This window comes from Enterococcus sp. RTP21361st1_A6_RTP21361_211029 (assembly GCF_040910045.1).
GTDB lineage: Bacteria > Bacillota > Bacilli > Lactobacillales > Enterococcaceae > Enterococcus_D > Enterococcus_D gallinarum.
On sequence record NZ_JBDGBK010000007.1, the window covers coordinates 1 to 57,671 of the forward strand.

General features: G+C 41.8%; 55 protein-coding genes and 3 pseudogenes (1 of these 58 running past the window's edge). 42 read left to right on the forward strand and 16 right to left on the reverse strand.

The genetic code is table 11. The annotated features are described in order from the left end of the window. From AB5Z52_RS02100 to AB5Z52_RS02110, 3 genes and pseudogenes are all read left to right on the forward strand, one after another. Positions 1-83 (forward strand): annotated as a pseudogene (locus AB5Z52_RS02100) (IS6 family transposase); the annotation flags it as partial. Positions 84-140: 57 nt separating this feature from the next. Further along, positions 141-680 carry a zinc-binding dehydrogenase gene (locus AB5Z52_RS02105; protein WP_231130286.1) on the forward strand — a complete coding sequence of 180 codons (540 nt, stop codon included), beginning with the start codon at positions 141-143 and terminating at the stop codon, positions 678-680. Positions 681-742: 62 nt separating this feature from the next. After that, positions 743-1,519, forward strand: a complete 777-nt coding sequence (locus AB5Z52_RS02110; protein ID WP_368243500.1) for a DeoR/GlpR family DNA-binding transcription regulator — start codon at positions 743-745, stop codon at positions 1,517-1,519. A 170-nt stretch (positions 1,520-1,689) separates the two neighbouring features. On the opposite strand, the gene uvrC is transcribed toward AB5Z52_RS02110, so the two are convergent. Both uvrC and AB5Z52_RS02120 read right to left on the reverse strand, forming a co-directional pair. After that, a complete protein-coding gene (uvrC, locus tag AB5Z52_RS02115; RefSeq protein ID WP_003127892.1) occupies positions 1,690-3,480 on the reverse strand; it encodes an excinuclease ABC subunit UvrC in 1,791 nt (596 codons plus the stop codon). A gap of 178 nt (positions 3,481-3,658) precedes the next feature. Further along, entirely contained in the window at positions 3,659-4,486 is an 828-nt protein-coding gene (locus AB5Z52_RS02120; protein ID WP_021150668.1) for a LysR family transcriptional regulator, read from the reverse strand. 91 nt (positions 4,487-4,577) lie between these two features. Between AB5Z52_RS02120 and AB5Z52_RS02125 the strand changes: the two genes are divergently transcribed. Continuing rightward, positions 4,578-5,594: a YeiH family protein gene (locus AB5Z52_RS02125; RefSeq protein ID WP_005469953.1), complete on the forward strand. Its 1,017-nt coding sequence runs from the start codon at positions 4,578-4,580 to the stop codon at positions 5,592-5,594. 201 nt (positions 5,595-5,795) lie between these two features. On the opposite strand, the gene AB5Z52_RS02130 is transcribed toward AB5Z52_RS02125, so the two are convergent. Beyond that, positions 5,796-6,419 carry a helix-turn-helix domain-containing protein gene (locus AB5Z52_RS02130; protein WP_003127896.1) on the reverse strand — a complete coding sequence of 208 codons (624 nt, stop codon included), beginning with the start codon at positions 6,417-6,419 and terminating at the stop codon, positions 5,796-5,798. 201 nt (positions 6,420-6,620) lie between these two features. On the opposite strand from AB5Z52_RS02130, the gene AB5Z52_RS02135 reads away from it, so the two are divergent. Beyond that, positions 6,621-7,076: a hypothetical protein gene (locus AB5Z52_RS02135; RefSeq protein ID WP_137264817.1), complete on the forward strand. Its 456-nt coding sequence runs from the start codon at positions 6,621-6,623 to the stop codon at positions 7,074-7,076. A gap of 81 nt (positions 7,077-7,157) precedes the next feature. Here AB5Z52_RS02135 and AB5Z52_RS02140 read toward each other — a convergent pair whose 3' ends face one another. The 5 genes from AB5Z52_RS02140 to arr form a co-directional block, all read right to left on the reverse strand. Beyond that, on the reverse strand, positions 7,158-8,597 hold the full coding sequence (locus AB5Z52_RS02140) for a 6-phospho-beta-glucosidase (protein ID WP_003127898.1): 1,440 nt from the start codon (positions 8,595-8,597) through the stop codon (positions 7,158-7,160). Positions 8,598-8,618: 21 nt separating this feature from the next. After that, positions 8,619-9,929, reverse strand: a complete 1,311-nt coding sequence (locus AB5Z52_RS02145) for a PTS sugar transporter subunit IIC (protein ID WP_003127899.1) — start codon at positions 9,927-9,929, stop codon at positions 8,619-8,621. Positions 9,930-10,180: 251 nt separating this feature from the next. Beyond that, positions 10,181-10,939 (reverse strand): MurR/RpiR family transcriptional regulator, encoded by a 759-nt coding sequence (locus AB5Z52_RS02150; protein ID WP_137264818.1) that lies wholly within the window; start codon positions 10,937-10,939, stop codon positions 10,181-10,183. Between the two features lie 48 nt (positions 10,940-10,987). Continuing rightward, positions 10,988-11,914 carry an ROK family protein gene (locus tag AB5Z52_RS02155; RefSeq protein ID WP_005469958.1) on the reverse strand — a complete coding sequence of 309 codons (927 nt, stop codon included), beginning with the start codon at positions 11,912-11,914 and terminating at the stop codon, positions 10,988-10,990. A gap of 121 nt (positions 11,915-12,035) precedes the next feature. Then, complete coding sequence (gene arr, locus AB5Z52_RS02160) at positions 12,036-12,455, reverse strand: NAD(+)--rifampin ADP-ribosyltransferase (protein WP_003127902.1); 420 nt, start codon at positions 12,453-12,455, stop codon at positions 12,036-12,038. A 196-nt stretch (positions 12,456-12,651) separates the two neighbouring features. On the opposite strand from arr, the gene AB5Z52_RS02165 reads away from it, so the two are divergent. The 8 genes from AB5Z52_RS02165 to AB5Z52_RS02200 all read left to right on the forward strand — a co-directional run bounded on the left by AB5Z52_RS02165 (position 12,652) and on the right by AB5Z52_RS02200 (position 19,385). Then, the gene (locus tag AB5Z52_RS02165) at positions 12,652-14,607 is read left to right on the forward strand and encodes a transcription antiterminator (RefSeq protein ID WP_003127903.1); all 1,956 of its coding nucleotides are present in this window, start codon (positions 12,652-12,654) and stop codon (positions 14,605-14,607) included. Next, positions 14,597-15,052: a PTS sugar transporter subunit IIA gene (locus tag AB5Z52_RS02170; RefSeq protein WP_003127904.1), complete on the forward strand. Its 456-nt coding sequence runs from the start codon at positions 14,597-14,599 to the stop codon at positions 15,050-15,052. Before AB5Z52_RS02165 ends, AB5Z52_RS02170 begins: the two co-directional genes overlap by 11 nt. A gap of 12 nt (positions 15,053-15,064) precedes the next feature. Beyond that, entirely contained in the window at positions 15,065-16,402 is a 1,338-nt protein-coding gene (locus AB5Z52_RS02175; protein ID WP_003127905.1) for a PTS galactitol transporter subunit IIC, read from the forward strand. A gap of 11 nt (positions 16,403-16,413) precedes the next feature. Further along, positions 16,414-16,698, forward strand: a complete 285-nt coding sequence (locus tag AB5Z52_RS02180) for a PTS sugar transporter subunit IIB (RefSeq protein ID WP_003127907.1) — start codon at positions 16,414-16,416, stop codon at positions 16,696-16,698. A gap of 14 nt (positions 16,699-16,712) precedes the next feature. Then, positions 16,713-17,546, forward strand: coding sequence for a class II fructose-bisphosphate aldolase (locus tag AB5Z52_RS02185; protein ID WP_003127908.1), 834 nt, complete (start codon positions 16,713-16,715; stop codon positions 17,544-17,546). 10 nt (positions 17,547-17,556) lie between these two features. After that, a complete protein-coding gene (locus AB5Z52_RS02190; protein WP_003127909.1) occupies positions 17,557-18,258 on the forward strand; it encodes a triose-phosphate isomerase in 702 nt (233 codons plus the stop codon). Continuing rightward, positions 18,255-18,770, forward strand: coding sequence for a YjbQ family protein (locus tag AB5Z52_RS02195; RefSeq protein WP_003127911.1), 516 nt, complete (start codon positions 18,255-18,257; stop codon positions 18,768-18,770). The genes AB5Z52_RS02190 and AB5Z52_RS02195 overlap by 4 nt, the downstream gene beginning before the upstream one ends. Before the next feature lie 132 nt (positions 18,771-18,902). Beyond that, positions 18,903-19,385 carry a GNAT family N-acetyltransferase gene (locus AB5Z52_RS02200; protein ID WP_086269291.1) on the forward strand — a complete coding sequence of 161 codons (483 nt, stop codon included), beginning with the start codon at positions 18,903-18,905 and terminating at the stop codon, positions 19,383-19,385. A 247-nt stretch (positions 19,386-19,632) separates the two neighbouring features. Here AB5Z52_RS02200 and AB5Z52_RS02205 read toward each other — a convergent pair whose 3' ends face one another. Next, complete coding sequence (locus AB5Z52_RS02205; protein WP_034705059.1) at positions 19,633-20,778, reverse strand: hypothetical protein; 1,146 nt, start codon at positions 20,776-20,778, stop codon at positions 19,633-19,635. A 276-nt stretch (positions 20,779-21,054) separates the two neighbouring features. On the opposite strand from AB5Z52_RS02205, the gene alsS reads away from it, so the two are divergent. The 10 genes and pseudogenes from alsS to AB5Z52_RS02255 all read left to right on the forward strand — a co-directional run bounded on the left by alsS (position 21,055) and on the right by AB5Z52_RS02255 (position 30,475). Beyond that, entirely contained in the window at positions 21,055-22,707 is a 1,653-nt protein-coding gene (gene alsS / locus AB5Z52_RS02210; RefSeq protein WP_005469970.1) for an acetolactate synthase AlsS, read from the forward strand. Positions 22,708-22,741: 34 nt separating this feature from the next. Then, entirely contained in the window at positions 22,742-23,458 is a 717-nt protein-coding gene (budA, locus tag AB5Z52_RS02215; RefSeq protein ID WP_137264819.1) for an acetolactate decarboxylase, read from the forward strand. A gap of 395 nt (positions 23,459-23,853) precedes the next feature. Further along, the gene (locus AB5Z52_RS02220; RefSeq protein ID WP_029486252.1) at positions 23,854-24,579 is read left to right on the forward strand and encodes a glucosamine-6-phosphate deaminase; all 726 of its coding nucleotides are present in this window, start codon (positions 23,854-23,856) and stop codon (positions 24,577-24,579) included. A 255-nt stretch (positions 24,580-24,834) separates the two neighbouring features. After that, positions 24,835-25,263 (forward strand): MarR family winged helix-turn-helix transcriptional regulator, encoded by a 429-nt coding sequence (locus AB5Z52_RS02225; protein ID WP_003127917.1) that lies wholly within the window; start codon positions 24,835-24,837, stop codon positions 25,261-25,263. 10 nt (positions 25,264-25,273) lie between these two features. Continuing rightward, positions 25,274-26,242, forward strand: a complete 969-nt coding sequence (locus AB5Z52_RS02230; RefSeq protein ID WP_003127918.1) for a ring-cleaving dioxygenase — start codon at positions 25,274-25,276, stop codon at positions 26,240-26,242. Between the two features lie 13 nt (positions 26,243-26,255). Next, complete coding sequence (locus AB5Z52_RS02235; protein WP_288551737.1) at positions 26,256-27,146, forward strand: VOC family protein; 891 nt, start codon at positions 26,256-26,258, stop codon at positions 27,144-27,146. Between the two features lie 52 nt (positions 27,147-27,198). Beyond that, a complete protein-coding gene (locus AB5Z52_RS02240) occupies positions 27,199-27,843 on the forward strand; it encodes a flavin reductase family protein (protein ID WP_003127920.1) in 645 nt (214 codons plus the stop codon). Continuing rightward, a complete protein-coding gene (locus AB5Z52_RS02245) occupies positions 27,840-28,439 on the forward strand; it encodes an alpha/beta hydrolase (RefSeq protein ID WP_003127922.1) in 600 nt (199 codons plus the stop codon). The genes AB5Z52_RS02240 and AB5Z52_RS02245 overlap by 4 nt, the downstream gene beginning before the upstream one ends. A gap of 333 nt (positions 28,440-28,772) precedes the next feature. Next, entirely contained in the window at positions 28,773-29,300 is a 528-nt protein-coding gene (locus AB5Z52_RS02250) for a GNAT family N-acetyltransferase (protein WP_081131070.1), read from the forward strand. 336 nt (positions 29,301-29,636) lie between these two features. After that, positions 29,637-30,475 (forward strand): annotated as a pseudogene (locus AB5Z52_RS02255) (Cof-type HAD-IIB family hydrolase). A 129-nt stretch (positions 30,476-30,604) separates the two neighbouring features. On the opposite strand, the gene AB5Z52_RS02260 reads toward AB5Z52_RS02255, so the two are convergent. After that, on the reverse strand, positions 30,605-31,255 hold the full coding sequence (locus AB5Z52_RS02260) for an SDR family oxidoreductase (protein WP_003127925.1): 651 nt from the start codon (positions 31,253-31,255) through the stop codon (positions 30,605-30,607). Positions 31,256-31,750: 495 nt separating this feature from the next. Between AB5Z52_RS02260 and AB5Z52_RS02265 the strand changes: the two genes are divergently transcribed. From AB5Z52_RS02265 to AB5Z52_RS02275, 3 genes and pseudogenes are all read left to right on the forward strand, one after another. Further along, positions 31,751-32,233, forward strand: coding sequence for a hypothetical protein (locus AB5Z52_RS02265; RefSeq protein ID WP_003127927.1), 483 nt, complete (start codon positions 31,751-31,753; stop codon positions 32,231-32,233). 180 nt (positions 32,234-32,413) lie between these two features. Then, positions 32,414-33,241 (forward strand): acyltransferase family protein, encoded by an 828-nt coding sequence (locus AB5Z52_RS02270; protein ID WP_041120031.1) that lies wholly within the window; start codon positions 32,414-32,416, stop codon positions 33,239-33,241. An 823-nt stretch (positions 33,242-34,064) separates the two neighbouring features. Then, a pseudogene (locus AB5Z52_RS02275) lies at positions 34,065-34,856 on the forward strand (DUF2264 domain-containing protein); the annotation flags it as partial. 255 nt (positions 34,857-35,111) lie between these two features. Here AB5Z52_RS02275 and guaA read toward each other — a convergent pair. Further along, positions 35,112-36,677 carry a glutamine-hydrolyzing GMP synthase gene (gene guaA, locus AB5Z52_RS02280; protein ID WP_003127931.1) on the reverse strand — a complete coding sequence of 522 codons (1,566 nt, stop codon included), beginning with the start codon at positions 36,675-36,677 and terminating at the stop codon, positions 35,112-35,114. Positions 36,678-36,758: 81 nt separating this feature from the next. Continuing rightward, complete coding sequence (gene coaA, locus AB5Z52_RS02285) at positions 36,759-37,682, reverse strand: type I pantothenate kinase (RefSeq protein WP_003127932.1); 924 nt, start codon at positions 37,680-37,682, stop codon at positions 36,759-36,761. Between the two features lie 316 nt (positions 37,683-37,998). On the opposite strand from coaA, the gene AB5Z52_RS02290 reads away from it, so the two are divergent. From AB5Z52_RS02290 to AB5Z52_RS02350, 13 genes are all read left to right on the forward strand, one after another. After that, positions 37,999-38,601 (forward strand): class I SAM-dependent methyltransferase, encoded by a 603-nt coding sequence (locus AB5Z52_RS02290; RefSeq protein ID WP_003127934.1) that lies wholly within the window; start codon positions 37,999-38,001, stop codon positions 38,599-38,601. A gap of 244 nt (positions 38,602-38,845) precedes the next feature. Then, a complete protein-coding gene (locus AB5Z52_RS02295; protein ID WP_003127935.1) occupies positions 38,846-39,865 on the forward strand; it encodes a LacI family DNA-binding transcriptional regulator in 1,020 nt (339 codons plus the stop codon). A 123-nt stretch (positions 39,866-39,988) separates the two neighbouring features. Next, on the forward strand, positions 39,989-41,290 hold the full coding sequence (locus AB5Z52_RS02300; RefSeq protein ID WP_003127936.1) for a pyrimidine-nucleoside phosphorylase: 1,302 nt from the start codon (positions 39,989-39,991) through the stop codon (positions 41,288-41,290). Positions 41,291-41,302: 12 nt separating this feature from the next. Further along, positions 41,303-41,965, forward strand: a complete 663-nt coding sequence (gene deoC / locus AB5Z52_RS02305) for a deoxyribose-phosphate aldolase (protein ID WP_005470021.1) — start codon at positions 41,303-41,305, stop codon at positions 41,963-41,965. A gap of 21 nt (positions 41,966-41,986) precedes the next feature. Continuing rightward, positions 41,987-42,385, forward strand: a complete 399-nt coding sequence (locus AB5Z52_RS02310; protein WP_003127939.1) for a cytidine deaminase — start codon at positions 41,987-41,989, stop codon at positions 42,383-42,385. Between the two features lie 66 nt (positions 42,386-42,451). Beyond that, positions 42,452-43,573 carry a BMP family protein gene (locus AB5Z52_RS02315; RefSeq protein ID WP_003127940.1) on the forward strand — a complete coding sequence of 374 codons (1,122 nt, stop codon included), beginning with the start codon at positions 42,452-42,454 and terminating at the stop codon, positions 43,571-43,573. Positions 43,574-43,813: 240 nt separating this feature from the next. Then, positions 43,814-45,382: an ABC transporter ATP-binding protein gene (locus tag AB5Z52_RS02320; protein WP_003127941.1), complete on the forward strand. Its 1,569-nt coding sequence runs from the start codon at positions 43,814-43,816 to the stop codon at positions 45,380-45,382. Beyond that, positions 45,375-46,526: an ABC transporter permease gene (locus AB5Z52_RS02325; RefSeq protein WP_021150638.1), complete on the forward strand. Its 1,152-nt coding sequence runs from the start codon at positions 45,375-45,377 to the stop codon at positions 46,524-46,526. The genes AB5Z52_RS02320 and AB5Z52_RS02325 overlap by 8 nt, the downstream gene beginning before the upstream one ends. Then, a complete protein-coding gene (locus AB5Z52_RS02330; RefSeq protein WP_003127943.1) occupies positions 46,526-47,479 on the forward strand; it encodes an ABC transporter permease in 954 nt (317 codons plus the stop codon). Before AB5Z52_RS02325 ends, AB5Z52_RS02330 begins: the two co-directional genes overlap by 1 nt. Positions 47,480-47,650: 171 nt before the next feature. After that, positions 47,651-48,817: a phosphopentomutase gene (gene deoB / locus AB5Z52_RS02335; protein ID WP_005470022.1), complete on the forward strand. Its 1,167-nt coding sequence runs from the start codon at positions 47,651-47,653 to the stop codon at positions 48,815-48,817. 10 nt (positions 48,818-48,827) lie between these two features. After that, positions 48,828-49,646 carry a purine-nucleoside phosphorylase gene (locus AB5Z52_RS02340; protein WP_005470023.1) on the forward strand — a complete coding sequence of 273 codons (819 nt, stop codon included), beginning with the start codon at positions 48,828-48,830 and terminating at the stop codon, positions 49,644-49,646. Between the two features lie 54 nt (positions 49,647-49,700). Beyond that, complete coding sequence (gene deoD / locus AB5Z52_RS02345; protein WP_368243504.1) at positions 49,701-50,405, forward strand: purine-nucleoside phosphorylase; 705 nt, start codon at positions 49,701-49,703, stop codon at positions 50,403-50,405. A 189-nt stretch (positions 50,406-50,594) separates the two neighbouring features. Continuing rightward, entirely contained in the window at positions 50,595-51,782 is a 1,188-nt protein-coding gene (locus tag AB5Z52_RS02350) for an iron-containing alcohol dehydrogenase (protein WP_137264692.1), read from the forward strand. Between the two features lie 87 nt (positions 51,783-51,869). Here AB5Z52_RS02350 and AB5Z52_RS02355 read toward each other — a convergent pair whose 3' ends face one another. From AB5Z52_RS02355 to rpiA, 4 genes are all read right to left on the reverse strand, one after another. Beyond that, positions 51,870-52,517, reverse strand: a complete 648-nt coding sequence (locus AB5Z52_RS02355; protein WP_227173404.1) for an SGNH/GDSL hydrolase family protein — start codon at positions 52,515-52,517, stop codon at positions 51,870-51,872. A 131-nt stretch (positions 52,518-52,648) separates the two neighbouring features. Further along, positions 52,649-53,335, reverse strand: a complete 687-nt coding sequence (gene gpmA / locus AB5Z52_RS02360; protein WP_003127950.1) for a 2,3-diphosphoglycerate-dependent phosphoglycerate mutase — start codon at positions 53,333-53,335, stop codon at positions 52,649-52,651. Between the two features lie 231 nt (positions 53,336-53,566). Continuing rightward, positions 53,567-54,151, reverse strand: coding sequence for a recombinase family protein (locus AB5Z52_RS02365; RefSeq protein WP_003127951.1), 585 nt, complete (start codon positions 54,149-54,151; stop codon positions 53,567-53,569). A gap of 159 nt (positions 54,152-54,310) precedes the next feature. Beyond that, positions 54,311-54,985, reverse strand: a complete 675-nt coding sequence (gene rpiA / locus AB5Z52_RS02370) for a ribose-5-phosphate isomerase RpiA (RefSeq protein WP_003127952.1) — start codon at positions 54,983-54,985, stop codon at positions 54,311-54,313. A gap of 329 nt (positions 54,986-55,314) precedes the next feature. Here rpiA and rpsL point away from each other — a divergent pair, with 329 nt between their 5' ends. From rpsL to fusA, 3 genes are all read left to right on the forward strand, one after another. Then, positions 55,315-55,728, forward strand: a complete 414-nt coding sequence (gene rpsL, locus AB5Z52_RS02375; protein ID WP_003127956.1) for a 30S ribosomal protein S12 — start codon at positions 55,315-55,317, stop codon at positions 55,726-55,728. 65 nt (positions 55,729-55,793) lie between these two features. After that, complete coding sequence (gene rpsG / locus AB5Z52_RS02380; protein WP_003127957.1) at positions 55,794-56,264, forward strand: 30S ribosomal protein S7; 471 nt, start codon at positions 55,794-55,796, stop codon at positions 56,262-56,264. 81 nt (positions 56,265-56,345) lie between these two features. Beyond that, a protein-coding gene (gene fusA, locus AB5Z52_RS02385) for an elongation factor G (protein ID WP_003127958.1) crosses the window boundary here: on the forward strand, positions 56,346-57,671 show its 5' portion. Its footprint extends 759 nt past the window's final position; 1,326 of the gene's 2,085 nt are visible here — the first part of the coding sequence; it begins with the start codon at positions 56,346-56,348; its stop codon lies beyond the right edge, outside the window.

Genomic DNA, 57,671 nt, shown 5'->3' on the forward strand with positions numbered 1-57,671 from the left:
ATAAGAAAACCCGAAAAGAAGGCACTCTCTTCGGGTTTTCGGTCTGTACTGAAATCAAGGTATTATTGGGAATCCCAGCTTAAATCATAGATACCGTAAGGGATTTTATTCTTTATTTAAAACTTTGCAACAGAACCGTTTTGATCATTGGTTCGGGACCGATTGGCATCATGCATGCGATGCTGGCACTTGCAAGAGGGGCTAGTAAAGTCATGATGAATGATTTATCAGAAGCTCGTTTGGAGGATGCTAAGGAAATAATTCCCGACTTGGTTCCATTGACCTCTGATGGATTGCAGGAAAAAGTTTTTGCTGAAACCAATGGTCAAGGGGTAGACCTGTGTATTATTGCCGCGCCGGCACCACAGGCACAAGAAGCAAGTTTCAGTTATATGGCGACAAACGGTCGCTGTCTCTTCTTTGGCGGCTTGCCAAAGGAGAAAGAGGAAGTCAAATTGAACACGAACATTCTTCATTACAAACAATTACGCGTTTTTGGTTGTACTCGTGCCAGCTTGGCAGGCTATCGAACATCCGCACAGCTAGTTGCTAGTGGCAGAATTCCGTTGAAAAAATTGATTACAAAATGTTACACAATCAATGAGTTTCCTCAGGCGCTTGAAAATGCTGTCAATGCAGTAGGTTTGAAAAATGTCATTGTCTTTGACGAATCATTTTAGTTTGATTGCTTCCATTTTCAGTTTCTTTTATAATGAAACAAAACACAAAAAGGTGATAGAAGATGGATGATCAATTGTACGCAGAGGAAAGAAAACAATCAATCGTTAAAATAGTCAATGAGAAAAACCGGATGCAAGTTGCTGAGTTGGCGGAACTTTTCAATGTGACGGGTTCAACGATCCGCAATGATTTGCGAGAACTTGAGAATGAGGGGTTAGTCACTCGAACCCACGGTGGCGTGATTAAACGTGAATTTCAACGAAGTGTTGAGACGATCCCCCAAAATCGGGCCTTTACCAATGAAAAATACCGCATCGCTGAACGTGCGGTCCGATTGATCGAAGAAAATGATATTTTGGCGATTGATACAGGAACATCTTGCCGTGCGTTTGCAGAAAAATTGATCAACAGTCCACTGAAGCATTTGACGATTTTGACCTATGATTTGGAGATTGCCTTATTGATAAGTGAGAAAACCAATTATCAAGTGCAAGTCATTGGCGGTACCATTCGAAATGGCTATCCCTATGTTTCAGGCAGTTCTGTGGCATTGGGATTAGCGGGTTTTTCCGTGGATAAAGTGATTCTAGGCACCACTTCTTTTGACAAGAATTATGGGCATTCAACTCCTAATTATGAAACGGCTGAAATGAAGAAAAGCTTGACCAATATTAGTCGGATCAAAATTGTTCTATGTGAATCCAGCAAGATCAATCAGCGGAGCTTCAAGCAATTTGCTGCACCAGATGAATGTGATTATTTGATTACAGATTCTCATATCACACAAGAGCAGAAAGCTGAACTGGATGGCTTGCGTGTCAACTTGTTGATTGCTTAGGAAAACATATCTAGATATCTGGGTAACGAATTTTGTGAAAGAGCCATCTAAGAGACAGGCCTGAAAGGGAACGAAACATTCCGCTATTCCCTTGAGAGCACGTTTATGTCTTAGTGGCCTTTCCAAACAATTCGATGATTCATTCCAGCAAAAACCACGTCCGAGTGTTTCTAGGACGTGGTTTTCTTTTGATCGGATAATTTTTCTAAAATTGTTTCGGCAACGGCTTGCGGAATGCCCGCTTGCTGGATCTCTGCCACGGAAGCTGCTTGAATGTTTTTCAGCGATTTGAAGGTTTTCATTAGCTGTTGCTTACGTTTTGGTCCTAAACCAGGAATTTCATCCAATCTTGAAGAGAAACTGTTCTTGCTGCGCAATTGTCTGTGGAAAGTAATGGCAAACCGATGAACTTCATCTTGGATTCTTTGCAGCAAAAAGAATTCGACTGAATTTCGTTCGAGCTGAATCGGCTGCAGATCATCGCCAAACAGTAACTCACTGGTTTTATGTTTATTGTTTTTGACAAGACCAGCTACTGGAATATCTAATCCTAACTGGTTATGCAAGACATCTTGTGCGGCGCCTACTTGACCTTTCCCACCATCGATGACGATCAAGTCAGGAAATGGCAATTTCTCTTTCAAAACTCGCGAGTAGCGCCGGTAGATCACTTCCTGCATCGAACCATAATCATCACCGCCTTGTGCGGTTTTGATTTTGTATTTTCGGTAATCATCTTTTGAAGGCTTGCCGTCCACAAAGACGACCATTGCAGAAACTGGATCGGTTCCCATAATGTGAGAGTTGTCAAACGCCTCGATGCGATAAGGGGCCGAAATGCCCATGGCTTCACCTAATTTTTCCACCGCACCGATGGTCCGTTCTTCTGTCCGCTCGATGAGAGCAAACTTCTGATCCAATGCGATTTGCGCGTTTTTATTGGCTAAGTCGACCAATTTTTTCTTGTCACCTCGTTGTGGCTGCAAGACTTTCGTTTTTAGCAGCACTTCTAGAGGTTCCCGTTCAATCGTTTGGGGGACAAAAATTTCTTTTGGGATGAAGTGCTCGTTCTTTTGGTAGAATTGACCGATGAATGTCAAAAAGTCTTCTTCCGCTTCGTTGTAAAAAGGAAACAAGGAGACTTCCCGCTCAATCAATTTTCCTTGGCGGATAAAGAACACTTGGACACACATCCAGCCTTTGTCCACACTGTAACCGAAGACGTCGCGATCAAGCAGATCGGTCAAAGTCATCTTTTGACGCGTCATAACGGTATCGATGGCTTGGATTTGATCGCGCAGTTCCGCAGCACGTTCAAATTCAAGGGATTCAATCGCTTCGCCCATTTTTTCCTTTAGTTCTTTTTGGATCTCAACATGGCCACCGTGGAAAAAGTGTTTGACTTGATCAACGATTTTTCGGTATTCCTTGGGATCCATGTGATGAACGTAAGGACAGACGCACTGTCCCAAATGATAGTAGAGACAAGGGCGTTTTTGCGATGCACCACATTTGCGTAATGGAAACAAGCGGTCCAAGATCCGTTTTGTTTCATTCGCTGCTCGGGCATCCGGATAAGGGCCAAAGTAAAGCGCACCATCTTTCAACACTTTGCGGGTGATGATCAATTTAGGATAGCGTTCATTCGTAACTTTGATAAATGGATAGGACTTGTCGTCCTTCAACATAATATTGTATTTTGGTTTGTTTTTTTGAATGAGATTGATTTCTAACAAAAGCGCTTCAGTATTGGATTCAGTGACGACATATTCAAAGTCGGCGATCTCCTGAACTAAGCGTTCCGTTTTCGTGTCATGACTTCCTGTAAAATAGGAACGTACACGATTTTTTAAAATCTTCGCCTTACCTACATAGATGATCGTACCATTTTTGTCTTTCATCAAGTAACAACCAGGTTGATCGGGTAAGAGAGCTAATTTGTTTTTGATCTGTTCCTTCATTTCAGGGTCCTTTCTAGGTGGTCGTTCACATCTGTTTTACTTTATAGGGGAACGCCAGAGCCCCTATTATTCTATCACAAAATAATTAAGAAACAATGAATGAGTTTTTTTACCAAAAAAATCAGTTCAATCGTAAGAAAAGATTAAGAAGTTGCCTGATGGCATCAAGAGATACCGATTATTCCTCCTGCCATTGTCGGATAAAAGAAGCGCAAGCAGCAAATTCTTTATAGGAATCGCGGGTCCGTTTGATCAAATAAAATTGGCGGCGATAACGCTCGCCTAAATCTTCATGGGGGACATCTCTAGCAGCTCGTGCAGAAATGATTGAACAGCCGAAGCCTTTCTTCAACAATGCAACGATCATCTCATTATTGGCGATTTGTAAAATAGGCGTCTGGATATTTTGCTCTTCTAGATAGCGTTTCATATAATAATAAACCCCAGAACTTTGTTCTCGCACGAGCCACGGTCCGACTGCCGGATCGCCAGCCAATACTAGCTGGTCACTCATCAATGGGTATCGCTCCACGGTAGCAGCGGATAAGGGCTTTTCAATGATCCCTAGGTCAAGCTCGTGTTGCTCTACCGCATGCAGGACAGCGGCAGAGTTCATCATCTCTACTTGAAATTGGATGTGGGGAAAGCGAGTGTATAAGCGCATCAGCAAATCCGGCAGCAAATAGATCGCAAAAGTATGGGAAACACCGATCCGGCATGGAACCAACTGTTGCGTACCTTGTTGGATCTCTTGATAGAGATGCTGCCAATCGTCCAATAAATTCAGCCCTCTTTGATAAAGCAGGTGAGCTTGTGGGGTTGCTGAAATGTTCATGCGGCCATTTCGAATGAAAAGTTGGGTGCTCAATTCTTCTTCTAATTGTTTGATATGGGCGGAGACGGTAGGTTGAGACACGAACAGCAACTCAGCGGCTTTCGAGAAATTCTGTGTTTCGTAAACGATTTTGAACGTTTCTAGTTTTTCCAGCAGTGTAATCACTTCCATTATAAAATCCTATTAAAACTATTATATCAATAAATGTTATAGATGAAAAATGCTGTGTATAATATAAGGCAGTATGAAAGGATGGACAAGAATGAATGTTGAAAAAATCAAACCCGTCAATCTGCAGCCATTTTTACCTGGCTTGTTGTTATCATTTATTGTAGCGGCTGTAGCGAAAGTCTTGGCTCTTTGGCTGCCGCAATTAGGAGGAGCGACTTTGGCGATTTTATTAGGGATCGTTCTAGGCAATACGTTCTTCAATCAAAAACAGTATGCGCAAGGAACGAAATTTGCAGAAAGTCGGCTTTTAGAATATTCGGTTGTATTGCTAGGATTTACGGTTACCTTTCAAACGATCAGTGAGATGGGGATTCGTGGTTTTGTTTTCATAGTATTGATGATGACGATCGTTATTACTGCGGCTTACTTGATTGGCAAGAAGTTGGGATTCAATCAAAAAATGAGTTTGATGATGGCAGGAGGCAATGCGGTCTGCGGTTCTTCTGCGATTGGCGCGATTGCACCAGCCATCCAAGCCGATGATGAAGAAAAAGGGCAGATCATCACACTCGTCAATTTGTTAGGAACAGTGATGATGTTGACATTGCCGTTTCTTGGTCTGGCGTTGTTTGGTTCGGATGTTTTACAAAAAAGCGCACTGTTGGGAGGAACGCTACAATCCGTAGGGCAAGTCGTAGCGGGTGCCAGCTTACTTGATGCAGAGATTGTCAAATATGCCATGCTGTTTAAGATCGCTCGGATCATTTTATTGGTCGTGGTGGTTTTGATTTTCGAACGAATGGTGTCGCAACAAAATCAATCCGCATCCGTCGTAAAACAAAAACGATCGTTGCGTATTCCTTGGTATGTTTTAGGTTTTTTGCTGATTTGTATCTTGAACAGCTTTGTTGCATTGCCAAGTTGGTTGAATGATGCTGCACATTTCATCAGTACCTGGTTTGAGACCATCGCCCTTGCAGCGATCGGCTTGCGCTTAGACTTCCGTAAATTCATGAAAGAAGGACCTAAGTTCCTTTTCTATGGACTTTCAGTCGGTTTGGTTCAAACAATTGCAGCGCTCAGCTTGATCTGGTTGCTGAAAATCTAATACAGGATAAGAAAGAGGCTGGGACAGAAGTGTTAAACTCCGAGAAATAAGGAGGAATACACGGAAATTACTTTTCAAATTTGGGGGTATTTCGACTTATTTCCGAAGGAGTTGCTTCGCCTCTCACCGTTTAGACGTGTTTAGAGCGTGGAACAAAAGTGTTTTTTACTTTTGTTCCACGCTCTATTTTTGTTGAACGCTCTAAAGCATGGCTTGCAAACTTTTTTCAGCGATTTGTTCAATCGGTAGTAGACCGTACTCTTGGCTACTAAGCAAAAGAATCGGGGTGTGTGGTACGGCTTCTTGTAGTTCTTTTAATGCAAATTGAGCTTCAGGAGTCAGGAGGATCAAATCAGCAGCTGGCGCTTTTTCTGCGACTTTTGACAAGCTGTACATCTCTACCGCAATCGGCTGCCTTTGAACAGTAAAATATTTCTGTAATTTTAACTGCAGACGTTGTGTTTGCAGTTCTCCCTCGGTTATCCAGCTGCTGACACTAAAAATCATGATCTGTTTCTCAGATGAGGACAGCTTGTCTGTTTGGATAGTGGACGGAGTTGCTGGTACTTTTTCCATCGTTTTCCCTCTTTTCTTTTTTGAGAATAAGGAAGCAAAAAAAGTTGGTTTTGTATTGCCTAAAAGAGCATCGGTTGAAATATGGAACAACTGACTTAGCTTGACTAACATATCCAAATCCGGATAACTGATATTTCGCTCCCATTTAGAAATCGTTTGCGGCGTGACATTCAATTGATTAGCCACCTCTTTTTGGGTCATCCTTTTTGCTTTGCGCAACTTTTTGATATTTTCTCCAATCTCTACCATCAGAGTAGCCTCCTTTGATTGCTAGGTGCAAGAAATGAATCGTTGAATCAGGAAATAAAGAACGTAACGATTCGTTGAATTGCTGATATATTCGCATTTTTCGTCATTTGTAAGGGGAACTAGCTGATTAAAATGACATGAAAAATTTGTAGTCTAAACCGCTTTCTTCTGCTATGATAATCGAAAAAAGGAGAAAAGGAAATGGTGAGTTCTTGGGTTGAAGGCAAAGAAGGAGTAGCGGAGCATCTAGTCTATCTAAACAAAGAAGGCAAAGAGCTGCAGAAATTGTTGGCGGGAGAAAAGAACGCCATCATCCGTGGGGCAGCAGGGGGCAAATCTCCGTTAGGTGGACGCGCAAAAGTTGGCGACCGTGTCTACTTCGTGGAAACAGGTGGCGATCTTTTAGTTACTCATCGTGGCATGATTGAGAACGTGATTGAAACGGAGAAAATGACACCTGAAGAATCACAACAATTTGTTGAGCAGCACCAATCAGAATTAAATTTATCCAAAAAACAAATGGAGCGTTGGGCAGGAAAGAAATTTTTGGCCATTTATCGAATTGCTGAACTGGAAGCGATTGAACCTTTTACGTATCAACGAGGGAAGAACATGGATGACTGGGTAATCACTTCTAGTATAGAGGAAATCAAATAAGAAACCTTAATAAAGCGACCACCTGAAAGAACAGTCTTTTAGGTAATCGCTTTTACTTTTGGGATAGTAGCAAGACTTCTGTTAAAGTTCTTCACCGTTCGTAGCGATGACCCGTTGATACCAAGCAAAGGAATCTTTTTTCAAGCGTTGCAGACTTCCGTTGCCAGCATTGTCTTTATCAACATAGATCATGCCGTAGCGTTTCTCCATTTCTCCGCTGCCGAAACTGACGATATCGATGATTCCCCAAGGAGTATAACCTAAGACGGGTACACCATCTTCTATTACTGCTTTCTCCAGTTGTTCGATGTGCTGACGTAAATAAGAGATACGATAGGGATCATGGATCGTGTTTTCTTCTGTTAATTGATCATAGGCACCAAAGCCATTCTCTACGATAAAGAGCGGCAAGTCATAACGTTGATAGATCGTGTTTAAAACATAGCGAAGTCCTACGGGATCAATTGGCCATCCCCAATCCGTCGCGGTGATATAGGGATTACGGACGATTTTTGCGTGAGGGATATCGTCGGTCGGTTGGCCTTCGACAGTTTCCAATGTCGTGATCGTTCCTGACATATAATAGCTGAAACCAATATAATCAACAGTCCCTGCCTTTAGTAAAGCCTTCTCTTCCTCACTGATTTGGATTTTGATCCCTTTTTGCTGCCAGTAAGTTTGTGCATAGGTCGGAATCTTTCCTCTGACGTGGATGTCACTATAGAAGTAACGACGTTCATTGGCTTTGACCGAAGCCATCAAATCTTCTGGTGCACAGGAATAAGGATAGATTGGGACATAAGCCATCATACAGCCGATTTGAAAGTCTGGATTGATTTTTTTCCCCTCAATGACTGCCGCCGCACTAGCGATCAGTTCGTTGACACCCGCTTGAAAGACCAGTTCTTCTTTCTTGCTTTCTTCTTCGATGATCATGGCGGAGTTTGTCCAGACATGTAATGGTTCCTGTCCGTCTGCTTGATTATTGATTTCATTGAATGTCATCCAGTAGGTGACTTTATCTTTGTAGCGTTCAAAAACGCAGGTTGCGAATTTAACGAAGAGGGGAATCACGGCTTTATTGACAAAGCCACCGTAGGTTTCATAAATCGCATAAGGCATTTCAAAATGAGACAGTGTAATGATTGGTTCGATCCCATTGTTTAATAGTTCGTCAAAAAGGTCATCATAATATTGCAGGCCTGCTTCATTGGGCTCGTCCTCTTGGCCGGTTGGAAAAATACGGCTCCAGGAGATCGATGTACGCAGACACTTTAAGCCTAACGCTTTGAATAATTGAATATCTTCTTTGTAGCGGTGATAAAAGTCGATCGCTTCGTGATTAGGATAATACACATCTTCTTTGATGCCTCTCGTGATTTCACGAGGAATCCCGTTTCCTCCAGCAGTCATCACATCAGCAATACTCATGCCGCGTCCTGCGACATTCCAAGCCCCTTCTGCTTGATGGGCAGCAATTGCGCCACCCCATAGAAAATCTTTTGGCATTTTGCTGCTCATAATTCTTTCCTCCTAAAAAAGTTACGCTTCGATTTTTTGTGAACGGTTTGAAGCAATCACGAATGGCAAGTAGATCAATACGGAAATCGCCAGACAGACCACACCAACGATTGCAGCTACTGCATTTCCGCCAGTTCCTAGGAACAAGTTGATGATTCCCGGTGTGGTCCAAGGCACACCGATTGCTGGTGTCGGCATGATCGGCCAAATGACTGTTACAAAATAACCAACTAGAATATTGACCATTGGAGTCAATATAAAGGGAATGATCATAATCGGATTCAAGACGATCGGTAACCCGAAGATAATCGGTTCGTTGATCTGAAAGATTCCTGGAACAAGTGACATCTTAGCGATCTCCCGTTGTTCTGGTCGCTTCGAGGCGATGAAAATGGCAATGATCAGCCCTAACGTCATTCCCGTTCCGCCCATATTAGCAAACATGTCGTTCAAAACGCCCCACGTTTCTTTGTAAGGTACATCCCACAAGGAACCGCCTTGATTGATGAAATCCAAGTTGGCTAAATCTTGTTCTGTAAAAATTGCTGAACGAACGGCATTCAATGTATTTGGTCCGTGAATCCCGATGGAGAAGAGCAGTGTTTGTAAGAAAGCTAAAATCAAGACACCAACGACATTTCCTCCTAAATCACGCAACGGACTTTGGATCCCTTTGTAGATCAATTCATTGATGCCCTCTGGCGCAATCATCAGTACTAGGAAATTGATCAATGCGGTAACTGCTACGATGATCACGATAGGAATCATTCCAGAAAACGAACGGGAAACTGCCGGCGGTACCATATCGGGCATTTTGATCTGTAATCGTTTGACTTTGAATAGTTTCGGCAAGAATTCTCCTACCAGACAAGCAACGATCATGGCGACGAATAAGCCTTGTGCGCCTAAATATTGGGTGGAGATGGCATTGACACCGTCAACTGAGAAAGAAGTCGGATATAAAATCATAAACGCAGCTACACTTGTCAAACCAACTAGTGTCGCATCTGCATCAAAGTGTTTTGCTAGCAGTTGGGCAACCAGATAAGCAATGAATACGCTCATGATATTGATGGTTCCGTTAGCAACAGATGCCAGTACTTGCTGGGCACTTTCTAAATTGGGAAAGATTTTTGAGAGTTGAAATAATTGCACGATAAAACTATCGTTGGAAAATAAGATATTGTTGACCAAAATAACTAATGAAGAAGAAATCGTCAACGGGAAAATCAACATAAATGCATCACGAATCGCTGCGACGTGTCGCTGGTTATTCAATCTGGTGGCAATTGGTACCAAGGACCGGTCTAGTAGATCATTAAATTTTTGCATAACAGTAACACCTTTCTCTATTTGATGGACTTATTATAGCGAAAGGTTGCCTGAAAAAGTAAACGCATTCGTTTTTAGAATCAAATTCTGTGAGGAAGAAATTTATTCCACAGTCGGAACAAGTGGTTACAAAAAACAGAAAGCAGCAAGACAAACGCTTGATTGCAGCCACTAGTCAGAAAACTGCTGCTGTAAAGCGAGTGTTCTGGCTAGGGCGTTCTTCGTTGTCTGGTACTTTCTGTGCTCGTTCATCATTGAGGGGTAGGTTCATCTTGTAAATAACCAATCAGTGTTTCCACGATGGCGATGGCTGGAAGCTGGCTAGTCAGATCGAGGAAGATGTCTTTGCGCTCTTCTTTGACTGCGTATTCGATCGAGTAGTCACATAAATGGGCAAGAGAACTCTCTTTATTTCTCGTAATACAATATTTTTGGGCAATCGCTTTATTAGCTAATCCAGTAATGACTTCGATCAATTCTTTTGTTTCACCAGAAACACTCAAGAAAACCAGAACGTTTTTTTGATCGGCTCGTAAGAAGCTGCGGATCGGGTAAGTCAATTCATCGATGCTGATGCAGAAGTAGCCGATATTTGCGAGCTTGCGGGCGACATACTGTGCAATTGCGCCAGACGCCCCCATCCCCATAAATAAAATACAGTCCGCATCTCGCAGTGTTTGCGCCATCTTCTTGATTTGGTATTCGACATCGGGATGGAAAATCGTCATGTTCAATCCACGGATGCGTTCTTCAAGGGATAACTGTTTTTGATGTTCTTCATAATGGACTTTTTCTAAATGGGTCTTGATATAAAAGCGAAATTCAGGAAAGGAATCGAATCCCACTTTTTGAACAAAACGAAAGACAGAAGTGGAAGAAACATGGGCATCATCTGCAATATCCCGTACTCGCATATAAGGGATTTTTTCTAAATTATTGACAACAAAGCGATAGATCTCTTGTTCGACTGAAGACAATTTGTTTAAGTTCAAATGCTGAAAAACGGCCATAAATGTTCCTCGCTATCCCATAAGAGTATATGACGAGTATACCATGATTTAGCGAGTGAGTTGCTGATGAATCTGATAAACTGCACCAATTAATCCGGCGTCATTTTGCAATTTGGCAGGCAGCACAGGAGCAATCGTTTTTCCCCGCAAATAGTTGATGGCAGCGTGTTGTGTTTCGACAGTTGTTAATGTCTGTTGCAGTCGTTCAAAGAAATATGGGTTGGCACTGATACCACCGCCAATCAGAATGGCTTCTGGATCGAAACAGCTGATCAAATTGATCAACCCGACGGACAAATCTGTCAGGAACTGTTGGGTCACTGTTTCTGCTAATGTTTCTCCCATCTGTGCGCGCTGAAAAATTTCTCGAGCATCTGTCGTCGCTTGAAATCCTGCCAGCTGACCGCCTTTTTGATTGTAGATCCGAACGAGCCCATCAACGACAGCAGCTTTACGATTGATCGAAACTTCCTCACTATTACCTGTAGAAGGCAAGGCGTCTATCACCATCCAGCCAAATTCTCCTGCCATGCCGTGGGCACCGCGATACACTTGATCATTGATTACGATCCCTCCGCCTACACCAGTTCCTAAGACGAGGCAAAGGTAATTGGAGAAGGATTGGGCATTGCCGATCCATTTCTCTGCGATGGCGGCTGCATTGGCATCATTCTCGACAGAAACTGTTAAACCACAGCATTCTTCTAATGTGGTTTTGAAATTCTCGCCGTACAATGGTTTGATGGCGCCAGCTGTCAGCATCAAACCGTCTTTTTGCACGATGCCCGGCGCACTGATCCCAATCCCGGCGATCGGATAGCGACTTTTAGCTTCATTAATAATTGTGATTAAATTTTGATAGAAAGACTGGGGATCGTAGTTTGTCGGAAGCATATTTTTTTCCAGAATTGCTCCTGTTTCATCAAGAACCCCGTATTTGATCGTTGTGCCGCCAATATCAAATCCTACATACATCGTTATTCCTACTTTCTTCTTTTAATCAGTGTCTTTTCTGCATTGTAGCATGGCACTTGTTGGAATATTTTTCTTTTCGACGGCCAGAAACAAGGGTGGCGTTTGCGTGCTAAGAAAACTGTCAATCAATGATTTCGGCTTTTCCATCTTCTGTTAGTTGCTGCAGGTGGGATAACATCTGTTGAATCACTTCTTCCGAATGCCGTTCCCATGCCCCTAATTCTGCGACGACTTTCAGCGGAGAGGCAGAACGGTAGGAACGGGTCGGATTACCAGGGAATCGCTTATCGGTCAAGTTCGGGTCATTTTCAAAAGGCCCAGTCGGTTCAACCAAATAAATTCTTTCTTGCCCAGTTCCTTTGGCTAATTCGGCTCCCCATTTGGCTGCATCCAATGTTGCGGTGAAGTAAATGTAGTTTGAGATCCGACCGGCTTCAAAGTTGGATTCTTTTTTTGGTTCCAGTAATTCGCCTAATTGTAATGATGCTTTTGTTCCGTGGAAAAAAGGTCCTCGGTCTAATGAATCGTTTGTGTGCTCCATTTGGTTCATCCTTTCTATCATTCATTGTTTTACTTAGCATACAAGAATCCCTCCAGATTGAAAAGCTGTTTGTCTAGTGGTGGAATGGTCACTATGTGATACAATTACCAGATTAATGTGGTAATCAGATATTATTTACTATTATGCGCTGATTCCCTAATATATAGTTAAGGAAGCGCTTCCTGGAGGTGGTCAAATGGATTTGAGTAAAAGAGAGAAAGTGTTGTTGCAATTGCTGCTGACACAAAAAGAGTTCAGACCAGCCGCTTTTTTTCAAGAACAGCTCTATGTTTCTTTAAAAACAGTCTATACAGATTTGGCGAGTCTGGAAGAAAAAATCAAGCCTTACGGGTTGACCATTGCTCGTTTGCCTAGAAGAGGGGTCAAGCTTGAAGGGAATCCCACTGCAAGGGAAAAAGGCTACAAACTCATCGTTACTGAAGGTAAAATCGTTGACGAATATTCTCCTGAATATCGTAAATTGTTTATCTTTGCAAATTATTTCTTCTCGAAAAAGCCAATGCATTACCAAGGATTTGCAGAATATTTCTACGTTAGTTATCAGTCGATCAAAAAAGATGTAGATGAATTATTCGCTTTTTGTCAGAAGAAAAAAGTTCGTGCGTCAATGTCTGCAAAAGGGTTGAAGCTAGAGGAGGAAGAATCTGTTCAACAAGCAACTTTCAAATCTTTTCTTGAAAAACATACAGATTCTGCAAGATTGGATCACTCTGCCATTCAGACATTGTTTGATCCGAAGATCGTTACCTTGACTACAGCACTGATTTCAGAAATATCCTTAACACTTGGTCGCCAACTCAATAGTTATTTTGTGGAATCCTTGACGGTATCGTTGGAAATTTTTCTTTCACGGATTTGTCTAGGAAGACATTTGGAACAGCAAGAGAATTTGGGATTTGAGAAATTAAAACAGATGAAACTGTATATGGTTGCTGTTTCCTTTGCAGAACGGATTGAAAGTGAACTAGCTGTTTCCCTAGCAGAGACAGATATCCAATACATTTGTTCATTGCTTTTAGCTCATGGAATTGAGCCGTATATGCAGATTACGGAAAAAAGAGAAGCCAACGTGATCGAAACAACGGAAGAAATGATCGAGAAGATGTCCCGTTTGCTAGATACTGATTTGACACAAGATAACTTATTGTTGCAAGCACTGCTTTCGCATATTGTCCCTATGATCCATCGTCTGAAAAATGGCATGTTAGTCAAAAATCCTTTGTTGCGATTGATCAAGAAGCAATACTCGACCATGTTTACATTAACGAAATATGCGATTGGCGGACTAGAAAAAAACTTTGCACTCTTCTTGACAGAAGATGAAGTGTCATTTCTAACGATTCATTTTCAACTCGCTTTTGAAAAAATCAAAGTCACAAAGCATGTGCTGATCGTTTGCAGCTCTGGATTAGCCACTTCTGAGCTGATCTTTAACCGGATCAAACAAACGATTTCTGCTACGACAGTTTTAGAGATCATCAGTGCAGAGAAATTAGCCAGTACATCACTAGAATTAGTGGATTTGATCATTTCAACTGTTCCGTTGGAGGAAGTGTCACCCCCTGTTCTCTATGTTTCACCATTACCGACAACTGAAGAAATTGCCATGATTTCGGCAAATCTTTCAAACCTGAATGAAAATGAAAAGAAACTGCATTCATCCAAATACCAATCATCAGAGCTATTGCAGAAATATCTAGATCCGGCATTTTTGTACATTAACCAACCGTTTAACACCAAAAAAGACGTCTTAGATTTTCTTGCAGAGAGTTATTTGAGCCATCATTTAGTCACCAACGATTTTAAGCAGTCACTTTATGCACGAGAAGAATTAGGCAGTACCGGATTAAAGACAGGCGTAGCGATTCCGCATGCCGATCCGCAGACTGTCAAAACAACAAAACTAGCATTTGTTACACTACCTAAAGCCATAAAATGGGGAGATACGGAAGTTCAATTAGTCGTTCTCTTGGCAATCGCTGAAAAAAATATGTCAGAAGCAAAAGAATTGATTGCATCTATTTACGATTTATTCAACTCTCCTGAAGAAATACGATGGGTGGTTAGCAGTAAAAATCGAGAAGAACTTTATCGTAAACTTGTAAAAGGAGGGACCCCGAATGTTTTTTGACCAGCAAATTGCTTTATTAAACAAAGAAGTAGAATCTAAAGAAGCAGCATTTCGGCTACTTACAGAGGAATTTTTAAAGAATGAATGTGTGACAGAGGCGTATCTTGACAACGTGATTAAAAGAGAGGCGGTTTTTCCAACCGGTCTGATGATCAATGGGATTGGCGTGGCGATTCCTCATACAGATAGTCAGTATGTCAAGAGATCGCAAGTTGGCTTTCTTTCATTGACAGATCCATTGCCATTCATTGAAATGGGAACAAGGGACAAAGAAATTTCAGTTTCATTAATCTTTATGTTGGCATTAAAGGAGCCGCACGAACAATTACAAATGCTGCAAAACTTGATCGAAATGTTTCAAAAAAATGGTGTGTTGGAAAAGTTAAGAGACATCCATGATGTTGAGGAATATCGGATGATTTTGCAACAGTATGGATTGGAATAAGGAGGGAATATCATGTTAAATGCGTTACAGTGGTTTGTTGATTTAGGGTCAATCGTTGTACTCCCGATTTTGATATTTATTTTTGGTCTTATTCTGGGAACGAAACCAGGCAAGGCTTTCACATCTGCTTTAACAGTTGGTGTCGGTTTTGTGGGCTTGAATCTAGTGATCGACCTGTTAAGCAATAGCTTAGGACCAGCAGCGCAACAGATGGTTGAGCGATTTGGCTTGAATCTGACGACGATTGATGTTGGCTGGCCGGCAGCAGCTGCGATTTCCTATGGGACGATTCTAGGAAGTCTGGCAATTCCGATCGGTGTTGTGTTAAATGTTGTTTTGATTATTTTTGGCCTGACGAAAACATTGAATGTCGATATCTGGAATATTTGGCATGCGGCGTTCATTTCTTCGTTGGTCTATGCTTTGACTGGCAACTTTGCCATGGGGATCGCTGCAACCGTCATCTATCTAATGATGATTCTTTTGATGGGAGATATTTTAGGACCGATCATTAATAAATTCTATGGTTTCCCGAATATCACTTTCCCACACGGGACCGCTGCTCCAGGATTTGTTTTCGCTTTACCGATGAACTGGTTATTCGATCGTATTCCGGGATTGCGAGACTGGAAAGCTGACCCGGAATCGATTCAAAAACGTTTTGGTGTCTTTGGGGACTCGACAGTTATGGGCTTTCTGATTGGTTTGATCATCGGAATTCTCGCTGGCTATGATGTGGCAGGCACTGGCCAATTAGCAGTTAAAACCGGCGCAGTGATGGTCATTATGCCAAAAATGGTTGCTCTATTAATGGAAGGGCTTACACCTATATCTGAGTCTGCCAATGACTTTGTGAAGAAACGTTTCCCTGGAAGAGAGCTTTACATTGGGATGGATGCGGCGCTTTCTGTCGGACATCCAGCAGTATTGTCTTCGTCATTATTACTCGTACCAATTACGATACTTTTAGCGGTTGTTTTGCCAGGAAATACGACATTGCCTTTTGGAGATTTAGCAACGATTCCGTTTCTTGTCTGTTTGATGGCAGCAGTATTTGGCGGAAATATTATCCGGACGGTTATCGCAGGGACAATTTATATGACCAGTATTTTGTATATCACTTCTTGGGTCGCACCATTAGTAACAACAGCTGCTAAGTCTGCCAATTTTGACTTACAAGGAAATTCAACGATCACAGCTCTAGCTGAAGGCGGACTATGGACTACCTGGCTTTATGTCGGTTTGACAAAAGTATTGAGCTGGGGCGGATTAGCGATCATCGGTGCGATTGTTGTCATCGGTTTGATCTATGTTAACAAGGTGTTACCTAAAAAACAAAGCGTCATGTAGGAGGAAGAACAATGAAAAAATTATTGATCATGTGTGGAACCGGAGTAGCGACATCAACGATCGTAACCAATAAAGTCAAAGAATGGCTAAAAGAAAAAGAACTGACGAATGAAGTCAAATTGTATCAATCCAAAGTCGCGGATGAAATGAACAAGATCGACGATTACGACATTGTTGTGAGTACCACGGTAGTCCCTGATTCCATCAAAGACAAAGTCATCATGGGATTGCCTTTATTGACAGGGATCGGTACCGAAGAAATGTATGCAGAAATCGAAAAGAAAATCAGAGAATAAAGGAGTCTTGCAAAATGCTTGTTACCACAAAAGAAATGTTTGACCATGCAGAGGAATTCAACTATGCCATTCCCGCAGCCAACTTTTTTGATCTAGACAGTGCCCGCACCTATGTTGAAACGGCTGCTAGGCTAGGGTGTCCATTGATCTTGGCTTTTGCCCAATCACATATGGATATGCTGAGTTTGGAAGAAGCAGCCCTGATTGGGAAGTATTTGGCTGAAAAAAGCGCCTTCCCCGTAGCGTTGCATTTGGATCATGGTCAAGATGAGGAAGTCATCAAGGAAGCGATTCGTTTAGGCTTCACTTCTGTCATGATCGATGCGTCAGAAGACCCGCTTGAAGAAAATATCCGCCGCTCCAAAGCGATCGCCGATTATGCCCATCAATATGGGGTGGTCGTAGAGGCAGAAATTGGGCATGTCGGCTCTGGCGGCAGTTTGGAAGCAACGGGGCTTTCTGATTCGATTTATACCGACTTCCATGAAGCAGTAAGATTTGCTGAACAAACGAATGTTGATTCGTTAGCCGTTTCGATCGGCACAGCCCATGGGCATTACCGAGGAACGCCTAAAATCAACTTTGATGTACTAAGTGAGATCCATCAAGCCATTACTATTCCGTTAGTCTTACATGGCGGTTCTTCTTCTGGTGATGAAAATCTTGAAAAATGTGCACAAGGCGGGATCCGAAAAATCAACATCTTTACAGATTTCGTTACAGCCGCAATGACCAAGATTCAAGAACAGCAGCCTGCTGACTACTTTGAACTAAAGAAAGCAGCGAATCAAGGAATGGCAGATACGCTAGCACATTACTATCACGTTTTTCATACAAAAACTTGTTAGGAGGATAAGCATGAGGAAAAAGCAGTTACGAGCACCCTTTTTTGTAGTCAATCCCAAAGCCTATTTATACGGAAAAGAATCCTTGGCACTGGCAAAAGCCGCCGATCAATTAGCGGAAAAATATGACGTTGATATCTTGTTCACGGTGCAGCACGCAGATGCCGCAACGATCAAACAAGCTACGAATCATTTGTTCATTACGGTTCAACACATCGATGGCATGACTGTTGGACGGGGAATGGGCTACGTCTTACCTGAATCAGTAGCAAATGTCGGCGTAGCAGCGACATTTCTCAATCATGCAGAACACCCAATGACATTAGATGAACTCGCAAAAGCGATTAATCGGGCAGATGAGTTGGGGCTCATCACGATTGCTTGCGCGAATTCACTGCAAGAAGCTAAAGCAGTGGCAGCTCTGCAGCCTGACATTATGGTTTGTGAACCAACTGAATTGATTGGTACCGGTCAAACGAGTGACGTTTCTTATATGGAAGAAACCAATCAAGCCATCCGTGCCATCAACAAAGAAATCAAGATTTTACAAGCGGCTGGTATTTCGACCGCAGACGATGTGGCAAAAGCACTGCAATCAGGAGCCGACGGAACGGGTGGCACCAGTGGTATCGTCTGCGCGCCAGATCCGCAGAACGTTTTGACAGAAATGATCAAAAAAGTTGCTGAGCTAAGAGATGAGGGGATTAAAAGATGAAATTCGCGAAAGAACAGCTAACATTGACATCAAATGGCAATCGGGTATCTTATCATAATATTACGCAAGAAGTGAAGGACTTTGTAGAGAGAAGCCAAATCAAAAACGGCATCTGTTTAGTCCAATCCCCACACACAACTTGTTCCGTCATTTTCGAGGAATTCATGCATGATACGGATTTTAATGGGGATGAATTTTTACAAGTTGATCTGAATCGCATTTTGGATAAACTAGTGCCTAGAGAACTCTCGGAAAATACAAATTATCGTTACCCTGGACCGAAACATTTGGAATTTCTGATGAGCCTAGATGATCCTAACTATCCGACAGATCCAGCAACGATTTTAAATGGCGATGCCCATATCCGTTCTTCGTTTTTCGGGGCGAGTGAAAGTTTTATTTTACATGAAGGAAAGCTTGAAATTGGTTCTGTAGGGTATATTTATTTCGTGGATTTTGACCAAAACCGAGTTAGGAATCGAACCTGCCATCTTATGTTGATGGGTGAATAAAGCAACTGCTAGTGGCAACTGGGGCAGCAGTATTCTGCAAGGACATGGGAAAAGTCGAACGCTTGAGCCGAAATGCGTTATAATCAATGAGACAATGAAATTTATGGAGGGATCAATTTGATTATTCGCCCAATGACAGCTAGTGATTGTCGATCAATCGATCAAGCGTTTCTTGCACAACAATGGCCTAGTCGTCAAGCTACATTAGAGAGATATCTTCAAGAACAGAGCCGCGGACTGCGACAGGTCTTTGTCGCGGAAGACTCGGGACAGATTGCAGGCTATGCGACATTGATTCCCCACGCAAAAGCCGGTCCTTTTAAAAAGAATGGCTATCCGGAGATCACCGATCTAAATGTCTTTCAAAACTTTCAGCGGCAAGGAATCGGCGCTAAGCTGCTCCAAGCTGCAGAAGAACAAGCCAAAACATTTTCGTCTGTGATCACCATTGGTGTGGGGCTTCATTCTGGTTATGGCACTGCACAGCGACTGTATTTAAAAAATGGCTACTTACCTGACGGATCAGGGGTCTGGTTTGAGAATCAAGTCTTGGCAATGGGTGCTGCTTGTTACAATAATGACGATCTTGTGCTTTATCTTTCTAAGTCCTTTTGACAAGCAACCAGCGTGTTATTTCTATCTAACAGGTATAATCTACAGAAAATACGATGAACGTCAATGCTAGGAGCATACTAGCCTTGACGTTTTTTTCTACGACCAAACAAGCTTCGACGTATCTCGGTCCTGCTAGATATTTTAGGAAGAATGGTATGACCCGCATATTTGTTCGCCAAAAACAGCGTTCTTTTCTTTGATTAGAAAGGAAGAACGCTGTCTAGATTCTGTTCCATATTCAAAAAAATCAGTAACACTTCTCGCAGGGGGTCAATCCTTTGCTTAAAGCTTCGGACAACGTAGCTGGGAAATAAGTACCATTGCCGCATTTATGGGTGTGATACTTCTTCCCTGTACGGGTGATCATGACATATTCTTCTGCTTGATTGCTTGTGGTTTGATTTGACTGGCTGGCTTGGTTTGCCTGCTGTTTCGCAGCGGCGGCTGCTTGCCGTTCTTGTTCGGCTTTAGCAAGCTGCCGTTCTTGTTCTTCACGAATCGATTGGCGAACAGCTTCAGCTCGCTGCGTCAATCCATCATCTGCTGAGGGAAGCTTGGCAATCGCAGAAGTTGCACTAGCTAAGTTTGCTTCAGTCGGCTCTGCTTCGGCTTTTTCAACAGCTTTGGTCGCTTGTGCTTGCAATTTCGCTTGTGTTTCTTTCTCTTCAACTTTTGTTTGTAAAGAAGCCAGTCGATCTTCAAATTCAGTTTTCGTCGAACTTGTTGCTGCAACAAGCTTGGCAGCTGCCTCAAGGTCTGTTCTGCTTAGACTTTGTTCCGCTTTTTCTAACGCGCTGGCGATCTGCAGATGATCTTGGAGGACGGCCAAACGTTGATCATAATCGTCATATGTTTTGCTGAGAGAATGAACCAATGTTGCTGCTTCATCATAATTTTTTTGTGTTGGTTTAGATTCTGCCAACGCTAGTGCAGTTTCGACCTGTTTAATCAGTTCTTTCTCCGCTTTTTCTGCTTCTAAATAAGCCACAAATTCTTTGGAAGGTTTGATCAAGACTTCCTGTTCTTTTTTCTGATCATTTAAGGCAGCTTTTACCACAACTTGTTGCTCAGTGGCATCATTCAGGTGAACTGTGTAGCTAAAAGAACCTTTACTGTTTTTGACCGTTTCCCCATTGATCGTTAGGACAGCATCGGCCGTGGCTTCCCCTTCGATAGTCGCTTTTCCTGTTTCATCCGTTTGTATTTCAGGTGAAATAACAGATAGTGTCAAATTGCTCGGAGATAAAATTGCACCAGCAAAAAATAGAATAACGCTTCCGCATAAAATAAATCCCAATCTTTTTTTCGGTCGCTTCTTGATGGCAGCGATAATCAACAAAATACCGCTTACAATTACTGCTAAGAAACTGACCAAACTAATCCACATACCCATAACTTTTCTAGTTCCTTTCACTTTTTGATGTCTTTATTATAACATGATTTATATTAAAAACATGAAAAAAATAAGAAAATAAAACTAGATAATAACAATTTGTTTTTACGAATCGTTCTTATTTATAGAATCCTTTTTAGGGAGCGCTAGAAAACGGTTCCTTTTAATTGCTATTTTTTTAATACAGATGAAAATAGTGTATTATTCTTGATAAATAAAAGAAAAGTGCTATTATTAGTCGTGAGATTAATACAGATTTCGAAAAGAGGTAGTACAGTGAGTAAAAAAGGTTCAGAAATTATTGTTGAAAGTTTAGAAAATCATCACGTCCCCTATATTTTTGGGATTCCAGGAGCAAAAATCGATGGTGTCTTCGATACATTAGAAGACCATGGACCACAATTGATCTTAGCCCGGCATGAACAGAATGCTGCATTTATGGCACAAGCCATTGGCCGTTTGACTGGAGAGCCAGGAGTAGTCATTGCTACCAGTGGTCCAGGTGCCAGTAATTTAGCAACGGGATTAGTGACAGCGACAGCTGAAGGAGATCCAGTTCTGGCATTGGCTGGGCAAGTGAAACGTTCTGATTTATCGAAACTGACCCATCAAAGTATGAACAACGCTGCTCTCTTTAGTCCAATAACCAAATACAGCACGGAGATCCAAGATCCCGAAACATTATCTGAAAATATCGCAAATGCATTTCGAATCGCTAAAACCGCAAAAAAAGGTGCCAGTTTTCTGTCGATACCACAAGATGTAACGGATGGCCAAGTCGAAGGAAGTGCCATCAAGCCATTATCAGCGCCAAAATTAGGACAAGCGAATCCAGAGGATATCGAGGATCTCGTTGAACGCATCAAGGAAGCAAAACTACCGGTTTTATTACTAGGCATGCGGGCTTCTGCTGAAAGCGAGACGGAAGCCATTCGTCATTTGATAGCGAAAACGGGATTACCAGTCGTGGAAACTTTTCAAGGAGCAGGAATCATTTCTCGTGCTTTGGAAGACCATTTCTTTGGCCGTGTGGGCTTGTTCCGTAATCAGCCAGGAGACATGCTGCTAAAACGAAGTGATTTAGTGATCGCTGTGGGGTATGATCCGATTGAATATGAAGCGCGCAATTGGAATGCAGAGAAAGACGCACGGATTATTGTGATTGATGAAGTACCGATGGAAATCGATCCATACATGCAGCCTGAAGTAGAGCTGTTAGGCAGCATTGCCAAAATCATTGAGCAAGTGACACAAGCCATCGATCAATATACGTTATCAGCAGATGCACAGAACTATTTAGCTACGTTGCAAGAAAAATTAACCGAAAAGCAAATAGAGGCCCGTGGAACAGAACAAACATTGCATCCATTGGAGATCATTGATACATTGCAGCAAAAAGTGACGGATGAGATGACCGTGACTGTTGATGTCGGCAGTCACTACATTTGGATGGCGCGTCATTTCCGCAGTTATGAACCTCGCCATCTATTGTTTAGTAATGGGATGCAGACATTAGGTGTGGCATTGCCATGGGGAATTGCGGCAGCATTAGTGCGGCCGAATACGCAAATTATTTCCGTATCTGGTGATGGTGGTTTCTTATTCTCTTCACAAGAATTAGAAACGGCTGTTCGCTTAAAACAGAACATCATTCATCTTATCTGGAATGATGGCACCTACAATATGGTGAAATTTCAGGAAGAAATGAAATATGATCGTGCTTCAGGTGTTCAATTTGGTCCTGTAGACTTTGTCAAATACGCGGAAGCCTTTGGGGCAAAAGGATTACGTGCCACAACAAAACAAGAATTGACAGCCGCGATCGAAGAAGGGTTTGCAACTGATGGACCAGTCGTCATTGATATCCCGGTCGATTATTCCGATAATGCCGAATTAGGCAAGACGATTTTGCCGGATCAATTTTACTAAGAGTATTTATTTTACTAATAGAAGGAGCTTCATGATGAACGTGAAAAGCAAAAGTTATTTATATCAACACGGAACTTTAGGCGGGTTGATGGAAGATTTGATGGATGGTACCGAACAAATCGGCAAGATGTTAGCCTATGGTGATACAGGAATCGGTACATTAGCTGGTTCAAATGGTGAGATTATTTTCTTGGAGGGCGTGATTTATCATGTTGACGAAACAGGACAGGTGAAGCAGCTGACAGGGACCGAGACGACGCCGTATGCAGCTGTCGTTGATTTTGAAGCCACGGATGAACTTGCTTTTGACACAGAAGCTACGGATGAAGAAGTCAAGGGAAGATTATTAGCGACCATCAGTCCCAATTTGTTTGCGGCCATCAAGCTTCATGGAATGTTTGATACGATGCACGTGCGGGTAGCGCCTAAACAAGAAAAGCCCTATCCAAAATTCGTTGAAATCATTCAAAATCAACCTGAATTTACGGCGACAGAAATAGCAGGAACTATCGTAGGCTTCTTTACCCCGAAACTTTTCCATGGTGCTGCAGCAGCAGGCTTCCATCTGCACTTTATTAGTGACGATCATCAGTTTGCTGGTCATGTACTGGATTTTAGCTTAATCAGTGGTGAAGCAGAAGTAATGGAAGTAGCCGAGTTTCGTCAACATTTTCCCATAGAGAATGCTGAGTTCTTGCAGCGGGAAATCGACGTGAAAAAAATTGCCCGGGATATCGAAGAAGCGGAATGATTTTTTACTATAGTTAGGTAGATTTTGCGTTGCATTTGATTCTTCACTGATGGATTATTTTCTGAAAAAAAGTATCTGAAATACAGATTAGAAGGTTAGGAAGTAAATAGGAGAAAAGTGCAGATTTCATTGCTGATTTCCGACTTCACTCTGTATCAGATGCTTTTTTAGTATTGAATAGATTTCCTGCAGCTGTACATTCGCCCAAGGGGAAGAATTGTAGTTCTCGGATGGATCAAAAAGATGTGCGCCATAGAATGCAAAAATAAATTTCAGATAAGTCGAACAATTTGGCCTGTTTTTCCTATACAATAGAAAGTGAAAGGGATTTTTTTGAGAAGGTAATTCCATTAAGGGCCGCTGTCCACGAAACGAATGAGAAAGAGGGAAGACACATGAAAGTTATCATCACGGAAGATTATCAAGAGATGAGCCAAGTAGCCGTACAGCACCTTTTAGGCGTAATGCACAGCCAGCATCGAAAGAATATTTCAATCACCGCTGGATCAACACCAAAAGGGGTGTATGAAATGCTGGTACCACTAGTAAAAAATAAAAAATATTTTGAGCACGTTCACTTTTATAACTTTGATGAGATTCCATTCAAAGGGGAAGAAGACCGCTATGGTGTCACGATGACGAACTTGCACAACCTGTTTTTTGGACCAGCGGAAATCGATCGTGAAAGAATCCATGTCTTGGACTGGACGAATTATGAAACACAAGATGAACGAATCAAAGCCGATGGTGGATTGGATATGGTGTTGCTGGGGGTTGGATCAGATGGCCATTTCTGTGGGAATTTACCGAACACGACAAAATTTGGAGATTTAACGAGTCGCATGAATGCGAATGCGACACCCGAGATGGCTGACGTTTTGTTAAGTGAGGTTGGTGGAGACAAAGAAAAACAACCTGATTTCTATGTAACAATGGGACCAAAAAGCATCATGCAGGTGAAGAAATTGGTAATGATCGCCAATGGCAAGAAAAAAGCAGGCATCGTCAAACAATTAGTAGATGGAACAGTAATGGAGGACGTTCCGGCAACGCTATTGACGACCCATCCAGATATGACATTGATCGTTGATAAAGAGGCTGCCTCGCTGCTTTCATACTAACCAGCGGAATTTGATTTTTCTCTATATCTTAATGAAGTAGTTCCTAGTAGATTGGACAATAAATACCTGCTACAAATAGAAGTCAATCCCCCTCTTACCATTAGATCCTTTTTGCTTAAAAGGATTCTAATGGTAAGGGGGTTTTTGTTGTACGTTGACAAAGCTTGTTTCAGAAGGAAAGCAGATTGTTTTACAACTTACAAAAAGTAAGTTATTATTATCTCGAATTCGAAATAAATCGAGCGAGGTGAGGAAATGGATCATCAAGAGGAAGCATTGAAGGTCTATATTGGTTTATTACGCAGCAGCAGTCACTTAGAGCAGGTGGCTAAACAAGATGTCCGCTGTTATGGCTTGAATCTGACAGAGTTTTCCGTTCTGGAACTGCTTTATCATAAAGGTACACACACCACCCAAGCCATCAAAGAAAAAATCTTGATTGCCAGCAGCAGCACGACGTACGTCATCGATCAACTCGTAAAAAAAGGCTGCGTTCGTCGAGAAACAAGTCAAACGGATCAGCGAATCACCTATGTCAGTCTGACAGATAAAGGGGCAGAATTGATGGATCAGATCTTTCCAACTCATGCCACAAAAATTGCGGCAAGTTTTGCCTCGCTTAGTATTGACGAGTTGCAAACATTAAAAACATTATTACGAAAAATAACTTATAACGAGAAATGAGGAAGAAAAAATGAGAAAACAAGACCAATTACTAGGGGTACACCATGTAACAGCCATGACCAGTGATGTCGAAAGAAACTATCACTTCTTTACAGAGATTTTGGGGATGCGTTTAGTGAAGAAAACCGTCAATCAAGATGATATTTATACCTACCACACATATTTTGCGGATGATCTAGGTTCCCCAGGAACCACGATGACATTCTTTGATTTTCCCAATACCGATCGTGGCAGTAAAGGAACAAATTCAATTACCCGTACAGGCTTTCGCGTACCATCCGATGCTGCATTAGACTATTATAAAAAGCGTTTTGAGACATTTGATGTGAAACATGAAGCGATCACAACAGAATTTGGCAAAAAAGTGTTGCGCTTCTGGGATTTTGATCAGCAATCTTACCAATTGATTTCTGATGAACACAATCAAGGCGTCAAAGCAGGTATTCCATGGAAACAAGGGCCAGTTCCAGAAGAATTCGCTATTTATGGTTTAGGCCCAGTCGAAATCTCCGTTTCTTATTTTGCCGATTTCAAGGGATTACTGGAAAATGTCTTTGGATTCAAAGCCATCGATCAAGAAGGAAATCGCACGCTATTAGAAGTTGGCGAGGGGGGCAATGGGGCAGAAATCGTCTTAGTCGAAGATACCACAAGCCCACAAGCACAACAAGGAGACGGGGAAGTGCATCACGTCGCCTTTCGTTTAGCCGATCGCCAATCTTTAGCCGTATGGCAAGAAGTTTTTGAAAATTTGGGTCTCGCGAATTCCGGCTATGTGGACCGCTACTATTTTGAATCGCTGTATGTACGTGTAGGACATATTCTTTTTGAATTAGCGACAGATGAACCTGGCTTCATGGGTGACGAGCCTTACGAAACATTGGGCGAAAAATTATCACTGGCTCCGTTTTTGGAAGACCAACGTGCAATGATCGAAAAAGCGATCAAGCCGTTTGATACCACTCGCAGCCATAACTAAGGAGGTAAAAATGATGCAACCCATTCAACAAATCCACCATATATCCGCAATCGTCGGTGACCCGCAAGAAAATGTAGACTTCTACCGCGAAGTATTAGGCTTGCGTTTAGTCAAACAAACCGTCAACTTTGATGATCCTTATACGTATCATCTCTACTACAGCAATCTGTCCATTGAAAATGGCACGATCATTACCTTTTTCCCATGGGCCAACGCGCATCCTGGTCGTGTCGGTAGCGGACAGGTGGGCACGATTACCTTTCGCATTCCTAAAGGCAGCAGCGACTATTGGAAACAACAATTGGCCCATCATCAAGTCACTGTTCATGAGAGCCATCTATTTGGGCAACCAACATTGGAACTTCAAGATCCTCATGAACTGTCTTTAGCGCTAGTGGAAGGGGAAGCAGCGGAAACAAACGCGATTCTTGGGTTCCATGGAGCGGTCTTACTTTCCGCTAAGCCAGAGGAAACATTCAAGACGTTGACCCATGATCTAGGGCTGCAAGTTGTAGCGGAGACAGAATCAAACCGACGATTGGTGACTGCCGGACCAGTGAAACACGAGATTCTCCTACCAACAGAGCCACTGAGACCTGGTCGTTGGGGTGTCGGTACCGTCCATCATATTGCCTGGTCGGTACCGAATGAGGAAAGCCAAATCAACTGGCAAGATGACCTTTATACAAAAGGGTATGGTGTTACAGAAATCAAAGATCGTAACTACTTCAAAGCCGTCTATTTTAAAGAGCCTGGTACGATCCTTTTTGAGATTGCAACGGAATCTCCGGGATTTCTCATCGATGAACCATTGGAAACCCTGGGGACAGCACTCAAATTGTCCCCTCACTTTGAAGAGCGCCGCGGAGAAATCACAGCTCATTTACCCAAATTGACTGTTTAATTTACAAGTAGGAAGTCATCAATCATACACAAAAAAGAGAAAGCGGTGTTGCATGATTTATTTGGATCCCCAAAATCTGACGCAAAGAGAAAATTATAAATTATTGATCGGCTCGATCATTCCGCGGCCGGTTGCCATCGTAACGACACGATCGGCAGAAGGGACCGTAAACATTGCCCCCTTCAGTTTCTTTTCGATCGTCAGTTCAGAACCCGCCATCGTTTCGATCGCTGTTCAGCGAAAAAAGGGCACGATGAAAGATACGGCTCGTAACTTACTCACGACCAAGGAAGCAGTGATCCATATCTTGGATCGCAGCAATGTGGAAGCAGCCAATCAGGCAGCGGCACTGTTACCTGCAGAACAAAGTGAATTGACCGTCGCAAATTTTACGCCAGTCCCTTCTCAAACGGTTGGCGTACCCGGATTGCAAGAGGCGAAAATTCGCTTTGAAACCACCCTTTACCAACATGTACCGATTAACGAGGAAGAAACCAAGGAAAAAAACAAAGAAGAGATAAAAGTGGATCTGCTCTTACTTAAAATCACTGGGTATCAAATAAATGAACAGGTCTATGAAGAAGGAAAAATCAATCCCAAAAAATTGGCGGCAGTTAGCCGACTTGCGGGAAATTCGTATGCTGAGATCGGCGAGATCTTCGATTTGGCACGACCAAACGAGAAGGAGGACAAATGAACTTTATCTTTCACCAAGGAAAACCAGCTGCTCCCGTACTTGTCTTGTTACATGGAACCGGCGGCGATGAACGCTCTTTGCTTGATCTAGGTCACGACCTAGATCCCCAAGCATCATTGCTAGGTATTCGAGGCAATGTTTTAGAGAATGGCATGCCCCGCTATTTCAAACGATTAGCAGAAGGCATCTATGATGAAGAAGATTTAATGTTCCGGGGGCAAGAACTGGCAGCATTCATTCAAGAAGTCGCTAAAGAAAAAGGTTTCTCAATCGAACAAGTTGTCTTGGTTGGTTACTCTAATGGAGCCAATATTGCGCTCAATCTATTGCTGGAATTCAGTGCTCTTTTTCAAAAAGCGATTTTGTACCATCCAATGTATCCAGTATCGAAATTACCCAATCACCTACTGGCACAAACAAACGTATTTATGAGTTTGGGTCTGAAGGACCCTATCGTTTCTGTGGAAGACAGCAAGTATGTGCAAGCGATTTTTGAGTCTCGAGGTGCACAAATAGAATATGTTTGGACCCCAAGTCATCAACTGACCTATCAAGAGGTTGAAAAATCACGAAAGTGGTTAGAAAAGGCAGATTAACTGGTTGTGAAACAGGGTTTAACACTATATATACTGTAAAAAAACACAACTGAAGACAACAATTTAAAAAAACAGCAACCAAAGGGGCAGACAAGATCCAGTGGCTGCTGTTTTTTTATAGAAAAAGTTTAGAAATTCAGGTAGCGTTTACTGCTGCTTATTTTTATGCCATACTATTGATTAATAGGCAAACCAATTTATTAAATAGACTTTCTATTGAGGTCATAGAAGAAGTGAGAATGCTCTGCAAAAGTATCTGAAATAATCGAACGAGGTTCTTCTTGGATGTGCCCTCGTGAGAGAGACAACTGATAAAAATAAAGGAGAAAAGAATTGGCAATTTCATTAAGAAAAGCAACAATAGATGATAGCCCACTGATCCAGAAATGGTGGCAAGACGGAAAGGTGATGGCAGCGGTCGGTTTCCCTCAAGGGTTAGCAGTGAGCATTGAGGAAGTACAGCAATCGCTTCATTACTACGAGGAGGTTTCTGGTGAGTTTTTATTGATTATAGACGAAAAAGGCCACCCCATTGGAGAATTTGCCTACAAGCCTATCGAAGCTAAAGGAGCAACGTTTGATATAAAGATTGGTGAACTGTCAAGGCAAAGGCAAGGCTATGGGAAAGCGGCTTTAGAAAAAGGCATGCAAAGGATTGCTGCCCAAAATCGCTTTAATCGAATCGAAATCACTGTCAATTCTACAAATGAGCCGGCACTGAAATTATACGAAAAAGTAGGGTTCAAACAAAGCGGTTTTTTGAAAGATCATTGGGTGAATCAAGTCGGTGAGCGTTGTTCGACAGTCGTGATGGTATATGAATTAGCAGATGCTGACAATGGCCTGAATAAAAGTAATTAAGGCACTAAATCATATTGCTTATTAAAGAGGTCTATCTGGATAAAAATCGCAGATAGCGCAAAAATAGATTTCCAGCAGGATACTGATTAAAGTCATCGGTTACAAGAGTCTTTCATAATCAATATCTTGATGATATCCATCGTTTTAGTTCATTCTCCTCTTTTTTTGAACTGGCTAGTTAGAGCAATGCTCTAACTATTAGGACATTTGTTTGAGCGAAGTCAAGGCATATGAATAAATTCGCTGTTGTAGAGATAACAACCTATGTGCGAAAGGTATTGGTCAACTCCTAAGTTAAAACGTATAATAAAGAAAAACAATATAGGAGCGTATATCATGAATTTAATAGGAATTGATTTGGATGGAACACTACTAAACTCGGAGCAAAAGATCAGTCATAAAAATGCCGCTTCTTTAAAGTCGCTTTCCAGTGATTGATTCCCTTTATTTGTTCGGGTCGAGAAGTAGGAGATATTCAGGCGATCCTCAAAGAAGCTGATTTAGCGATCCCGGCGGTCGGATTGAATGGTGCCATTGGGTACGATCAAGACAAGCTGATTTTTGATTTTCCATTTGATCCCCAAGCTGTAAAAGAAGTGAGCCAGATCGTTTCAGCGTTTCCAACAAAAATATATACCAATCAAGGCAGCTATGAATCGCAAAACTATCAAGAAGAGATGAAAAACATTTTCTATGCGATTGGTCAAGAATTTCCTGTAGAAGAACTGAATTATGAACTTGATTATGAAAATACCATTCAGTCGACAGCTTACGATGCGATTGAAGAAATCATCAATCAAAAAAATATTAATGTTTATAAACTGTTTGTTTTCGTCCCTAATCGTGAGATAAAAAAAGAGCTATTTCCGCAGATAGAAAATATACCAAATGTCTCTGTTACTGAATCAGCGGCCGTCAATCTTGAAATCGTTCCTCGCTCCGTATCCAAGGGCTTTGTTTTTGATCATCTTAGCCGCATTTATGAATTAGACCAGCCAACAAAATTCGCTATTGGAGATAGTTTAAATGACTTAGAAATGTTTAAGAACGCGGATATAAGTTTTGCCATGGCAAACGGTCATCCAGCAATCAAAGAATTAGCAGATCATGTGACCGTTTCAAATGACGAAGATGGTGTTTCGCAAGCGTTAGCAATGATTAAAGGTACAAGATAAGCATGCTGTTTGGAGAAGGCACAGCCTGCATTTCGCCCTAAAAGTCCCTGCCACTATGTTGTCGCTTGAGAGACAACATAGTGGCAGGGACTGCTTGTTAACGAAAGGGGACTATTTCATCAGATGGTTTTATAATTCGTGAATGGCCTCAGCAATTGGTGTTTCTCCGCTGATGACTTCAAATTCTTTGCCAATACTGTTTTCATTTTCCAAAACAGCGATCAATGTGGCAGCAACATCTGCCCGCGGAATCGAGCCGAACTCATTGCGTTTGCCTGCTTTGACGTTGCCTGTTCCCGGATCGTCTGTCAAACCGCCGGGATGGACGATGGTCCAGTCCAAGTTGGTGCGGCTTCTCAACCATTCATCCGCATAATATTTGGCGATCGTGTAAGGCTGCAAACTATTTTGTTTCAACAGTTCTTCCCGATCATTTCTGAAAGTGCTGACCATGACGAAACGTTTGACGCCCGCTTTCTTTGCCGCTTCCATGGCTTTGACGGCACCATCTAGATCGACTGCTATCGTTTTTTCTAGTCCTTTGCCGCCGGCACCAGCACTGAAAACAATAGCGTCAACTTCGTTTGCTGCTTCTGCGATCGTTTCAATCGAGCTGGAAGCCAAATCCAGTAGTACCGTCTCGATCCCTTTCTCTTCAAAGAAAGGAACTTGTTCAGGATTTCGGATCAAGGCTTTTTCCTTGATCTGTGGATGATTCTTCAGTTGCTCGGCGAAATGCTGACCGACTTTGCCATATGCACCAATAAATAAGACTTTCATAGAGATTCTCCTTTTCAGAAAAGGGATGACTGTAAGTATTTTAATAAACGGAAGATCTGAATACTAAGAGACAGGCTTCTGTGATCTCATAGATTCTGATCACAGCTTTATGAAAAGTATTCGACCGCTCCTCCAACTCAGATCATTTCGTTGGATGTTTACTTAGGTCATAGCCCTTTGTTATTGGTTTTCTCTTCAGAGATTGAAGGGAATTTTTTTAGCTAAACTTATATCGATAGATGATTGATCAAAAATCTTTCTAGATTAAGCATAGCATCCCTCCTACTATTCGACAAACAATGACAACTAGTTCTTTGTCCTCCAAAACAATAATGACTGACTATCCAGTTGCCTGTACCAACTAGTACTGGCTAAACCATTTCCTTAAGCTAGCTAGTGACCTGTCATTCCTCTTTAGTGTTATAATCAAGCCATCAAATAATCATTATTTAGCTAGTATTGGTGATTGATCAAATAAACGTAAGGAGAAAAGAAATGGCTTACGAAGTGGATTTTAAAAATGTAGTGACGGATGGATTAGAGAGCTCTCCTGTTGCAGAAAAATTAGCCGGTCTGCGGGCAAATGAAGCGCGTTACTTTTGGAACAAATACAAATATGTGTATACCACCTATCCAGCTGCTGAGAAGCCTGATTTGGTGGCACTGATCAAGCAGATCTTAAAAGAAGAACGGGATCTAGTTTTTGAATCACCCATTCTTGAAGTAGCACTTTACGAAGATGACGATCTTTTTTGGCCTGAATTCTATTATGAGAGTGGCATGGTTCTTAATTTACTCTATGAAAAACATGGAACCAGTGAAGGAAAGCCTCCGAAACGTGCAGTTGGTATCAAACTGTCGGAAGGGATGCCGGTTCCTGCTGAGCTAGAAGGGAAATTTAAATTCGCTCGTCAGCGTTCGAAACTTGCTGGCGAGATTCGCGGCTCATTTTTTGTTGTAAAGCAAGAATGGCTGTAAACTGTTGAAAGGCGTTAAAACCTGCTGCATTCTTTTTTTGAAGGATGTAATGTGTTTTAACGTCTTTTCTTTGCTTATCTTCCAGTGTAGAAGTTCAGACTTATGGTGGACAATATTTTTTCTCTGCTGTGATATATTTAGGCTGAAAAAATAAGTGGCTACCAGTTTATGGAGGATAGGATGGGAAAAAGAGTGAGTTATCCAGCATTGGATAGAATGAAATATGCAGGGGCTATCATGGTTATTATGATTCATTGTGATACCCTTATTCCTCAAGCGGAGACCAATTTTTTTATCAAAAATATTATTTGTCGTATTGCGGTGCCTTTCTTTTTTGTTAGCAGTTCATTTTTCATCCGTAAGGGGATGCAGATGAGACCGGAATATTTAAAAGAATATTTCCTGCATTTAATCAACTCTTACGTCGTATGGAGCATTCTTTTCCTTCCGATGGGGCTAGACTGGATTCATCAAAATCAAGAAGTGCCAATAGAACTACTTCCTGCGGCTTTGTTTGTGGGATTTGTCCATATCGGCACCTATTATCATTTATGGTACATCCCTGCATTTATCCTTTCGGTCATTTTTATAGTAAATTTGTTGAAACGTTTTTCGTATCAAAAAGTGTTTGTCATTTCACTAGTTCTTTATTTATTTGGAAGTTTGGAGACCTACTATGGTCTTCTACCATCTGGTTGGTTTAAAGATTTTTTTGATCTGGTTATTAGGCTAACATTTACGACTAGAAATGGTCTGTTCTTTGGCATGATTTTCACGCTTATTGGCTTTTTCATCTATGATCATCAGGAAAAGCTATCCCGAATGGGAAAACATAGTTCTAGTTTTCTTTTGTTATTTGGAAGTTTGTTCGTGTTGGAAGGTCTGTTCCTTTCTCACATTCACAGATTGGACATGAATTTTATCTTGATGCTTGTGCCGTTGAGTTTTTTCTTATTTCTTTGGCTGCTCTCAAAAAATCCAACGCAGAACTCCTGCTTAAAAAAATAACGAGAACTGTCACAATATTATTATTTTATCCATCCTATTTGCATTGTTCTGGTGGAAGAGACTGGTAAAGCATTGAAGCTAAGCATGCTCTCTTCCGGAATATTGAGCTTCCTAACCATTCTATTCCTAACCCATGTATTTGCTAAGGTCATTATCCACATTCGCAGCAAACCGTTAAGACCTGCTTTGTTGTTAAAAACTCTGTTTGCCAGTATCGGACTAACCCTTATTTTAGCTGGATCCTTGTATCAGTTCAAAGTGAGCAGCGCTGTGATTAAGTTTGAATTAGTTCCCTGTATATGGGTCATTTCTAGTTTCTTTTCACTCTTCTTTTTTATGAATTGGCGAATGGTTCTTCCTGCAGTCAAGAACTAAGGGTGTTGTCTTGTCTGCTCCTCGGATCATTCCTTATTGAGAGAAAGAGCCGACAGGAGAAACTTTATGAGCTATTTAGCAGATACAGCTTGATGGGGTATTACTTAGTCTCACGCCCGAGAGTAAGTTGTCTGCAGCTTTTTGAAAGCCAACTTTTTATTCAAGCGCCAAAACATGTGTCGGTCTTTTTTTTAGAAAAAAATTATGAAAAAAAATTCGAGAAATCTGGGAATCTATCATAGACTTTTCATATTTGACAGGTTAACTTTTTCGGACTGCGACTCCTCTTTTGAGATAGAATCACGGGTCATTCTTTTGTTAATAGGTTAAGTGAGAAATACGAGAGAAAAATCTCTCATTTTTATCACTGCTTCATAGAATGAGAACGGTTGAAAAAGCCCGGTTTGCTTGCTATTCTATTTTGTAAATCGATAGAGGAGGGCTGACAATGACGTCGTTACAAGAGAATCCTTTTTTGACTCGTCAGGATTACCAAGCGGCACTTGAACAAATCATGCAACCGTTGCGGGCAGCTATTTTGTCCACTGATCGTCCAGGATTGAATTTAGGTAGCAGCGGTGCTGTATATGATCAGAAGCGTGCAGAGATGGAAGCGCTTGTACGTCCGCTATGGGGGATCGCACCTTATTGGACAGCATGCCAAGATGATCCGTTGCGAGATGCCTATGTTGCTAAATTAATGACAGGAACCGACCCTGGCAGCGAAAATTATTGGGGAGAGATCACGGACTATGACCAATATATTGTTGAAGCAGCGGCATTGGCATTAACACTTTTACTACATAAAGAATATGTTTGGGAGCAATTGCCTGAAAGGAATCAACAAGCACTGAAAAAGTGGTTGTCACACGCATTAACCTGTAAGATTCCCAAAAACAATTGGACATTCTTTAAAGTGTTGATCCGGGTGGCATTGTATCAGTGTGGGGATCCATTGGCAAAAAACGAACTTACACAAGAATTAGCGTTGATCGATTCGATGTATATTGGTGATGGATGGTACGTAGATGGAAAAGTAACGCAACGCGATTATTATGTTGCTTTTGCCTTTCATTATTACGGTTTGATCTATGCTACTTTTATGAAAGAAGAAGATCCAGAATGGTCAGAGCGATTTATTGAGCGGGCTACTTTATTTGCGCAAGATTTTATTTACTACTTTGATGAAGATGGTGAAGCTTTGCCTTATGGGCGGAGTCAGATTTATCGTTTTGCTCAAAAGAACCCTCCTTTCTTCTGAAAATTGCTAAAAAACATATTAGCTCTTTTGATTTTCTTTCATTTTATTAAGAATAGTATACAAAATTAATTTTTATTTAAAAAGCAGAAGTTGAACATGTAAAGTAATACGACTAATCTCAGACGATGATATGATAACTGTTTCTCTATAGTATCTTTTCTTCAGTAAAAGAACTTCAAAAGCAAAAAAGAACCGTGAATCCCTTTAGTATCAAAGGATTCACGGTTTCTTTTATTATTCCCACTCCACAGTTGCAGGTGGCTTACTCGTAATATCATACACGATTCGATTGACGTGTGCGACTTCGTTCACGATACGGACGCTGATTTTTTGTAAGACTTCCCATGGGATGCGGGCAAAGTCAGCGGTCATGCCATCGATGGAAGTGACTGCACGGATGCCAACAGTGTAATCGTACGTACGGCCATCACCCATTACACCTACAGAGCGGATACCTGGTAGGACAGTGAAGTATTGCCAAATGTCGCGATCCAATCCAGCATTGGCGATTTCTTCTCGCAAGATGGCATCTGAATCACGGACGATCTCTAATTTTTCTTCAGTCAATTCGCCAAGAACACGGATACCTAGACCTGGTCCTGGGAATGGTTGACGCCATACGATGCTGTCGGGCATGCCTAATTGGGTTCCTAATTCACGAACTTCGTCTTTGAACAATGTGTTCAATGGTTCGATCAATTTGAATTGCATATCTTCAGGCAGACCGCCTACGTTGTGGTGAGATTTGATCGTTTGTGCTGTTTCTGTTCCTGATTCGATCACATCGGTATAAAGGGTCCCTTGTGCAAGGAAAGACACGCCTTCTTCACCGGCCAGCTTGGTTGCTTCGTCATCAAAGACATAAACGAATTCATTCCCAATGATCTTGCGTTTTTCTTCTGGATCAGAAACACCAGCCAATTTGGATAGGAAACGCTCTTTGGCATCAACTTTGATAATATTCAAGCCGAATTTTCCGCCAAGACTTTCCATGACTTGTTCGGCTTCTCCTTTACGCAATAGACCATGATCAACAAAGATACACGTTAATTGGTCACCAATCGCTTTTTGTAAGAGAACACCAACGACAGAAGAATCAACACCGCCGGATAGACCTAATAAGACTTTCTTATCACCCACTTGTTCGCGGATCTTAGCGATCTCCATATCAATGAAGTTGTCCATTGTCCAGTCGCCTGTACATTGGCAAACATCGATTGCAAAGTGACGCAACAAATCATTGCCATATTCGGAATGACGAACTTCGGCATGGAATTGGATACCATACATTTTGCGCTCTGCATGTTGGATAGAAGCAATTGGACAGTCTTTGCTGGTGGCAACGACGTCAAAACCTGCTGGCGCTTGGGTAACTAAATCGCCATGACTCATCCAAACTGTTTGTTTCACAGGTGTATTTTGGAAAAGAGCAGCATCGGCAGAAGTGACTTCCAATTCTGCTTTACCGTATTCGCGGTTTTTGGCTGGTTCAACTTTTCCGCCTAATTTATAAGTAATCAACTGCATACCGTAACAGATTCCTAACACGGGGATCCCCAAATCAAAAATCTTTTCATCAATACCAAATGCCTTCTCATCATACACACTGTTTGGACCGCCAGAAAGGATGATCCCTTTAGGATTCATTGCCTTTACTTCTTCAGCAGTAATGCGGTGGCTCAATAACTCTGAGAAAACACCGAACTCACGAATACGTCGGGTGATCAGTTGATTGTACTGACTACCGTAATCGAGTACGATAATTTTTTCAACGTTTGGCATGTTGTCAACGTTTGTCACAATAAATTACCTCTATTCTTTTAGTTTTATTGAAAAAAGGAAGATTCCTTTTCAACAGCATAAGGGTGAATAATGAAGCAGTCAATATTTTCGCAAGAATACTTCATCGATTGAATGGTGCTTTGTTTTATGGAGAATTATATCGGCTCTGCTGCGTGTAGGCAAGATATACTCGTGTAAATTCTTTAAATTCACATTTTTCCATACTTCTTTTGCCATTTTGATTGCTTCACCGCGGTCGCCAATCGCATACTGATAGTAATAATTGTTTGGTTTTTGAAAAGCCGTATCCAAAAGAGATTCAAAACGCTCTAAATACCACTTTTCGATCAGATCGGGCTGCGCATCCACGAAAATCGAAAAGTCGAAGAAATCACTGACATAAATCTGCTGGTTTGCGGGCAGCTGTAATGTATTGATTCCTTCAACGATCAAAATATCTGGCTGATTGATGATTTCAAACGTATCCGGAATAATATTATAAACTTCATGAGAGTAAACGGGGATCTTGATTTCAGATTCTCCAGACTTCACCGCGTTCAAAAAATTGATCAATGCTTCCATGTCATAACTTTCAGGGAATCCTTTTCGATCCAAGATCCCTCGTGCTTCTAGAACCTCGTTTGGGTACAAAAAGCCATCAGTAGTAATCAGTTGCACGGTGCGCCGAGGGAAAAGCCGGCTCAACAGGTTTTGAACCAAACGCGCCGTTGTGCTTTTACCAACAGCGACACTGCCGGCAATGCCAATAATGAATGGCGGCATTTTGACATAACGATGCAAGAAAAGTCCTTTACTTAACGTGAGAGATTCAAATTCTTTCATATAAAGGTGGATCAGATGGCACAGTGGCACGTAAACATCTTCGACATCTTGGACCGAGATGCGGTCATTCAAACTTTTGATATTGTCTAATTCTTCTTGAGTGAAAGGCATCATGCCATTGGTGTAAAAGCCTTGCCATTGCTCCCGAGGAATTTGATAAAAATTCATGGTTTCTTGCATGTTCGACTCCTTCATATAGAACCTGTCTATCTTTGCAGACCGGTACTTGGCCTTCAGAAAAGGCTGATTTTCTGTATCTGGTTGCTGCTCGGAAATATTTTACCATAGAAATGGCAGGAACTTATAAAAAAACCAGGAAAAATCGTTGGCAAAGAAACGAAAATTATCTAAGATTCATTGAGGAAACGATTATCGGGAGTTTACTTCTGCAGGAATTTCGGTATCATGGAAAAGAGTCAGCAAATGAAATGCTTTTGATTGTCAAACAGATAAAGCGAGAACTATCGCTAGTTAAAAGAAAAAAGGGTGAACAAAGATGGGAAATCACTATTATACAGAAAATCCGGAAACAGCACATGATTTTGAACAATGGTCTTTTGAGTTAAAAGGAAAGAAATTTCAGTTTGTGACAGATAGTGGGGTATTTTCCCGGGAGACCGTCGATTATGGCTCTCGCGTACTGATTGATGCCTTTGAATGGGCGGATTTACCAGAGGGAACGATTTTGGATGTGGGGTGTGGCTATGGACCGATCGGGTTGTCATTGGCTTATGCATCCCAGCGTCCAGTGGAAATGATCGATATCAACCAGCGGGCGGTTGATCTTGCCCAAGGCAATGCGAAACGAAATGGCATCGAGAATGCCGACATTCATGCCTCAAACATTTACGAAACCTTGCATCAAGGCGAATACGCAGCAATTCTTAGCAATCCACCTATTCGGGCAGGCAAAGAGGTTGTTCATGAGATCTTGACAGGGGCTCTGCCGCTATTGAAAACGGGCGGCACATTAACGATCGTGATTCAAAAGAAACAAGGTGCCCCCAGTGCCCAAAAGAAAATGCAACAAACCTTTGGTAATGCCGAAATCATCAAAAAAGACAAAGGGTATTATATTATTCAAAGCTACAAAGAATAAGCGCGCAAAGCAGACGTTTTTCACGTTCACAACAGGTTTACCTGTTTTTTAAAGACCACGATCATTTGCTAGGAGCTGCCTAGAATCGCTGGTCTTTTATTTTTTGTTTTCTTTTGTCGATTTTTTTAAGGAATGGAGCTGTTTTTTAACCCTTGTAAAAAGAAAATTTTGGAAGAAAGCAAGGGGTGCTATTTTTTTTAGAAAAAATTTGCTACACTTTAGGCAAGAAAGAGGTGAGAAGTAAATGAAACTGACAATCAAGCAGATTGCTGAAATGGCAGGGGTATCTGTAACTACTGTTTCGCAAATTCTGAACAATAAAGGTAGCCGTTTCAGTGAAGAAACCCGCAAACGGGTACTGGATATCGTTAATAAGCACCATTATAAGCCAGATTTTTTTGCTTCGAATCTAATCAATCGCCACTCAAAAACGATCGGTATGATTGTCCCTGACGTTACGGATTTTTTCTTTTCTAAAATCATTGAAGGAGCAGAAAGTTATTTCAATCCATTGGGGTATATGCTGGTATTGTGTAACTCCCGACATAGCCAAGAAAAAGAAATACAATATTTGAGAGAGCTGTCTCATCGATCAGTGGATGGTATTCTTTTGGCAACACCGCATCAGCTGCCTGACGAGTATTCATTGAAGAGCGGTTTTTTTGATGACCGACCAATTATTCTCGTCGATCGGGGAATCAATCAAAGAGACAATGGCCGTTTGATTGTGAAAGAATACGAAGGCGCTTATCAAGCAGTCAGCTATCTGATCAATAATGGCCATCAAAACATCGGTATGCTAAAAGAAAGTACTGGTTATTATCAATTGGAAGAACGTTTCAATGGTTATCGTCATGCGTTGAAAGATCATCAGATCCCGTTTAAAGGGCGTTACGTGGAGTCGGCTGAGTTAACAGTGACCGGCGGATACGATGCCTGCAAGAAATTATTGAAATACCGCGAGCTTACGGCTATTTTTTGTGGGAATGATGCTATGGCGATCGGCTGTTATCAAGCAATCTATGAAGCAGGGAAAAAAGTGCCCGAGGATATTTCTGTGATTGGTTTTGACGCATTGAAGCTAACGGAATACATCACACCACCATTGACCACGGTGATGCAGCCAACCTTTGAGATTGGCTTTACGGCAGCGAAATTTTTGGTAGACGCCATCGAGTTTCCTTCTCGAAGAATTCCAAATAAGATTTTTGATACAAAATTAATTCTTCGTGAGAGCGTGAAGGCATTGACAATTGCGAAATAGTGCGGTATATTTCCAATTGTAAGTGTTTTCATAGTTTTGTTTTATATAGTAAACCGTTTTACTAAAGTGGTTTACCTACAAGAAAAATATTGTATAATGTCAGAGGAAGCGAGGGTCATTTTGATGCGAATGGTGGATTTAATTGAAAAAAAGCGTGACGGTAAGTCATTGACAAAGGAAGAGATCGACTACATTGTAACTGCGTATACTGAAGGAAGTATTCCAGATTATCAGATGAGTGCTTTGTTGATGGCTATTTTTTATGTGGATATGTCCGATGAAGAAATCACAAACCTAACTTTAGCTATGGCAAATTCTGGTGAAGTCATTGATCTTTCTTCAATCGAAGGCATCAAAGTAGATAAACATTCAACAGGGGGTGTCGGTGATACTACCACGTTGATTCTAGCACCACTAGTAGCAAGTGTTGGTGTGCCAGTTGCCAAGATGTCTGGTCGTGGACTTGGTTACACAGGCGGTACGCTGGATAAATTAGAATCAATTCCCGGGTTTCAGATTGAGATTGCAGAAGAAGAGTTTATTCGCCTCGTAAACGAAAGCAAAGTGGCGGTTATCGGTCAGTCGGGGGATTTGGCCCCTGCAGACAAAAAATTATATGCGTTGCGGGATGTCACAGCGACCGTAAGCTCGATTCCATTGATCGCTAGCTCGATCATGAGTAAGAAAATCGCAGCAGGTGCGGATGCCATCGTGTTAGATGTGACGACTGGTGACGGTGCTTTCATGAAGAAAATTGAGGATGCCAAACGCTTAGCACAAACGATGGTTCGGATTGGCAAATTAGCGAACCGTCAGACAATGGCTGTGATCTCAGATATGTCACAGCCATTAGGCGAAGCCATTGGAAATAGTTTGGAAGTAGTGGAAGCTATTGAAACATTGCAAGGAAACGGTCCAGCTGATTTAGAAGAAATGTGCTATGCATTAGGCAGCCAAATGGTTGTTTTAGCCCAAAAAGCAGAATCGTTGGAAGAAGCACGCGCATTATTGGAAGAGGCACTGCACTCTGGTAAAGCGTTGGCTAAATTTCGTGAAATGATCCGTAATCAAGGTGGCGATGATTCAGTGATCGATGATCCAAGCCAAATCTTGACTGCCAATTATCAAAGAGCATTACCAGCAAAAACTTCTGGCGTCGTAACTAAGATCGTTGCCAATGAACTAGGCATCGCAGCTATGATGTTAGGTGCCGGCCGCAAAACCAAAGAAGAAGACATCGATCACGCAGTAGGAATCAAACTGCATAAAAAAGTGGGAGAGTCTGTTGAGCAAGGTGAAGCACTGTTAACGATCTACAGCAACACAGAAGCCATCGATGATGTCATCGAATTGATCTATCAAAATATTGAAATCGGAGAAAGCGGCGGTGAGCCACCGTTGATCCATGAAATCATTACAGAATAAGGAGCGAGTGGAATGGAATTAAATCGCATGATCGACCACACTATTTTAAAGGCAGATGCAACAAAAGAAGATGTCTTGCGCATCATTGAAGAGGCAAAAACCTATCACTTTTATTCTGTCTGTATCAATCCTACTTGGGTAGCTTTGGCAGCAGAAGAATTAAAAGGTGAACCGACGGCTGTTTGTACCGTGATCGGCTTTCCTTTAGGTGCCAATACATCAGAAGTCAAAGCTTATGAAACGGCAGATGCCATCAAGAATGGTGCCGATGAAGTGGATATGGTCATTAATATTGGTGCCTTGAAATCAAAACAGTTCAAAAAAGTTCAAGCGGATATCGAAGCGGTTGTTGCAGCAGCTAAAGACAAAGCATTAGTGAAAGTCATTATTGAAACAGCACTTTTAGACAATGAAGAAATCGTAAAGGCCTGTGAATTAGCGAAAGCAGCAGGAGCTGATTTTGTCAAAACATCGACAGGATTCTCTACTGGCGGAGCGGTTGTTGCTGATGTCAAACTGATGCGTGAAACAGTGGGCCCTGAAATGGGTGTGAAAGCATCTGGCGGCATCCATAACGAAGCAGAAGCAGCAGCAATGGTCGAAGCAGGAGCAAATCGTTTAGGAACCAGTGCAAGTGTAGCAATCGTTACAGGGTCAACGGGGGCTGGCTACTAATTCAATAAAGTGAGGTTCATCATGACAAAAGCGAAAAAAGAGTGGATCGAAACGGCAGTTGCCGCATTAGACAAAGCTTACGTTCCTTATTCTAAATTTCCAGTTGGGGCCTGCTTGGTCACCAAAAAAGGAACCATCTATCAAGGCATCAATATCGAAAATGCTTCGTTTGGCTTAACGAATTGCGCGGAACGCACCGCATTTTTCAAAGCAATTTCAGAAGGCGAAAAAGACTTTCAACACTTAGTTGTTGCTGGTCATACGCCAGAGCCTATCTCACCTTGTGGCGCCTGCCGCCAAGTAATGGTTGAGTTCTGTCAGCCGGATATGCCAGTCACTCTTGTGGGAGACGATGGTATAATCAAAGAGACAACTGTCGAAGGGTTGCTGCCATATTATTTTACGAACAAAGATCTATAAACCATGTTCATTCAGTCGAAGCGGCTGTTGAAAAATAAAAACTATTTTATAGGGGGCTTTACAGCAATGAAAAAAGCAAAATTATTTAGTTTAGGAATTGTTGCAGTGGCTGGGTTGACACTACTTGGTGCATGTGGCAATGGAGGAAAGTCAGGTTCGACTGATTCAACAGGCGGCGGTTCTGCAGACGGTAAAACAGATGCAGCACACAGTGTAGCAATCGTTACCGATATCGGTGGTGTAGATGACCGTTCATTCAACCAATCTGCTTGGGAAGGTTTGGAAGCTTGGGGGAAAGAACATAACATCGCTCGCGGTGTTGGTGGATATGACTACGTTCAATCAAATGAAGCTTCAGAATATACAACAAACGTAAATGGTGCTGTCCAAAACGGATTCAAAACGATTTTTGGTGTCGGTTACCTATTGAAAGATTCAATTGAAGCAGCTGCAGCACAAAACCCTGATACTCAATTTGGGATTATCGATGATGTCATCGAAGGCAAAGACAATGTTGTTTCTGCAACCTTCAAAGACAACGAAGCAGCTTACTTAGCTGGTTTTGCAGCAGCTTATACAACAAAAACAAACAAAGTTGGCTTTATCGGCGGTGAAGAAGGTGTCGTAATCGACCGTTTTGAAGCTGGTTTTATCAAAGGTGTCGAAGATGCTTCTAAAGCATTAGGCAAAGAGATTAAAATTGATTCTCAATATGCAGCATCATTTGGTGACCCTGCAAAAGGGAAAGCCCTAGCAGCTTCAATGTACCAAGGCGGCGTTGACGTAATCTTCCATGCTTCAGGTGGTACTGGTGCTGGTGTCTTCCAAGAAGCAAAAGCAATCAATGAACAATTGAACGAAGCTGACCTTGCAGACAAAAAAGTTTGGGTTATCGGTGTAGATAGCGACCAACAAGACGAAGGTGCATACAAAACAAAAGACGGCAAAGAAGACAACTTCACATTGGCTTCAACACTTAAAGGTGTAGGCGCAGCCGTACAAGATATTTCAACACGTGCATTAGAAGATAACTTCCCTGGCGGCGAACACATCGTTTATGGTTTGAAAGACGGCGGTGTAGATATCACTGAAGGTTTCTTATCAGATGATGCAAAAGCAGCGATCGAAACAGCAAAACAAGATGTGATCGATGGCAAAGTTGAAGTGCCAGAAAAACCAGAAAAATAAGCAAGTTTTTTTAAACAATGAAAAAAAAAGACAAGAAATTCTGAACGATAGTAGAGTTGAGCGATTCGCTATCGTTCAGATGCTCGTCTTGCTAATACATCTTTAGTGGTTAATGTCTTGATGAAAGCTGTTGAGTTTTCATGAGGATAATAACCATCCTAAGCAATAGCATTTATTTGTATTAAAAATTGTTGTGTCACTGAGTGTGAGAGCGAATTAGAAAGTAAGGATGTGAGAAACTTGGCTGAAGAAAAATATGTTGTAGAAATGCGCCATATCACCAAAGAGTTTGGAACCTTCAAAGCCAATGACGATGTCAACTTACAAGTAAGGCCGGGAGAAATCCACGCATTGCTTGGGGAAAACGGAGCTGGCAAGTCGACCTTGATGAATATGCTGTCAGGTTTGTTAGAACCGACATCAGGCGATATCTTGATGAATGGGGAGAAAGTGAATATTACTAGCCCTACAGCAGCTAATAAACTTGGCATTGGTATGGTCCATCAGCATTTTATGCTGGTTGACGCGTTTACTGTCACGGAAAATATCATTTTAGGAAGCGAACCAAATAAATTGGGTGTGTTGGACCGTAAAAAAGCCCGCAAAGAAATCAAACGGGTTTCTGAGCAATATGGCTTATCGGTTGACCCAGATGCTTATGTGCGAGACATCTCAGTCGGGATGGAACAGCGTGTGGAGATTCTAAAAACATTATACCGGGGTGCAGATGTACTGATTTTTGATGAACCAACTGCAGTACTGACACCACAAGAAATCGAAGAATTGATTGTCATTATGAGAGGACTTGTTCGGGAAGGAAAATCCATCATTTTGATTACTCATAAGTTGGATGAAATCAAAGCAGTAGCGGACCGTTGTACAGTGATTCGCCGAGGCAAAGGAATAGGTACAGTCAATGTCAAAGACGTAACGTCACAGCAATTGGCAGATATGATGGTTGGTCGTTCTGTTTCCTTCAAAACACCGAAAAAACCTGCAGAACCAAAAGAAGTCGTCCTGTCTATCGAAAACTTAGTTGTAAAAGAAAATCGCGGCCTAGAGGCTGTTAAAGGCTTAAGTTTGGAAGTGCGGGCTGGGGAAGTTCTGGGGATTGCCGGAATCGATGGCAACGGACAGTCGGAATTGCTACAGGCAATCACAGGATTAAGAAAATCCGAAAGCGGCAAAGTCTTATTGAATGGTGACGACATTACAAATTTCAAACCTCGTAAAGTAACGGAGGCAGGTGTCGGGCATGTGCCGGAAGACCGTCATAAATATGGATTGGTTCTAGACATGATGCTTTCAGAAAACATTGCTTTACAAACGTATTATCAAAAACCGCTGAGCAATTATGGCGTGCTGGACTACGGGGAAATGAATGAATTTGCCCGTGGATTGATCCAAGAGTTTGATGTCCGTACAGTCAATGAGATTGTTCCTGCTCGTGCCCTCTCTGGCGGGAATCAGCAAAAGGCGATTATTGCACGGGAAATCAGCCGTGATCCGGATCTTTTGATCGTAGCGAACCCAACACGGGGCTTAGACGTAGGCGCAATTGAGTTTATCCATAAACGTTTGATCGAACAGCGGGACAAATTCAAAGCTGTCTTGTTAGTCAGCTTCGAATTAGATGAGATTTTGAACGTATCAGACCGAATCGCCGTTATCCATGCTGGTGAGATTGTTGGCGTCGTTGATCCGAAAGAGACATCAGAAAAAGAACTCGGATTACTAATGGCGGGTTATTCATTAGAAGAAGCCCGACGCGAGCTACAAATGGAGGAAGTAGGTGGTTCTGTTGAATAACCGCAAAGAAAAAATTCGGAACCTGCTTGTGCCGATCATTGCTGTTCTGCTTGGTTTTATCCTTGGTGGAATCATCATGGCGGCATTTGGCTACAGCCCAATCGATGGGTATCTTCAAATGTTCCGTACCGTATTTATCAATGGTCAAAACGGCGGATTGAATGCTAGAAATATTGGTGAGATTTTCGTTACAGCTGGTCCACTGATTTTTACAGCTTTGGGATTCGCAGTAGCGAATTCTGCAGGATTCTTTAATATCGGTCTTTCTGGACAAGCATTAGCAGGATGGGTAGCAAGTATCTGGGTCGCATTGTCTATGCCAGATGCTCCTCGAATCATCGTGTTGCCTACCGCTATTCTTGTAGGGGCAGCCTGTGGTGCAATTGCTGCAGCTATTCCAGGTATCTTACGTGCCTTCTTTGGTACGAGTGAAGTTATCGTAACTATTATGATGAATTATATTTTATTGTATACAGGAAATCATATCGTCAATAACGTCATGAATGAATCCATGATCACAACAAAAGGTGTGACCAAAATGGTAGGCGACAATGCCTCTTTACAAACACCTTTCTTAGCAAATTTGACCAACAATTCCCGGTTAAACATTGGTATTTTCATGGCACTGATCTTCCTCGTGTTGATTTGGTTCATGATGAAGAAAACAACGTTAGGTTATGAGATTCGAGCAGTTGGTTTGAATCCAACCGCATCTGAGTATGCTGGGATGAGCAGCAAACGGACAATCATTATTTCAATGATCATCTCTGGAACATTAGCTGGATTAGGTGGCGTCGTTCAAGGTTTGGGAACTTTTGAAAACTTCTTCGTTCAAGGTTCGTCATTGAGTATTGGTTTTGATGGGATGGCAGTCTCATTATTAGGCAGCGGGTCTTCGATTGGGATTTTACTTTCTGCATTGCTGTTCAGTGTTCTTAAACTGGGCGGACAAGGAATGCAGTTTGCAGGGATTCCTTCAGAACTTGTTGATGTCGACATTGCGATCATCATCTTCTTCGTTGCGATCAGCTACGTGATTCGTTTTGTATTAGCTAAAATCTTTGATGGCAAAAAGGAAGTCGCTGTTGTCCAAGAAATTGAAGCAAAGCCAAATAATCAAGATCAGGAAGGAGGAACCATCTAATGAATATCAGTTTAATTTCTTCGATCGTCACACAAACGTTGATTTATGCTGCACCATTGATCCTGACTGCACTGGGCGGCGTTTTCTCAGAGCGAAGCGGGATCGTTAACGTAGGTCTTGAAGGAATCATGGTGATGGGTGCCTTCAGTTCGATCGTTTTCAATATTGAATTTGCGTCACAATTTGGTGCATGGACACCTTGGTTAGGAATGCTAGTCGGCGGGTTAGTAGGAATGGCCTTCTCACTGCTGCATGCTGTAGCCACCATCAACTTTAGAGCAGATCACATTATCAGTGGTACCGTAATGAATTTGATGGCGCCAGCGCTGGCTGTCTTCTTAGTTAAAGCCATCTACAACAAAGGGCAAACAGACAATATTCAACAAACATTAGGGTATTTCAATTTTCCTGTGTTGCGTGATATTCCTGTGATTGGTCCAGTCTTCTTTAACCAAACGTTTTTACCTGCTTACTTTGCGATCTTGATTTCTGTGATTGCTTGGTTTGTCATCTTTAAAACACGATTTGGCTTACGGCTACGTTCCGTGGGTGAACACCCTCAGGCAGCAGATACCTTAGGAATCAATGTCTATGTGATGCGCTATTCTGGCGTGTTGATCTCCGGTTTCCTAGGCGGAATGGGTGGCGCGTTATTTGCCCAATCAATCGCTGGACGTTTTGCTGTAACAACGATTGCCGGTCAAGGGTTTATCTCAATGGCAGCAATGATCTTTGGTAAATGGAATCCGTTAGGTGCGATGGGCGCTGCAATTTTCTTCGGCTTTGCGCAAAACATCAGTATCGTTGGCGGACAATTGCCAATCATTTCCTCCATTCCAGCGGTTTATCTACAAGCAGCACCATATGCGTTAACAATTATTGTTCTAGTGCTGTTCCTTGGGAAAGCGGCAGGACCTAAAGCTAACGGTAAGAACTACATCAAATCTAAATAATTTTTTCTGTATGAAAGGGTGGGGCTATGGGACATGTTTGTGTTGCTGTGCCCTGCCCTTTTTTTTGTGTAGCAGCAAGAAACCCAATATCTCAAACATCCTTAAAGGCAAATCTTTCTTATTTCTAGTATGATAAGAAAAGAATAACAATAAAAGAAAGTAGGGAAAAGAATGTTTAAACGTGTACATTTGATCGTAATGGATTCTGTAGGTATCGGTGAAGCGCCCGATGCAGAAAAATTTGGTGACGTTGGTTCTGATACATTAGGACATATCGCCAAAGAAGCTGGATTGACGATTCCTCATTTGGAACAGTTAGGTCTTGGTACGATCCGACCGCTGGATGGTGTCAAAAATGTAGCAGACCATGACGGCTATGCAACGAAACTAGAAGAAATCTCTGTCGGAAAAGATACCATGACTGGACACTGGGAAATCATGGGTTTGAATATTCAAAAACCGTTTCGTGTGTTTCCTGACGGATTTCCTCAAGAATTGCTGCAACAAATCGAAGAATTTTCTGGACGTAAAATCGTCTGCAACAAACCTTATTCCGGTACAGCAGTCATTGATGATTACGGTGAACACCAAATGAAAACAGGCGATTTGATCGTTTATACGTCTGCCGATCCAGTCTTGCAAATTGCAGCTCATGAAGAAATCATTCCGTTGGAAGAATTGTACCGCATTTGCCAATATGTGCGTGATATTACCAAAGATGAACCATATATGATCGGCCGCATCATTGCTCGCCCTTATGTTGGTGAACCAGGAAACTTCACCCGGACAAGCAACCGGCATGACTATGCACTGGATCCTTTTGGACACACAGTGTTGGATTCGTTGAAAGATGCTGGCAAAGACGTCATCGCTGTCGGAAAGATCAATGACATCTTCAATGGTCAAGGAATCACTGATTCAGTAAGAACAAAGAGCAATATGGATGGTGTGGATCAGCTATTGAATGTGATGAAGCAAGACTTTACCGGCCTAAGTTTTACTAATTTAGTTGATTTCGATGCGCTTTACGGCCATCGCCGGGATGTTGTCGGTTATGCTCATGCCATTGAAGATTTCGATTTAAGAATCCCAGAGATTCTGGATGCCATGGCTGACGATGATTTATTAATGATCACAGCCGATCACGGAAATGATCCAACCTTTACTGGGACTGATCATACAAGAGAATATGTACCATTATTGGTTTACAGCAAACAATTTAAAGGACAAGGCCAACTACCCCAAGGCCATTATGCCGATATTTCAGCAACAATTGCAGAAAACTTTGCAGTACCGGCAACAGAAAATGGGGAAAGCTTCTTAAATCATTTAAATTAGAGGTGGAGAAATGACAACATTACATGAGAAATTGCAGGAAACAACGACATTCATCAAGGAAAAAGGGGTAGGATCTATTGATTTTGGTTTGATCTTAGGTTCAGGATTAGGTGAATTAGCAGATGAGATTGAAAATCCAATTGTGCTGCCTTATAACGATATCCCTCATTTTCCAGTTTCAACAGTCGTCGGGCATGCCGGACAATTAGTTTATGGTACATTATCTGGAAAAAAAGTATTGGCGATGCAAGGTCGTTTCCATTACTATGAAGGACATTCCATGCAGACAGTTACTTACCCTGTTCGAGTAATGGCAGCTCTTGAAGCACATTCACTTGTTGTGACGAACGCATGCGGCGGAGTGAATGAAAGTTTCCAACCTGGTGATTTGATGTTGATCACGGATCAAATCAATTTCATGGGGGACAATCCATTGATTGGGGCTAACGAAGAAGAAATGGGACCACGATTCCCTGATATGAGCCAGGCTTATCATCCAAGCTACCGGGAAACAGCAAAACAAATTGCAGAAACAAAAGGTCTCCACTTAAAAGAAGGAGTTTACATGGGCTTTTCTGGGCCGACTTATGAAACACCTGCTGAAATTCGATTTGCTCGTACGATCGGTGCAGATGCTGTGGGTATGTCGACGGTTCCTGAGGTAATCGTAGCTGTTCATAGTGGCTTGAAAGTGTTGGGCGTTTCATGTATCACCAATCTAGCTGCTGGTATGCAAGCAAGCCTGAACCATGAAGAAGTCGTAGAGACAACAGAACGGGTCAAAGCCGAATTTAAAGCGCTGATCAAAGAAACTTTAGCGAATCTGTAAAACAAGCAAACCCTAAAAAAGAGCATAAAAGAGAAGTAGAAAAGGAGCGAAAAGATGAGCGTTCATATTGAAGCAAAAGCAGGCGAGATTGCTGATAAAATTTTATTACCTGGCGATCCTCTACGCGCAAAATACATTGCAGAAACATTTTTAGAAGACCCGATCTGTTATAACAATGTCCGAGGGATGCTCGGTTATACCGGTGTCTACAAAGGTGAGCGAGTATCAGTACAAGGAACTGGTATGGGGATGCCTTCTGCGACCATTTATGCCCATGAATTGATCAATTCTTATGGCGTAAAAAAATTGATTCGTGTCGGCACTTGTGGCGCGATTTCTAAAGATGTTCATGTTCGGGACTTAGTGATCGCCCAAGCTGCAGCGACAAGTTCTTCCATGGTAGCAAAGAATTTTCAAAGTTTTCATTTTCCGCCAATCGCAGATTTCGACTTGTTGCGTAAAGCGTATGATACAGCGATTGCATCCGGTTTTACCTCCCACGTTGGGAACATTTTATCGGAAGATACTTTCTATAAAGATGATATGGCAGAAACAGTGGAATTGGCTGATCTTGGTGTATTAGGTGTTGAGATGGAGGCCGCTGCGCTTTACTATTTAGGAGCAAAATTCCACGTACAGACCTTAGCGATCTGCACAGTCAGTGATCATATCATCACTGGAGAAGAAACAACAGCGGAAGAGAGACAAACAACATTCAATGATATGATCAAAGTTGGCTTAGAAACGGCTATCTCCTAATCCTTTTTCTTATCCTACAGCCTACAAAAAATTTTCTATTCCTGTATCGCTTTCTGATTGACTCCTTAGACAATGGGAGCCAGTCAGAAAGTGATTTTTTGTTAAATGATTGATTGAATATTTTTAGCTAGTTGGAATAGTTGCACTTTTGGACGAAAATGGTTTAATTAAAGAAAAGGAGGTTGGAGCATGAATAATTTTACTTTTCAGGTGACAACGGATATACGTTTTGGGAAAGATCGGTTAAATGAGTTGCCGGAAGTATTGAATACTTTCGGAAAAAATGTCCTATTGGTCTATGGCGGCGGCAGTATCAAAAAAAGCGGACTTTATGATCAAGTCATGGCGCAATTGCAAAACAATGACAATCAAGTAACAGAATTAGCAGGAGTTGAACCAAACCCTCGGATTGAAACAGTAGCAAAAGGGGCAGAACTCTGCCGCACTGAAAAAATTGATGTGATTCTTGCAGTCGGAGGCGGCTCCGTGATTGATTGCAGCAAAGTGATCGCAGGTGCTGCTTGCAGTGAGGAAGATCCTTGGACTTTAGTGACTAAACGCAGCTACCAAGGGCCAGCATTGCCATTAGTTACGGCTTTGACATTAGCTGCAACTGGTAGTGAAATGAATCGGGGAGCAGTTATCACGAACCTTACAGCGAAACAAAAATTAGGGGTCCACGGTCCTAATTTCTTGCCGAAGGTTTCTTTCTTAGATCCCACATGGACCTTTAGCGTCAATCGCTATCAAACAGCGGCTGGTTCTGCAGATATTATGAGTCATCTGATCGAAAACTACTTTAGTACAACAGAGAATACGGATGTACAAGACGGCATCGCAGAAGGGCTGTTGAAAGCGGTAATCACAAACTTGCCGATTGCTTTGGATACCCCAGATGACTATGATGCTCGGGCAAACTTGATGTGGGCAAGTACATTGGCGTTAAATGGGTTGACAGGTAGTGGGAAAGCCGGTGCGTGGTCGTGCCATCCAATGGAACATGAGTTGAGTGCTTTTTATGATATTACTCATGGGATCGGCTTAGCCATCTTGACGCCCCGCTGGATGCTTCATGTGTTAAATGAGACAACAGCACCTAAGTTGGCTCGCTTTGCCCGTGAAGTATTCCAAGTAGAAGAAGCGGTCCCAGAAATGGCAGCCCGGATGGGGATTCAAAAGTTATACGATTTCTTCCTTGCTTGTGGGATCCCAATGACTTTACCAGAAGTGGGAATCGAAGATGATCGTCATTTTGAAGAAATGGCCAAGCAAGCAGTAGCATTTAGTTCAATTGCGACAAATGCCTACGTACCGTTGACAGAATCTGATGTCATTGCCATTTATCAAGAGGCTTTGACCCCTTCAGAGTATCTCTAAATGAAGAAACCCTGACAGAATAGACAAATAATCGGTAGGGTAATTGGTATCCTACCGATTATTTGTCTGCGTACTTCTATCAAAGAATTATCTTGAATAATGGATACGGCGCAAGATCTCTTGTGCGATCACACCATGTCCGGCGATTGTTGGATGGACACCATCTTCCCCAGTATAATAAGATGAATGTTTTTTGACAGTACGTTCAGCGAATAAGCCGTCTAAAGGAAGGTAGTCACAACCAAATTCAGCAGCTAGTTCACGAATGGAATGGATCTTGGGATCCAAATCCTTCCGCCATTGTTTGCGATCTGCTGGATAAGGAAGAACAAATGGCTCTAAAAGCAGGATTTTCTTGATCCCACTTTCGGTCACTTGCTGCAAAAATTGCCGATAATCACTAGCAAATGTCGCAGTTGCTTCGGGTGTGCCGAAAGAGGAGGTGCCAATATTGCGCCAGGTATCATTGATACCGATCAAGAAAATCAGTAGATCTGGCTTTAAATCAATGCAGTCTTCCTCGATGCGATTTAAGATATCGCGAATTTTATTCCCGCTAATGCCGCGGTTAACAAATGACAAGTTTGCATCTGGGTATTCTGCAGCTAGATGGGCTGCCACAAAGGCGGGAAATCCTTTTCCCAGATCCGTAGCATCGAGTCGATCACGGCCGCAGTCGGTGATGCTATCTCCAAGAAATAGTAGCGTATCATTTTTACAGAGTGTGGTCATCATTCCAAGCTCCTTTCGTATGCGGTTTCAATTATAACGAATATTTCTCAGGAAACCAATCAAAAAAAGACTGTGCCGTCAGTCAGGAAGAATACTCTTGCTCTGACTTGCAGCACAGCCTTGGCTGTTAATGATTATAAGTAATATTTTTTCGCAACTGTTAGATCATCGTTCAATTCATAAACAAGTGGTTGACCTGTTGGAATTTCAAGATCCATGATGTCTTCATCAGAGATACCTTCGATGTGTTTTGCTAACGCACGTAGAGAGTTTCCGTGAGCGGCAACTAAAACAGTTTTGTTGTCTTTCAATGCAGGTGCGATTTCATCTTGCCAGAAAGGTAATGCACGTTCTAGCGTTACTTTCAAGTTTTCGCCGCCAGGTACGTCGCGAGGATCAAGCATTGCATAACGACGATCGTTTGCTGCAGAACCTTCATCAGATGCATCCATCAATGGAGGCAATACATCGTAGGAACGACGCCAGATGTGAACTTGTTCGTCTCCGTATTTTTCAGCAGTTTCTTTTTTGTTCAATCCTTGTAGTTTACCGTAGTGACGTTCGTTCAAACGCCAAGATTTGATTGTTGGCACCCATAGTTGATCAGAATATTCTAAAATGTAGTTACAAGTTTTGATGGCACGAGTTAATACAGATGTGTAGGCAACATCGAATTCGATGCCGGCTTCTTTGATTTTACGTCCGCCCTCGATTGCTTCTTCGACACCTTCTGGCGCTAAATCTACATCGGCCCAACCAGTAAATTGGTTCAATTTATTCCATTCGCTTAGTCCGTGACGAGAAAATACTAATTTTGGCATGTAAAACTCTCCTTTTAGATATTAGATATTTTTCTGAAATTTTCAATTCCCTGTTTATTGTACACTTTTTCGCAAAGAATTTCTACGTATTTAGCGTAAAACCTTGTTTCTTAAAAAAAGAAACAGAAAAAAACGTCTTTCTTCAAGACGTTCTTTTTTATTTCTGAATCATTTTGTCTGACAGGATCGGCGCACAGAAAAAAAGATGAAGCACCGGATTCAGACAAGTGATTAATGACTGTATACTTTATCCAATTCTTCTTCTGAAAGTTTTATGTATTTATAGCAGGTTCCGACAGAAACACCGCATTTTGTGGAGATGAATTGAATCGTCTCTTTTTTATCGTAATAAAGCTGGCGAATTTTTTTGATGGTTTTTGGATCGATTTTTGGACGTCCGCCAATTTTGCCGTTCTTTCGGGCATTGTTCAATCCGACTAATGTCCGTTCTTTGATTAAGGCTTGTTCCATCGCTGCCAAACCTTCCATTAAATTGAAATAAATCGCCCCCATGGGTTCTCTCGTATCGATGTTTTCTGCTAGAGAAACTAGGTGAAGGTTTCTTTTTCTTAGAAGATCTGTCAATTCAGTTAATTGCCGGGTTGTTTTACCTAAACGATGAAGTTCAGAAACAACCAGCGTTTCCCCAGACTGCATACGAGCAATCACAGATTCTAATGAGTGGTTATCACAGTTTTCTTCGTAGGCATAGGTTTCGTGGAACAATTCTGTACAACCAAATTCTTTTAGTTTGTTTAATTGTTCACTTGATTCTTTATCAATAATTGTTGTGCGAGCATAACCGATGACTTTCATAGCCGCTCCTTCCTATTCTTTTTTATTTGAATGTAGCATAAATGAGGCATAAATGATAGAGAAAACTTGCACAAAAATGAATTTAACTCTAGAAAAATGAAGAAAAATACGTAGAACCTCGAACAAAAGGAGCACTTGCTCCTTTTGTTGCTAGAGGCATCAGCGAACGCTGCGGGTCTCAGGTCCATCTTCTTGTCCAATGATGATCGTATGGACCATATCCAAGAAGAGCCCGTGCTCTACAACACCGACGGTTTGATCTAGTTCATGAGCCAATGCAACTGGTTCATTGATGGTTTGTAGATGAAGATCAATGATGTAATGACCGCAATCAGTTTTTAGCGGGGTGCCATCTTCGGCTAGGCGAAGGACAGGGTGATAGTTTTTTTCTGTAAACAATCGCATCAATTGCTGACTGCCATAGGGAATCACTTCTACAGGTAATGGGAATGCGCCTAATTTTTCAACGATCTTTGATTTATCAACAATCCAAAGAACTTTTTTAGAGTAGGTTGCGACGATTTTTTCAAAAAGCAGTGCGGCACCGCCACCTTTGATTCCATGATAGTCTCCGCTGATCTCATCTGCACCATCGATCGTTAAATCGACACTTGCCACTTCATCGATCGTTTTGACCGGGATCCCTAACGATTCTGCTTGTTTTTTTGATGCCCAGGATGTTGGTACACCAACGATCGACAAGTTTTCTTCTTTCACTCTGCGCCCCAATTCTTCGATCATGTAATACGCAGTTGAACCAGTTCCTAAACCGACGACCATACCGTCAGTGACATAGCTGGCCGCTTCAATACCGACCATCTCTTTTAGATTCATTATTGACCCACCTCTAATAAAATACTATTTTCATCTTTATTATATAGTAAGAAGAAGTAAAAAGGAGGCGCAAGGGAGAGTTTTTTTTATAAAATTTTGGCAGTTGCTCCTTTCATAAAAAATCATTGAAGAGATGGTTGACAGAGTCTTTTTATCATGGTATTCTATCAAAGGTGCTTTATCTACAGGTCTCTCGTTGGAGACGTGCTGACTGTTTATCAAAGCATATTTGATAAGAATGCAGAGAATGCATTATTTTTTATCGCAAAAAAAGAACCACCTGGATGTGTGGAACTATAAAGCGAATCAAGGAAGGAGGAAAACTAGGGATGCCTACAATTAATCAATTAGTACGTAAACCTCGTAAATCCAAGGTTGAAAAATCAAATTCACCAGCATTGAACAAAGGATACAACAGTTTCAAAAAAGCTCAAACGAATGTTAACTCACCTCAAAAGCGTGGGGTAGCTACTCGTGTGGGAACTATGACACCGAAAAAACCGAACTCAGCTCTACGTAAATATGCGCGTGTTCGTTTGTCAAACTTGATTGAAGTGACAGCTTATATTCCAGGTATCGGTCACAACTTGCAAGAACACAGTGTGGTATTGCTACGCGGTGGACGTGTAAAAGACTTACCAGGGGTACGTTACCATATCGTTCGTGGTGCATTGGATACTGCCGGTGTTAACGATCGTAAACAATCTCGTTCTAAATATGGAACAAAACGTCCTAAAGCTTAATTTTGATTCAAACTACAAATGAAACTATTTAATCAGAACTGATATTTCGGAAGGAGGAGTTACGGATGCCTCGTAAAGGTCCTGTTGCAAAACGTGATGTTTTACCAGATCCTATTTATAACTCAAAATTAGTAACTCGTTTGATCAACCGTGTAATGGTTGATGGTAAACGCGGTGTTGCTGCAAATATTATCTACAATGCTTTTGGCATTATCAAAGAATCTACAGGAAATGATCCATTGGAAGTTTTCGAACAAGCAATGAAGAACATTATGCCTGTATTGGAAGTTAAAGCTCGCCGTGTCGGTGGTTCTAACTACCAAGTCCCAGTTGAAGTTCGTCCAGAACGTCGTACAACTCTAGGTCTTCGTTGGGTGGTAAACTACGCTCGTTTGCGTGGCGAACACACAATGGAAGAACGTCTTGCGAAAGAAATCATGGATGCAGCAAACAACACTGGTGCTTCTGTGAAGAAACGCGAAGACACACACAAAATGGCGGAAGCCAACCGCGCATTTGCTCACTATCGTTGGTAAGATCCTCACTGCTTTTTATTGGAAGGTACTGAGACAACCTTAGCTTAGGTTTAAGTAAGAATGAGAGGGGAACAACCTAGAATGGCAAGAGAATTTTCGCTAGAAAAAACTCGTAATATCGGGATCATGGCCCACGTTGACGCTGGTAAAACAACGACAACTGAACGTATCCTTTATTACACAGGTAAAATCCATAAAATTGGGGAAACACATGAAGGTGCTTCTCAAATGGACTGGATGGAACAAGAACAAGAACGTGGGATCACGATCACTTCTGCTGCGACAACTGCGCAATGGAAAGAAAATCGCGTAAATATCATCGACACTCCTGGACACGTGGACTTCACAATTGAAGTACAACGTTCACTACGGGTTCTTGACGGTGCTGTAACAGTATTGGACTCACAATCTGGTGTAGAACCACAAACTGAAACAGTTTGGCGTCAAGCGACAGATTACCGCGTACCACGTATCGTATTCTGTAACAAAATGGATAAAATCGGTGCAGACTTCTTATACTCTGTATCTACTTTACATGATCGCTTGCAAGCAAATGCTCATCCAATCCAATTACCAATTGGTGCGGAAGATGACTTTACTGGTATCATCGATCTAGTAAAAATGAAAGCTGAGATCTATACAAACGATTTAGGAACAGAGATTCAAGAAACTGAAATTCCTGAAGAGTACAAAGAATTAGCTGAAGAATGGCGCGAAAAATTAGTTGAAGCTGTTGCAGATACTGACGAAGAGCTAATGATGAAATTCTTGGAAGGTGAAGAAATCACTGAAGAAGAATTGAAAGCTGGTATCCGTCAAGCGACATTGACTGTTGAATTTTTCCCAGTTCTTTGTGGTTCAGCCTTCAAAAACAAAGGGGTTCAATTGATGTTGGATGCAGTCATCGACTACCTTCCTTCACCACTTGATGTTCCTGCAATCAAAGGGATCAATCCTAAAACTGACGAAGAAACTGATCGTCCTGCTGACGATGAAGCGCCTTTTGCTTCACTAGCATTTAAAGTAATGACTGACCCATTCGTAGGTCGTTTGACATTCTTCCGTGTGTATTCAGGTGTCTTGAACTCTGGATCATATGTCTTGAATGCTTCAAAAGACAAACGCGAACGTATCGGTCGTATCCTGCAAATGCACGCGAACACTCGTGCAGAAATCCAAACAGTTTATTCAGGCGATATCGCTGCAGCTGTTGGTTTGAAAGATACAACAACAGGGGATACATTGTGTGACGAAAAATCACCAGTTATCCTTGAATCAATCGAATTCCCAGAACCAGTTATCGAAGTAGCTGTTGAACCTAAATCAAAAGCTGACCAAGATAAAATGGGTGTGGCTTTACAAAAACTTGCTGAAGAAGATCCTTCATTCCGTGTAGAAACAAACGCT

Coding starts and splice junctions, on each gene's coding strand:
- AB5Z52_RS02365 (WP_003127951.1), bottom strand. CDS start 54,151: ATGAAAGTCATCGGTTATGCTCGCACAACAATTATTGATAAAGAATCA.
- AB5Z52_RS02340 (WP_005470023.1), top strand. CDS start 48,828: ATGACAACATTACATGAGAAATTGCAGGAAACAACGACATTCATCAAG.
- AB5Z52_RS02350 (WP_137264692.1), top strand. CDS start 50,595: ATGAATAATTTTACTTTTCAGGTGACAACGGATATACGTTTTGGGAAA.
- AB5Z52_RS02300 (WP_003127936.1), top strand. CDS start 39,989: ATGCGAATGGTGGATTTAATTGAAAAAAAGCGTGACGGTAAGTCATTG.
- AB5Z52_RS02120 (WP_021150668.1), bottom strand. CDS start 4,486: ATGGAAGTGATTACACTGCTGGAAAAACTAGAAACGTTCAAAATCGTT.
- AB5Z52_RS02260 (WP_003127925.1), bottom strand. CDS start 31,255: ATGAAAGTCTTATTTATTGGTGCATATGGCAAAGTCGGTCAGCATTTC.
- AB5Z52_RS02235 (WP_288551737.1), top strand. CDS start 26,256: ATGCAACCCATTCAACAAATCCACCATATATCCGCAATCGTCGGTGAC.
- AB5Z52_RS02225 (WP_003127917.1), top strand. CDS start 24,835: ATGGATCATCAAGAGGAAGCATTGAAGGTCTATATTGGTTTATTACGC.
- rpiA (WP_003127952.1), bottom strand. CDS start 54,985: ATGAATCTAAAAGAGATGGTCGGTATTGAAGCGGCCAGCTATGTCACT.
- AB5Z52_RS02150 (WP_137264818.1), bottom strand. CDS start 10,939: ATGGCCGTTTTTCAGCATTTGAACTTAAACAAATTGTCTTCAGTCGAA.
- coaA (WP_003127932.1), bottom strand. CDS start 37,682: ATGCAAGAAACCATGAATTTTTATCAAATTCCTCGGGAGCAATGGCAA.
- AB5Z52_RS02165 (WP_003127903.1), top strand. CDS start 12,652: ATGGATTTGAGTAAAAGAGAGAAAGTGTTGTTGCAATTGCTGCTGACA.
- deoD (WP_368243504.1), top strand. CDS start 49,701: ATGAGCGTTCATATTGAAGCAAAAGCAGGCGAGATTGCTGATAAAATT.
- AB5Z52_RS02290 (WP_003127934.1), top strand. CDS start 37,999: ATGGGAAATCACTATTATACAGAAAATCCGGAAACAGCACATGATTTT.
- budA (WP_137264819.1), top strand. CDS start 22,742: ATGAACGTGAAAAGCAAAAGTTATTTATATCAACACGGAACTTTAGGC.
- AB5Z52_RS02125 (WP_005469953.1), top strand. CDS start 4,578: ATGAATGTTGAAAAAATCAAACCCGTCAATCTGCAGCCATTTTTACCT.
- AB5Z52_RS02355 (WP_227173404.1), bottom strand. CDS start 52,517: ATGATGACCACACTCTGTAAAAATGATACGCTACTATTTCTTGGAGAT.
- AB5Z52_RS02315 (WP_003127940.1), top strand. CDS start 42,452: ATGAAAAAAGCAAAATTATTTAGTTTAGGAATTGTTGCAGTGGCTGGG.
- uvrC (WP_003127892.1), bottom strand. CDS start 3,480: ATGAAGGAACAGATCAAAAACAAATTAGCTCTCTTACCCGATCAACCT.
- AB5Z52_RS02190 (WP_003127909.1), top strand. CDS start 17,557: ATGAGGAAAAAGCAGTTACGAGCACCCTTTTTTGTAGTCAATCCCAAA.
- rpsL (WP_003127956.1), top strand. CDS start 55,315: ATGCCTACAATTAATCAATTAGTACGTAAACCTCGTAAATCCAAGGTT.
- AB5Z52_RS02200 (WP_086269291.1), top strand. CDS start 18,903: ATGACAGCTAGTGATTGTCGATCAATCGATCAAGCGTTTCTTGCACAA.
- AB5Z52_RS02220 (WP_029486252.1), top strand. CDS start 23,854: ATGAAAGTTATCATCACGGAAGATTATCAAGAGATGAGCCAAGTAGCC.
- AB5Z52_RS02140 (WP_003127898.1), bottom strand. CDS start 8,597: ATGAGCAGCAAAATGCCAAAAGATTTTCTATGGGGTGGCGCAATTGCT.
- AB5Z52_RS02110 (WP_368243500.1), top strand. CDS start 743: ATGGATGATCAATTGTACGCAGAGGAAAGAAAACAATCAATCGTTAAA.
- gpmA (WP_003127950.1), bottom strand. CDS start 53,335: ATGCCAAAATTAGTATTTTCTCGTCACGGACTAAGCGAATGGAATAAA.
- deoB (WP_005470022.1), top strand. CDS start 47,651: ATGTTTAAACGTGTACATTTGATCGTAATGGATTCTGTAGGTATCGGT.
- AB5Z52_RS02270 (WP_041120031.1), top strand. CDS start 32,414: ATGGGAAAAAGAGTGAGTTATCCAGCATTGGATAGAATGAAATATGCA.
- AB5Z52_RS02155 (WP_005469958.1), bottom strand. CDS start 11,914: ATGTATGTAGGATTTGATATTGGCGGCACAACGATCAAATACGGGGTT.
- AB5Z52_RS02245 (WP_003127922.1), top strand. CDS start 27,840: ATGAACTTTATCTTTCACCAAGGAAAACCAGCTGCTCCCGTACTTGTC.
- AB5Z52_RS02330 (WP_003127943.1), top strand. CDS start 46,526: ATGAATATCAGTTTAATTTCTTCGATCGTCACACAAACGTTGATTTAT.
- AB5Z52_RS02205 (WP_034705059.1), bottom strand. CDS start 20,778: ATGGGTATGTGGATTAGTTTGGTCAGTTTCTTAGCAGTAATTGTAAGC.
- arr (WP_003127902.1), bottom strand. CDS start 12,455: ATGGAGCACACAAACGATTCATTAGACCGAGGACCTTTTTTCCACGGA.
- AB5Z52_RS02310 (WP_003127939.1), top strand. CDS start 41,987: ATGACAAAAGCGAAAAAAGAGTGGATCGAAACGGCAGTTGCCGCATTA.
- AB5Z52_RS02170 (WP_003127904.1), top strand. CDS start 14,597: ATGTTTTTTGACCAGCAAATTGCTTTATTAAACAAAGAAGTAGAATCT.
- AB5Z52_RS02230 (WP_003127918.1), top strand. CDS start 25,274: ATGAGAAAACAAGACCAATTACTAGGGGTACACCATGTAACAGCCATG.
- AB5Z52_RS02135 (WP_137264817.1), top strand. CDS start 6,621: ATGGTGAGTTCTTGGGTTGAAGGCAAAGAAGGAGTAGCGGAGCATCTA.
- AB5Z52_RS02240 (WP_003127920.1), top strand. CDS start 27,199: ATGATTTATTTGGATCCCCAAAATCTGACGCAAAGAGAAAATTATAAA.
- AB5Z52_RS02175 (WP_003127905.1), top strand. CDS start 15,065: ATGTTAAATGCGTTACAGTGGTTTGTTGATTTAGGGTCAATCGTTGTA.
- rpsG (WP_003127957.1), top strand. CDS start 55,794: ATGCCTCGTAAAGGTCCTGTTGCAAAACGTGATGTTTTACCAGATCCT.
- AB5Z52_RS02265 (WP_003127927.1), top strand. CDS start 31,751: ATGGCTTACGAAGTGGATTTTAAAAATGTAGTGACGGATGGATTAGAG.
- AB5Z52_RS02130 (WP_003127896.1), bottom strand. CDS start 6,419: ATGGTAGAGATTGGAGAAAATATCAAAAAGTTGCGCAAAGCAAAAAGG.
- AB5Z52_RS02180 (WP_003127907.1), top strand. CDS start 16,414: ATGAAAAAATTATTGATCATGTGTGGAACCGGAGTAGCGACATCAACG.
- deoC (WP_005470021.1), top strand. CDS start 41,303: ATGGAATTAAATCGCATGATCGACCACACTATTTTAAAGGCAGATGCA.
- AB5Z52_RS02145 (WP_003127899.1), bottom strand. CDS start 9,929: ATGCAAAAATTTAATGATCTACTAGACCGGTCCTTGGTACCAATTGCC.
- AB5Z52_RS02185 (WP_003127908.1), top strand. CDS start 16,713: ATGCTTGTTACCACAAAAGAAATGTTTGACCATGCAGAGGAATTCAAC.
- AB5Z52_RS02195 (WP_003127911.1), top strand. CDS start 18,255: ATGAAATTCGCGAAAGAACAGCTAACATTGACATCAAATGGCAATCGG.
- AB5Z52_RS02295 (WP_003127935.1), top strand. CDS start 38,846: ATGAAACTGACAATCAAGCAGATTGCTGAAATGGCAGGGGTATCTGTA.